Annotated in this window: 39 protein-coding genes (1 of these 39 running past the window's edge); 18 read left to right on the forward strand and 21 right to left on the reverse strand. The window is 33.9% G+C overall.

Translation table 11 applies throughout. The features are described from left to right. On the forward strand, nt 1–546 hold a 546-nt coding region (locus tag VP395_RS12140; RefSeq protein WP_346242285.1), incomplete at its 5' end, for a T9SS type A sorting domain-containing protein. A gap of 302 nt (nt 547–848) precedes the next feature. Further along, nucleotides 849–8063, forward strand: a complete 7215-nt coding sequence (locus tag VP395_RS12145; protein ID WP_346242286.1) for a choice-of-anchor D domain-containing protein — start codon at nt 849–851, stop codon at nt 8061–8063. Between the two features lie 88 nt (nt 8064–8151). Here the strand turns inward: VP395_RS12145 and hisS are convergent, their stop codons facing one another. Then, nucleotides 8152–9522, reverse strand: coding sequence for a histidine--tRNA ligase (hisS, locus tag VP395_RS12150; protein WP_346242287.1), 1371 nt, complete (start codon nt 9520–9522; stop codon nt 8152–8154). A gap of 363 nt (nt 9523–9885) precedes the next feature. Between hisS and VP395_RS12155 the strand changes: the two genes are divergently transcribed. Next, complete coding sequence (locus VP395_RS12155; protein WP_346242288.1) at nt 9886–11898, forward strand: T9SS type A sorting domain-containing protein; 2013 nt, start codon at nt 9886–9888, stop codon at nt 11896–11898. A 91-nt stretch (nt 11899–11989) separates the two neighbouring features. On the opposite strand, the gene VP395_RS12160 is transcribed toward VP395_RS12155, so the two are convergent. The 4 genes from VP395_RS12160 to rpsF all read right to left on the reverse strand — a co-directional run bounded on the left by VP395_RS12160 (nt 11990) and on the right by rpsF (nt 13711). Then, complete coding sequence (locus tag VP395_RS12160; RefSeq protein ID WP_346242289.1) at nt 11990–12460, reverse strand: DUF6495 family protein; 471 nt, start codon at nt 12458–12460, stop codon at nt 11990–11992. A 150-nt stretch (nt 12461–12610) separates the two neighbouring features. Beyond that, entirely contained in the window at nt 12611–13060 is a 450-nt protein-coding gene (gene rplI, locus VP395_RS12165; RefSeq protein ID WP_346242290.1) for a 50S ribosomal protein L9, read from the reverse strand. 13 nt (nt 13061–13073) lie between these two features. After that, nucleotides 13074–13370 (reverse strand): 30S ribosomal protein S18, encoded by a 297-nt coding sequence (gene rpsR / locus VP395_RS12170; RefSeq protein WP_117176520.1) that lies wholly within the window; start codon nt 13368–13370, stop codon nt 13074–13076. A 2-nt stretch (nt 13371–13372) separates the two neighbouring features. Further along, nucleotides 13373–13711, reverse strand: coding sequence for a 30S ribosomal protein S6 (rpsF, locus tag VP395_RS12175; protein ID WP_117176518.1), 339 nt, complete (start codon nt 13709–13711; stop codon nt 13373–13375). Between the two features lie 210 nt (nt 13712–13921). On the opposite strand from rpsF, the gene VP395_RS12180 reads away from it, so the two are divergent. Beyond that, a complete protein-coding gene (locus tag VP395_RS12180; protein ID WP_132218826.1) occupies nt 13922–14617 on the forward strand; it encodes a LytR/AlgR family response regulator transcription factor in 696 nt (231 codons plus the stop codon). A gap of 16 nt (nt 14618–14633) precedes the next feature. Here the strand turns inward: VP395_RS12180 and priA are convergent, their stop codons facing one another. From priA to nadC, 3 genes are all read right to left on the reverse strand, one after another. After that, nucleotides 14634–17084 (reverse strand): replication restart helicase PriA, encoded by a 2451-nt coding sequence (gene priA, locus VP395_RS12185; RefSeq protein WP_346242291.1) that lies wholly within the window; start codon nt 17082–17084, stop codon nt 14634–14636. A 3-nt stretch (nt 17085–17087) separates the two neighbouring features. Beyond that, nucleotides 17088–18029, reverse strand: a complete 942-nt coding sequence (locus VP395_RS12190) for a YihY/virulence factor BrkB family protein (protein ID WP_346242292.1) — start codon at nt 18027–18029, stop codon at nt 17088–17090. 99 nt (nt 18030–18128) lie between these two features. Next, nucleotides 18129–18989, reverse strand: coding sequence for a carboxylating nicotinate-nucleotide diphosphorylase (gene nadC / locus VP395_RS12195; protein WP_346242423.1), 861 nt, complete (start codon nt 18987–18989; stop codon nt 18129–18131). A 128-nt stretch (nt 18990–19117) separates the two neighbouring features. On the opposite strand from nadC, the gene rlmH reads away from it, so the two are divergent. Continuing rightward, entirely contained in the window at nt 19118–19591 is a 474-nt protein-coding gene (gene rlmH / locus VP395_RS12200) for a 23S rRNA (pseudouridine(1915)-N(3))-methyltransferase RlmH (protein ID WP_346242293.1), read from the forward strand. An 82-nt stretch (nt 19592–19673) separates the two neighbouring features. Here the strand turns inward: rlmH and VP395_RS12205 are convergent, their stop codons facing one another. Then, nucleotides 19674–19973: an HPF/RaiA family ribosome-associated protein gene (locus VP395_RS12205; protein ID WP_346242294.1), complete on the reverse strand. Its 300-nt coding sequence runs from the start codon at nt 19971–19973 to the stop codon at nt 19674–19676. Nucleotides 19974–20097: 124 nt separating this feature from the next. On the opposite strand from VP395_RS12205, the gene VP395_RS12210 reads away from it, so the two are divergent. From VP395_RS12210 to VP395_RS12260, 11 genes are all read left to right on the forward strand, one after another. Beyond that, entirely contained in the window at nt 20098–20670 is a 573-nt protein-coding gene (locus tag VP395_RS12210) for a non-canonical purine NTP diphosphatase (RefSeq protein WP_346242295.1), read from the forward strand. A 69-nt stretch (nt 20671–20739) separates the two neighbouring features. Continuing rightward, nucleotides 20740–22959, forward strand: a complete 2220-nt coding sequence (locus VP395_RS12215) for a RelA/SpoT family protein (protein WP_346242296.1) — start codon at nt 20740–20742, stop codon at nt 22957–22959. Nucleotides 22960–22985: 26 nt separating this feature from the next. Then, entirely contained in the window at nt 22986–23438 is a 453-nt protein-coding gene (locus VP395_RS12220) for a Fur family transcriptional regulator (protein WP_346242297.1), read from the forward strand. A gap of 12 nt (nt 23439–23450) precedes the next feature. Further along, on the forward strand, nt 23451–24725 hold the full coding sequence (locus VP395_RS12225; protein ID WP_346242298.1) for an adenylosuccinate synthase: 1275 nt from the start codon (nt 23451–23453) through the stop codon (nt 24723–24725). A gap of 108 nt (nt 24726–24833) precedes the next feature. After that, nucleotides 24834–26984, forward strand: coding sequence for an OstA-like protein (locus VP395_RS12230; protein WP_346242299.1), 2151 nt, complete (start codon nt 24834–24836; stop codon nt 26982–26984). A 3-nt stretch (nt 26985–26987) separates the two neighbouring features. Further along, nucleotides 26988–28166 (forward strand): aspartate aminotransferase family protein, encoded by a 1179-nt coding sequence (locus VP395_RS12235; protein ID WP_346242300.1) that lies wholly within the window; start codon nt 26988–26990, stop codon nt 28164–28166. Nucleotides 28167–28328: 162 nt separating this feature from the next. Then, nucleotides 28329–29717, forward strand: a complete 1389-nt coding sequence (locus VP395_RS12240) for a tetratricopeptide repeat protein (protein WP_346242301.1) — start codon at nt 28329–28331, stop codon at nt 29715–29717. A gap of 52 nt (nt 29718–29769) precedes the next feature. Next, nucleotides 29770–30690, forward strand: a complete 921-nt coding sequence (locus tag VP395_RS12245; protein ID WP_346242303.1) for a polyprenyl-phosphate transporter — start codon at nt 29770–29772, stop codon at nt 30688–30690. Beyond that, the gene (locus VP395_RS12250; protein ID WP_346242304.1) at nt 30690–31709 is read left to right on the forward strand and encodes a DUF368 domain-containing protein; all 1020 of its coding nucleotides are present in this window, start codon (nt 30690–30692) and stop codon (nt 31707–31709) included. Before VP395_RS12245 ends, VP395_RS12250 begins: the two co-directional genes overlap by 1 nt. Further along, nucleotides 31702–32442: a shikimate dehydrogenase family protein gene (locus VP395_RS12255; protein WP_346242305.1), complete on the forward strand. Its 741-nt coding sequence runs from the start codon at nt 31702–31704 to the stop codon at nt 32440–32442. The genes VP395_RS12250 and VP395_RS12255 overlap by 8 nt, the downstream gene beginning before the upstream one ends. Before the next feature lie 104 nt (nt 32443–32546). Further along, a complete protein-coding gene (locus VP395_RS12260; RefSeq protein ID WP_346242306.1) occupies nt 32547–34547 on the forward strand; it encodes a DUF349 domain-containing protein in 2001 nt (666 codons plus the stop codon). Between the two features lie 62 nt (nt 34548–34609). On the opposite strand, the gene VP395_RS12265 is transcribed toward VP395_RS12260, so the two are convergent. From VP395_RS12265 to VP395_RS12300, 8 genes are all read right to left on the reverse strand, one after another. Then, nucleotides 34610–36766 (reverse strand): T9SS type B sorting domain-containing protein, encoded by a 2157-nt coding sequence (locus VP395_RS12265; protein WP_346242307.1) that lies wholly within the window; start codon nt 36764–36766, stop codon nt 34610–34612. A 94-nt stretch (nt 36767–36860) separates the two neighbouring features. Continuing rightward, nucleotides 36861–37634 (reverse strand): nucleoside triphosphate pyrophosphohydrolase, encoded by a 774-nt coding sequence (mazG, locus tag VP395_RS12270; protein ID WP_346242308.1) that lies wholly within the window; start codon nt 37632–37634, stop codon nt 36861–36863. A 136-nt stretch (nt 37635–37770) separates the two neighbouring features. Next, on the reverse strand, nt 37771–40041 hold the full coding sequence (locus tag VP395_RS12275; protein ID WP_346242309.1) for an aconitate hydratase: 2271 nt from the start codon (nt 40039–40041) through the stop codon (nt 37771–37773). A 195-nt stretch (nt 40042–40236) separates the two neighbouring features. Then, complete coding sequence (locus VP395_RS12280) at nt 40237–43014, reverse strand: bifunctional aconitate hydratase 2/2-methylisocitrate dehydratase (RefSeq protein ID WP_346242310.1); 2778 nt, start codon at nt 43012–43014, stop codon at nt 40237–40239. A gap of 266 nt (nt 43015–43280) precedes the next feature. Further along, nucleotides 43281–44234: an AAA family ATPase gene (locus VP395_RS12285; RefSeq protein WP_346242311.1), complete on the reverse strand. Its 954-nt coding sequence runs from the start codon at nt 44232–44234 to the stop codon at nt 43281–43283. Nucleotides 44235–44236: 2 nt separating this feature from the next. Continuing rightward, nucleotides 44237–45691, reverse strand: a complete 1455-nt coding sequence (locus VP395_RS12290; RefSeq protein ID WP_346242312.1) for a peptidylprolyl isomerase — start codon at nt 45689–45691, stop codon at nt 44237–44239. Beyond that, a complete protein-coding gene (locus VP395_RS12295; RefSeq protein WP_346242313.1) occupies nt 45654–46505 on the reverse strand; it encodes a peptidyl-prolyl cis-trans isomerase in 852 nt (283 codons plus the stop codon). Before VP395_RS12295 ends, VP395_RS12290 begins: the two co-directional genes overlap by 38 nt. Continuing rightward, complete coding sequence (locus VP395_RS12300; RefSeq protein ID WP_346242314.1) at nt 46506–48461, reverse strand: peptidylprolyl isomerase; 1956 nt, start codon at nt 48459–48461, stop codon at nt 46506–46508. Between the two features lie 143 nt (nt 48462–48604). On the opposite strand from VP395_RS12300, the gene VP395_RS12305 reads away from it, so the two are divergent. Together VP395_RS12305 and VP395_RS12310 are read left to right on the forward strand one after the other, a co-directional pair. Beyond that, the gene (locus tag VP395_RS12305) at nt 48605–48844 is read left to right on the forward strand and encodes a hypothetical protein (RefSeq protein ID WP_346242315.1); all 240 of its coding nucleotides are present in this window, start codon (nt 48605–48607) and stop codon (nt 48842–48844) included. Between the two features lie 131 nt (nt 48845–48975). Beyond that, the gene (locus tag VP395_RS12310; protein ID WP_346242316.1) at nt 48976–49617 is read left to right on the forward strand and encodes a VanZ family protein; all 642 of its coding nucleotides are present in this window, start codon (nt 48976–48978) and stop codon (nt 49615–49617) included. Nucleotides 49618–49797: 180 nt separating this feature from the next. Here VP395_RS12310 and guaB read toward each other — a convergent pair whose 3' ends face one another. The 4 genes from guaB to VP395_RS12330 all read right to left on the reverse strand — a co-directional run. After that, nucleotides 49798–51270 (reverse strand): IMP dehydrogenase, encoded by a 1473-nt coding sequence (gene guaB, locus VP395_RS12315; RefSeq protein WP_346242317.1) that lies wholly within the window; start codon nt 51268–51270, stop codon nt 49798–49800. A 170-nt stretch (nt 51271–51440) separates the two neighbouring features. Then, nucleotides 51441–54191, reverse strand: a complete 2751-nt coding sequence (locus tag VP395_RS12320; RefSeq protein ID WP_346242318.1) for an outer membrane beta-barrel protein — start codon at nt 54189–54191, stop codon at nt 51441–51443. Nucleotides 54192–54282: 91 nt separating this feature from the next. Next, nucleotides 54283–56706 carry a TonB-dependent receptor domain-containing protein gene (locus VP395_RS12325; RefSeq protein ID WP_346242319.1) on the reverse strand — a complete coding sequence of 808 codons (2424 nt, stop codon included), beginning with the start codon at nt 56704–56706 and terminating at the stop codon, nt 54283–54285. Next, nucleotides 56687–57671 carry the 3' portion of an HTTM domain-containing protein gene (locus tag VP395_RS12330; protein ID WP_346242320.1) on the reverse strand. The gene runs 380 nt beyond the window's last position, so 985 of the gene's 1365 nt are visible here — the last part of the coding sequence; the start codon falls outside the window, past its right edge; the stop codon is at nt 56687–56689. Before VP395_RS12330 ends, VP395_RS12325 begins: the two co-directional genes overlap by 20 nt.

Genomic DNA, 57671 nt, shown 5'->3' on the forward strand with positions numbered 1-57671 from the left:
ACTAACTGCTGGGACAACTACCAGTTCAATACCACATCGTGTGCGTGGGAGAACCTAGGGTCACCTTATCAGTATTATGTAGATACTGATGAAGATGGTTTTGGATCCAAAACTATCGCTTTCTTGTGCGATACTTCGGCTCCAACAGGTTATTCTGTGAACAATAGCGATTGCAACGATAATGATGCTAACATAAATCCAAGTGAGACGGAAATCTCTGGAAACGGTACTGATGATGATTGTAATCCGGCTACACCAGATGGCTCATTAGAAATAGATAATTTTAATCTTGAAACCATATTAATATCACCAAATCCATTTAATAGCAAAATCACGATTAAAGTACCATTAAGTTTTTACAATACCGAATTTGGTGTTAAGGTTTTCGACTTAAATGGCAGACTAGTTCACGATAATAAATATTTGAGTGCAAATGGAACTATTCATGTTTCAAACTTAGATAAGTTAGAACAGGCTCCTTATCTTCTGGAAATTATTAGTAATAAAACTGGTAATACAGTTCGAAGAAGATTGGTTAAATATTAAATCAACCCTTTTTTTGAAAAGGCTGAGCTAATAAACTCAGCCTTTTCTTTTTCATTCAATTTAAAAATTTTCAGCTCAACTTGAAAACAAAATATTTTATTTACCTGATAATCAAATAATTTATTAAAAAATAGATCATCAAACTTCTAAATAATAAAAAAACAAAAATACCATAATACTTAATTAACTGAAATTCAATAAGTTAATTTTTAAATATGCATTTCGTCGATTATATTTGCATTTCATGGAGCAATTATATATATTTGTCTAAATAATTAGTCCCAAACTAAATTTAACCACTTATGAGAAATTTTATTACTCTCGAAAAATTTCTATTTACGTGTGCCATTATATTTATTTGTTATAACGGGTATTCGCAATCACAAACCTTTACAAGTTCTGGTAGTTTTGCTGTACCAGCTGGTGTAACCCAAGTTACAGTTCAAGCATGGGGAGCTGGCGGTGGCGGAAGCAGAGTTACCACTAGTGGAAGACGTGGCGGTGGCGGAGGCGGAGGCGCTTATGCAAGCAGTGTTGTAACCGTAATTCCCTCAACATCATATACAGTAACTGTTGGCGCTGGTGGTATACCAACTACAACCGTTGCTACACCAGGAGGAGCGTCCTCATTTAATACAACCTCAGTAGTAGCTGCTGGCGGTGCTGGCGGTGTTTTTAATAATACTGGTGCTGGTGCTGGCGGCACAACAGGTGCATCAACAGGGACAACTAAATATGCAGGTGGAGCTGGTGCTGCTGGTGGAGGTACATTTTCTGGTGGTGGTGGTGGCGGTGCAGGTTCAACTGGAGCTGGAAATAATGCCGTAACTTCAACAGGTGGAGCTGCAAGAACCATTAATGGTGGCGCAGGGGGTAATGGAGTAAGCGGCAGTAGTGCTGGAACTATTGGTAATAATTATGGTGCTGGTGGTAGTGGTGCTGTTACTAATTCTGCTACAACCCAAAATGGGGGAAATGGGGCAAATGGATTGGTTATTGTTAGTTGGACACCAGAAATAAATATTCAAGGTAATAGTGTTAGTATTGTTGATGGTGATATTACACCATCTGCGACTGATCATACTGAATTTGGAAATATAGCTGTTGGAGCAAGTTTTGACCGCACCTATACCATTCAAAATTTAGGAACAGGAACATTAAATTTAACAGGAACTCCAAGAGTTGCAATAACTGGAAATGCTGCATTTTCAATTCTTACTCAACCAAGTGCAGCTAGTATAGCTCCAAACGGTAGCTTAACATTTGTAGTTAGATTTACACCTACGGTTGTTGGGGTTAATTTACAAGCAGATATATCTATATCAAATAATGATGGTGATGAAAATCCATCTGATTTTAGAATTCAAGGTACGGCAACGGCTCCAGAAATAAATATTAGGGGTAACGGAACTAATATAGTTGATGGAGATACTACGCCATCAACCACCGATCATACAGAATTTGGAAATGTTGCCGTTGGAGCAACTTTTGATCGTACATATACAATCCAAAATTTAGGTACCGGAACTTTAAACCTATCTGGCACACCCAGAGTTGCCATTAGTGGAAATCCTGCATTTTCAATACTTACCCAACCAAGTGCGGCAAGTATTGCAAGTGGTGGTGGTGACTTAACATTTGTTGTTAGATTCGAACCAACTATCGCTAGCAATAATCTGCAAGCAACTATATCCATAACAAACAATGATAGCGATGAAAACCCTTATGATTTTCAAATTCAAGGTTCTGCCATTTCAAATATAATCAACTTTGGCCCTGGTGGCTTATGGAAATATTTAGATGATGGCTCTGACCAAGGTACCGCATGGTACGGAACAGGCTTTAATGATGTTTCTTGGGCATCAGGAAATGCGCATTTAGGATATGGAGAAGGTGATGAAGCTACAACGGTTGGATTTGGACCAGATTCCAATAACAAATACCCTACCACTTACTTCAGAAAAACTTTTTACGTATCACCTGGAGATGCTTCATACACTAACATGGATCTAGATTTAACCTTTGATGATGGTGCTGTTGTATATTTAAACGGGGTTGAAATTTGGGCAGTTAATATGCCTGCTGGACGCACATATACTACTTATGCTTCCGGATCTAGTGCTAATAATGATACTGCAAGCATATCATTAGCAAATGCATTAGTTGCTGGAAATAATGTAATAGCTGTAGAAATACACCAAAGTTCAGCTACTAGTAGTGATATTAGTTTTGATTTGGATTTAGGTGTTTCTAACGTTGCTTCTAATTTAATACCTGCTAGTGGTGTTTGGAGCTATTTAGATAATGGCACAAATCAAGGAACTGCTTGGTATGGTACAGGTTTTAATTATTCTGGATGGGCAACTAATAATGCCGAATTTGGATATGGTGATGGCGATGAGACCACTGTAGTTAGCTATGGTCCGAGTTCTTCCAATAAATATGTAACAACGTATTTTAGACGAAGCTTTGTAATAACAGCTGCAGATATAGCTAGCTCAAAAAACACATTATTATTAAATGCCATTCGAGATGATGGTATGGTAGTTTATATTAACGGGGCTGAAGTATGGCGAGACAACATGCCTACTGGAGCCATAGCTTTTAATACACTAGCACCAAGTGCCATAGGAGGATCAGATGAAACCTCTTGGATAACAAAATCAATTGCTAATCCATTCACACTACCAGGAACCTATGAAATTGGTGTAGAAATACACCAGAACAGTATTACAAGCTCTGATTTAGGGTTCAATTTTTCAATGCAAGCTGCAAACCAATTACTTCCCCGTGGAGGTGTTTGGAGTTATTTAGACGATGGCTCCAATCAAGGCACAGCTTGGAGAACAGCAGCTGTAGGCTCTTGGGCAACAGGAAACGCTCAATTAGGTTTTGGTGATGGTGATGAAACAACTGTTGTTGCAAATAATAATCAAATAACTACTTATTTCAGAAAAACCATAACCGCTTCTGGTTCTGATGTCACTAATTCTACTTTAAAAATTAGTACTATAAGAGATGATGGTATCGTTATTTTTATAAATGGCGTTGAAATTTTAAGAAACAATATGCCTGTAGGTACTATTAACTATAATACACTAGCTTTTGATGATGTAACCAGACCTACAAATAACTTTGAGGATTTTTGGAATGTCTTTAAAGTTGACAATCCATTAGTAAGTGGAATTAATGAAATTGCAGTTGAAATTCATCAATTTAATTCTACAAGTGATGACATTAGTTTTGATTTAGAACTTGAAACCAATAATGATTTTGTTATTGTACCTTCTGTAAAACCAGATAAAGATAACGACGGTAGAGAAGATTATGTAGATGCCGATGATGACAATGATGGTATTTCAGATCTAGTTGAAGGTTGCTATACTACTAAAACTGAGACATTATACCCTGGTAGTGAAACTTCTATAAAAAACAGCATGCCAATTACAACGGTATTAGACGATGGTAATGATATTACCTACAGCGTTAACAGTCCAAGTAATTTTGGTGATATAACAAGCTACAATGCAGGAGAACATGGCTTTGGCTTAAGACTTAAAGGAGCAGCCACTAACGGGCAACTCACACTTGATTTTACAAACCCGGTAAAAAACCTATTTTTTAAGCTTATCGATTTTGATGAAGGCGAGAATATAAAAGTAGATGTTTACGACGAATTTAATAATATAGTTAATTTAACATCGCAACCAGGAATTTATCATTTAGGAACCTATATTGAGTATACAGGCAACAACACCATAAATGAATTATATAATACCACAGCACCAAATACCAATAACCCAGAAAACAGAGCTGATGATATTTATGGCGGTGCATACTTTTATTTTCCAAACATTAATGTGAGCAAAGTTATATTTACTGTAAATTATACAGGAAGTGGTACCATAAGACTTGTAGGAGTGCAATATTGCAGTAGAGATACAGATGGTGATGGTGTTGACGATTTTCATGATTTAGATAGCGATAATGATGGCATACCCGATTTAGTTGAAGTTGGCGGTACAGATATAGATGGCAACGGGGTTGTTGACGTATTTACAGATGTTGATGGTGATGGTATTACAGCTATTTATGACTCTAATGACAACAGTTATTTTATTGAAGAACTTGGCACCCTTACAAATTTAGATTTTGATGGTGATGGTGTTAGAAATAATATTGATTTAGATAGTGATAATGATGGTATACCAGATATTCTCGAAGCTGGAGGACTAGATGTTGATGGAGATGGTAAAATTGATGGCTTTACAGATTCCAATACCGATGGATATCACGACCCCTATTTTGGAGCAAGCGCCTTAATAATTACAGGTCCAGACACAGATGGTGATGGAAAACCCAACAGCTACCCTAATAAAAACGCAGACAATACCGGATTACCAAACTTTTTAGATATAGATTCCGATGATGATGGTATTACTGACCTTACTGAAGCCCAAGCTACGGCAGCTCCATTTATTAATTATAGTAGTATTGATACTGATGGCGACGGTATATCGGAAGTTTATGATAACATAATTGGCTTTGGAGGAAGAGGGTTAGTACCTGTAGATACCGATGGAGATGGAATACCAGATTATTTAGATACGGACTCCGACAACCACGGTGAACCGGATATTATAGAAGGACACGATATCAATGGCGATGGCACTGTTAACTCCAGCGACTGGGGAACTTGTTTAAATTCAATAACATCAAAGTTCGGGACTTTAGCAAATGTTGATGCTGATGGTGATGGGTTAGACGATGGTTTCGATAATGATTTGGTAACCTACAACTCATCCAATACCGGCCTAAGTCCATTAGCACACCCTAACATTGATGATATTGCCACACTTGAAAGAGATTGGAGAGAACCAGACCAAGAATATAACGTAATAGATTTCGATGGATTTAATGATTATATTGATTTTTCAGATAAGCATAATTTAACGTCATCATTTACTATTGAGGCCTGGGTAAAACAAGACCCAACCTCAACAGGTAACGGATCTATTGTTGGAAAAAGAGATTGTAACAAAGGTACCAATTTAGGATATCAATTTAGTTTAATCGCTAATAAACCAAATATTAAATGGTATAACAATGCTGGATCATTAGTATTAGATTTAACATCTACTTTCACTATTGGAACAGATAAATGGTATTATATATCTGCAACTTATGACAATACTACTACAACTGCGAAAATTTATATTGATGGTATAGAAGTAGCCAGTAACACTTCTGTTTCAGCTCCACCTGTTGCCAACAACGAATCCTTTTTAATAGGTGCCAAGTTTGATGACACCAATTTATCCCAAAAATTATCAGATGAATTTAAAGGCTGGATTGATGAAGTTAGAATTTGGGGTAAAGCACTAAATGCGACTCAAATTAGAGCCATGTTAAACCAAGAAATTGAACAAAACGGAACAGCCGTAAGAGGTAAAATAGTTCCATTGGATATTGCTGGTTTGTTATGGACCGACTTATTAGGATATTACCCAATGAATTCTATAGTAGCTGGGTATTTAAATGACAGCTCTAGTTATTCTAAAAACGGACGCATTAGAAACATTCTATCTAATGAGCCTCAAACAGCACCATTACCATATACCACAAAGGCTAATGGGGCATGGACCGATAATACAGCTTCAACACCTTGGACAAACGGAAACTCAGTATGGGATGTACCAAACAGTATAGGTATTGATGGAACAACCCCTGTTGATTGGAATATTGTAAGAACATCTCACAATATTACATCTGGCGACAAAAACATAACAGTATTAGGTTTAATTACAAATACACCTTCTACAAAACTTTCAATTGCAGATCCCGCAGATTCTCAAGATGAAACAAATTCCGGTCAAAGCCTTCGTGTAACCAGTTATTTAAAACTTATTGGAGATATTGACTTAGTTGGTGAATCGCAATTATTACAGGACCAAGGCAGTGTTTTGGATGTAACAAGCTCAGGTAGATTGGAAAGAGACCAACAAGGTAATAAAGATTTATACACCTATAATTACTGGTGTTCTCCAGTTGGCGCAAGCAATACCACAAGCAACAATAATAGTTATAAAATGACCAATAACGTGTTGAGAAACGGTAGCATATCTTCCACACCAAACAATATTACCTTTTTAACTTCTGGCTATAACGGAAGCGCTTCTGGTACGAATATTAGCATAGCAGATTACTGGATTTGGAAATATGCTAACAATTTAAGTAACAATTATTCTGTATGGCAACACGTTAGAAGAACTGGTACCATTCTAGCAGGTGAAGGATTTACAATGAAAGGAGTTGAAAGTTCTGGAACCTCATTCACATCAACCCAGAATTATAATTTTTACGGAAAACCCAATAATGGAGATATAACACTAACATTAAGTGCCGGTAATGATTATCTGGTTGGTAACCCATACCCTTCTGCTCTTGATGCTGATGAATTTATTTTAGATAATACCAGCAGTTCTGGAGGCAGAGCAGCTTCAGATATAATTAATGGTACATTATATTTCTGGGATCATTTTGCCAATAGTACGCATACATTAAAGGCATACGAAGGTGGCTATGCTACATATACAAGATTAGGAGCATTACCAGCAATATCAACAGACACTAGAATAAACAATAGCGGAGCTCCAGGTACCAAAGTACCAGAACGCTATATTCCCGTAAGTCAAGGATTTTTTGTTGTAGCAGGTACTGGCGGAACAATAACTTTTAAAAACAGTCAACGTGTTTTCAAAACAGAATCTTCAGATCCTTCAATGTTTTTTAAATCAACAAATCCAAAAGGGAAATTAATACAATCCAGTGCAGATATCAGACAAAAAATCAAGCTTCAATTTGATTCGCCAAGTGGTTACCATCGTTTAATATTAGCAGGCGTAGATAAAAATACCTCAAATGCCTTTGATGTTGGATACGACGCTCCATTAATAGAGAACAATGCCGAAGACATGTATTGGATTTCTGACACTAACGATAATTATATAATTCAAGCAGTAAACAATTTTAATGAGACACAAACACTTCCATTAGGAGTAAAAATCAATAAACAAGGTGTAGCTTCTATTAAAATTGATGCGTTAGCCAATATTGATAAAAACACAATTATATATTTACACGACAAACAACTAAATGTTTATCATAATTTAAAAGAAGGTAAGTATGATGTGTATTTAACTGTTGGAAAACACTTAAACCGATTTGAAGTTACATTTGCCAATGAGCAAGCCTTAAATACAAATAGTGTTGAAACGAATGCTTTTCAAGTTTATTTTTCAAATGAAGACAAAACTATTGTGATTCATAATCCGACTGGAAAAAACATAGAGTCTACAGAAATATTCAATGTGCTAGGTAAGTCCGTATATAAATTTGAAAGCCGTTCAACAGAAAATATTATAACGCACAAACCGAACCATTTAAGTACCGGAACATACATTATCAAACTAAAAACAGATACTAGAGTAGTTTCTAAAAAAGTATTAATAAATTAAAGCTTTGAGTTAGTTAGTCGTAGCCCCAAATCTACCATCAATTTAACAAGCTTTGAAACTGAGTCCTAATGTGATAATTAGGACTCTTTTATTTTATTTGGTTTACTAACTCTTTAAGTGATACTTTAAGCTGCTCACCAGAAACCATGTTTTTAAGGGTATACATATTTGAACCAACCTCCTCTTCACCTACTAAAACCACAAACGGGATGTTACGTTTATTGGCATGGTTCATTTGTTTTTTCATCTTATCGGTATCGGGATACAACTCTGTATTAATACCTACAGAACGTAATTCCTTAATCGCTTTTAAACAAAACAACGCTTCTTTATCACCAAAGTTGATGAACAAAACTTCTACGTTTTTAGTTACCGTTTCCGGGAATAAACCTAATTCTTCTAAAACCAAATAAATACGATCTAAACCGAAGCTAATTCCAACACCACTTACATTGTTCATGCCGAAAATACCAGTTAAATCGTCGTAACGACCACCACCTCCAATGGATCCCATTTGTACGGTTTTTGGTGCAGCGACTTCAAAAATAGCACCTGTATAATAGTTTAAGCCACGTGCTAAAGTAACGTCTAATTGTAAATTGGCTGTTTTTAAACCTAATTCTGAAATAGCTTCGTTTATAAAAGCCAATTCTTCAATACCTTTTTTGCCTTCTTCTGAAGAAGATAAAATACCTTTTAAACTTTCAATTTGAGATTCAAACGAACCTGACAAAGTAAATAACGGTTGTAATTTTGAAATTCCTTCTAAAGAAATCCCTTTTGAAAGCATTTCTTCTTTTACCTTCTCCTCTCCTATTTTGTCAAGCTTATCTAAAGCAACTGTAAAATCGATTAATTTATCGGAAGCACCAATAACTTCAGCAATGCCTGAAAGTATTTTTCGGTTATTGATTTTTATGGTAACACCTTCCAGTTTTAAAGTTGAAAAAACAGTGTCGTACAACTGTATAAACTCAACTTCTTGCCAAAGCGATTTACTACCAACCACATCGGCATCACATTGGTAAAACTCTCTAAAACGCCCTTTTTGTGGTCTGTCAGCACGCCAAACAGGTTGGATCTGGTAACGTTTAAAAGGAAACTCTATCTCGTTCTGGTGCTGCACTACGTAACGCGCAAAAGGCACGGTTAGGTCGTAGCGTAGAGCTTTTTCAGATATGTTCGAAGTAAGCTTCAAAGAATCTCTATTTGCATAAGCCTGCTCATCAATTTTCGCTAAATAATCCCCAGAATTCAAAATCTTAAAAATCAGTCTATCACCTTCATCACCATATTTTCCCATTAAGGTTTCAGAGTTTTCAAAACTTGGTGTCTCAATAGGTTGAAAACCAAAAGTTTCAAAAGCACCACGAATGGTATTAAAAATATAGTTGCGTTTTGCAACCTGTTCTGGATTAAAATCTCTAGTGCCTTTTGGGATGCTTGGTTTTTGAGCCATATTAATTACTGTCTTTTCAACTCTGCTCAAGATAAACTCAAGCAGGTAGCTATTATAAAAGTTATTAAATATTTTCTAAAAAAGTGGATTCCTAATTTTAAAGGAACGCGAACTAAGTATATTGTTTTAAATCGTCTGCAAAAATAGAAAATATAAAACGTTAGGTCTTTCTTTTTAAGAAAAAATACGCGGTCTGCTTTATTAATATAAAGGCTCCTTTTAGTCATTTAAGAATAAAAATGAGCTGTCATACTTCTAAAAAACGAATTCAACCTACCTATTAAACGAATTTGACTCCTTCCAAATAGTATGAGTTCCCCTTAATTTATAATACTAAATAAAACATTATAAAATATTTTACTTATGAAAAAAACAATACTTGTTTTCGTTACGTATTTATGCCTCACTGTGGCTTTAAGTGCCCAGTCCATAAATATCACTTCCATTGTCACCAACCCAACAACCGTAAGTCCTGTTTCAGGAGGGGCGATTACCGTTAATTATGAGTACACTTCAACAAATAATGATAACGATATTATTTATATAGCGTTAGAGTTACATGATGGCAGTATTTGGAATGCCACTATTGATGAAATTATTCTAAACCCCGTAGCCAAAGGCACTAACCTAACGGGGTCTGTGTCTTTAACAATCCCTAATACCGCAACCCCTACAGCAAATTTAACTGGTAATCTAAATTACAAAGTAAAATTAGAACTCAATGATAGTGGTTGGGGAGACATTGACACTAAATACTCATCCGAGGTTATCTTACTAGCTCCAAACGATTTACTATACATGACCTCCATAGACAAATCACCTACAAGTGTAAACGCCAACACCGGAGGAAATGTTACCGTTAATTATCAATACACATCCTCTAACAACAATGATATTATATATGTGGCGTTAGAGTTACGTGACACTAATAACAATTGGATATCTACAGTTGATGAAGTTATCTTAAATCCTGTAGCTATGGGTACTAATGTTTCCATGTCTACGGTATTAACAATACCAAATACAACGACGCTTACGGCCAATTTACCGGCCAATACCAGTTATAAAATAAAAATTTCTCTTAATAATAGCGGGTGGCAAGTTATTGAAGAGGAGTTTTCTTCTGAAATAGTTTTAATAAAAGCACTTAATCATGGTGTTTTTGCAAAAGGAGCAGATGTTAGTTGGATGACCGAAATGGAGGCCAGTGGGCGCAAATGGTATGATGACAATGGTGTTGAAAAACAACTTATGCCCATTCTACAGGAACACGGTATGAATTCTATACGATTACGTGTTTGGGTAGATCCCACAAGTGCTTCATCTGGAGAGGCTTTTGGTTGGTGCGATATCCCAGACATGGTAAATAAAGCCGTTTTAGCAAATAATTTAGGTATGGATGTTATGATAACCATTCATTATAGCGATTGGTGGGCAGATCCAGGAAAACAAAATAAGCCAACAGCTTGGGAAAATTTTTCTACCCCTCAATTAATACAGGCCGTTTACGATCATACTACTGATGTTTTAACCGCTTTAGGCAACGCAGGGGTAACGCCTAAATGGGTACAAATTGGCAACGAAACAGATTCTGGAATGCTTTGGGATACTGGTAAAACAACTACTACACAAGGAAAAATTAATTATGCTGATTTTGTAACATCTGGTAACAATGCCGTTAAAGACTTTAATGACGATATCATTACCGTTGTACACGTATCGAGAGGTAATGACACCAATAGGTTTCACAACAACATAGGTTCACTTATTAATAATGGTGCTCAGTTTGATATTATTGGAATGTCTTTATATCCTACTGAAACAAACTGGCAAACACTTGTAGACGGACTAACATATACCATAGGAGAAATGCAATCTACATATGGTAAAGAAGTTATTGTAGCTGAAGTTGGCATGCGTGACGATCAACCAACAGCTTGTAAACAATTTTTAGATTATATAATTGCTGAAACACGCAAAGTGAATGGTTTAGGTGTATTTTATTGGGAACCACAATCTTATTGGTGGAAAAGTTACGGAAAAAGTGCTTGGGAAAGTGACGGAAGTCCTTCTATAGCTATGGATGCCTTTTTAGAAGAAGTACTAGGCAATAAAAAAGGTAAAGGCAGAAATAATTTACATAAAAGCAATGCTTTTTCAGATATTAAAATATATCCTAATCCTGCTTCTAACAAACTATTTATCAATTCAAAATCAAACATACAATCTCTAAAAATTGTTGATCTTTTAGGTAAAGAAATTAAGGTAATTACTCACTCTACAAAAATAGAATCTGTAGATGTTTCTGATTTAGCTAATGGAGTTTACATTATAAAAATAAACAAATACACACAATTTAAATTTGTAAAAAAATAAGAATAAAATTCTAAACTTTATTACTTACTAAAAACTAAAAAGGGACTAACCTAATATAAGTCAGTCCCTTTTTGTACTTAAATGCACCCCTTTAATTTATCAAATCATAAAAATACCTAAACAAATCGCCCTTAGTAATTACAGCACCTTGCTCAATCATTTTAAATTTATCAAGGTTTTTATCGTCGGTATAATCTTTATCGGCTTGTAAAAATTCAACGCTATCATCCATTAAATTTTCACGCAGCCAATTATAACCTTCTTTGGTGGTAATATCTACATTCTTGTTCTTCACGTTAACAACAATGGCTTTCATTTTTTTCTTTCCCAAACGAAATAAATACATATGTTGTGCTGAAAAATGCTCTAAATATTCTGCTTTGTTTAAAACACCTTCCCAAATTAAATCGCTAAAAACATCCAATTCCATTTCTGCCAATTCTGGTTTATTGGCTTTTAAATTAGCCCATTCATCAGCGGTAATAGATTGTGTTGCTAAAAAATTTATAAACTCTTGGTGCAGTTCTTCAAACTGTTCTTTTGTAAGTCTTGAATATTTCATGTTTTCCCTTTTTAATCTCCCCAAAGGGAGAAATTACTTAAAGTTAAATCTTGTGATTTAAAGACCTCACAGGTTTATAAACCTGTGAGGTCTAAAAAACAACAAAAAAGCCCCAACTAAGTTGAGGCTTTCATATGAATTTATTTGAAATTACTCAGCAGCTTGTGCTATAACTTCAAATTCTAAATCTACTGTTACTTCTCTGTGTAAACGTACTACAGCAGTATATTTACCTGTACGTTTTACCGTAGTGACTGTAATGAATTTTTTATCAATAGACTGACCTTCTTTTTCTAAAGCGGCAGCAACATCAATATTATTTACAGAACCAAATAATTTATCTCCAGTTCCTACTTTTGCAGCTATTTTAATTTCCAAAGCTTTTAACGCTTCAGCAATTTTGTTAGCTTCATCAACTATTTTCTTTTCTTTATAAGCTCTTTGCTTTAAGTTTTCCGCTAATACTTTTTTAGCTGAAAGCGTAGCCATAATAGCTTGTCCTTGAGGGATTAAAAAATTTCTACCATAACCGTTCTTAACTGTTACAACATCGTCTTTAAATCCTAAATTTTCAACGTCTTGTTTTAATATAAGTTCCATTGTTATCGGTATTTTATTTTAATAAATCGGCTACGTAAGGCATTAAAGCTAAATGACGTGCTCTTTTTACAGCAACAGCCACTTTTCTTTGATACTTTAATGAAGTCCCTGTTAAACGTCTTGGTAAAATTTTACCTTGTTCGTTTATAAACCTTAATAAAAAATCTGGATCTTTGTAATCAACATATTTGATTCCAGATTTTTGAAACATACAATACTTCTTCTTCTTGTTTGTGTCAATATTAAGAGGAGTTAAATATCTAATTTCTCCGTCTTTTTTTCCTTTAGATTGTTGTTCTATAGATGACATAATTAAGCTTTTTGTTTAAGTTTAACTCTTCTTCTCTCTGCCCATGAAATAGCGTGCTTATCTAACGCTACTGTTAAATAACGCATAAAACGCTCATCACGTCTAAACTCTACTTCTAAAGTGTTAATAACTTCACCAGCAACAGTGTACTCGAATAAGTGATAAAATCCACTTTTTTTGTTTTGAATAGGGTAAGCTAATTTTTTAAGCCCCCAATCTTCTTTTGATACCATCTTAGCGCCGTTAGAAACAAGAAAATCTTCGTATTTCTTTACTGTTTCCTTTATCTGATCTTCAGATAAAACGGGATTTAAGATGAAAACAGTTTCATAATGATTCATAAAAATCGTGTTTATTGTTAAAAATTGGGTGCAAAAATAGTTAATAAATACATATTACACAACTATATTCATAGTATATTTTAGGCTATATTTGCATAAAGGAATAAATGTTAAAATTATGTTAAATTCAACAGTTTAACGATGTTTTTTGGTTTTTAGCCGAATTTTTTGTACTATTGTCGATATCTTAACCGAAATAATATAAATGTTATGACTTTAAACTGTGTAGTAGTAGACGATTCAGCAATACAGCGTCTCTCTATTGTTAAGTTAGTAGAGAACCACCCCGCTCTAAACTTAATTGCAGAGTACAGTAGTGCCTTAGAAACCAAAAATGGTTTAAACACACACCAAGTAGACTTAATCTTTTTAGACATTGAAATGCCAGTGTTAAATGGATTTGAACTTTTAGATGTATTAAACAACAAGCCTCAAATTATTTTTGTAACCGGTAAAACCGAATATGCTTTTAAAGCATTCAATTACGATGCTACCGATTATTTACATAAACCAATTACGAGAGAACGTTTTAATGTAGCTGTAGAGAAAGCTCTAGAGCAACACAAATTAACTCAAGATTTTAACGAAGAAGAGGGTGAACATATCTTTGTTAAAAGCAATTTGAAAAAACGTAAAGTTTACATCAAAGACATCAAGTGGATTGAAGCCCTTGGTGATTATGTAAAACTTGTTACGGAAGAAAACAGCTTAGTAGTACTTTCTACTATGAAATCTTTTGAAAAAGAACTTCCTGAAAATAAGTTTTTACGAATTCACAAATCATATATTGTGAATTTAGATAAAATTGACAGGTTTAACAGTAAAAATGTTGAAGTTGGTGCTTACGAAATTCCATTAAGCAGAAACAAGAAGACCCAACTGGTTGATGCTTTAAATAATATTTAAGTTTAACCAACTAAATTTAAAAGTTATCGACATTTAAAATTACTTTAACCGACCGAAAATCTTTTACATTCAAGAAGCTATTATTTATTTTAATGATAGCTTCTTTTGTTTTTGATAGCGACTGCTTTTTAGGAATCTTAACCAAAATGTTTTTATGGAACTGATTTCTAATTCTGGCTATTGGTGGCGATTCGGGTCCTAAAATATTATCTCCAAACACATTCCGTAAAGATTTGGCATACCAAATAGAAGCTGTATCTACCCTACTAAAATCTTTATGCTTTAAAGTGATTTTTATTTGTTTATAAACAGGCGGATATTTATAATTATAACGATCGTTCATTTGTTCGTTATACATTTCTATATAATTATTAGTAGAAACCTGTTGTAGAATATTATGCTGCGGATTATAGGTTTGAATTAACACTTTCCCGCGTTCTTCAGTACGTCCTGCCCTACCCGACACCTGCAACATGAGTTGAAAACTGCGTTCGTGCGCTCTAAAATCGGGGAAGTTTAGCATGTTATCCGCATTCATAATACCAACCAACTTTACGTTTCTAAAATCCAAACCTTTAGTTAGCATTTGGGTTCCTACCAAAATATCAATTTCCTGCTGTTCTAAAGCGGTAATTATTTTTTCGTAGCCATATTTACCACGTGTGGTATCTAAATCCATTCTAGCTACCTTGTAATCTGGAAACAAGAGTTTTACTTCTTCTTCTATTTGTTCGGTTCCAAAACCTTTGTTATCCAATTCCGGACTTCCGCAAGCGGAACAAGTTTTTGGCATAATTTCGGCAAACCCACAATAATGGCAACGCAATTGATCACGATATTGATGATACGTTAAACTCACATCGCAATTTGGGCACTGTGGGGAATGTCCACAAGTATTACATTCCACAATAGGAGAAAACCCGCGTCTATTTTGAAATAAAATTATTTGATGGCCTTCATGCAAAGTTTCGGTCATTTCCTCGATAAGTCTATCGCTAAAATGTCCTTTCATAAGCTTCTTTTTTAGTTTCTCTTTGATATCGACCAACTCAATATCGGGCATTAAAACATCGTTAAAACGTTTGGTTATTTCAACAAAACCGTATTTATTTTGTTTCGCGTTAAAAAAACTTTCTAAACTGGGCGTTGCAGAACCTAATAAGGTTTTCGCTTCGTGAATATGTGCCAAAACAACAGCCGTATCGCGTGCATGGTAACGTGGTGCCGGGTCGAATTGCTTAAAAGACTGCTCATGTTCTTCATCAACAATAATTAATCCCAAGCTTTCAAATGGTAAAAATATAGAGGAACGCGCACCTAAAACGATTTGCGCTTTCGCGGAATTGTTCAGCACATTGTTCCAAACCTCAACGCGTTCGTGGGATGAGTATTTAGAATGAAATACCGCTACTTGTTCGCCAAAATAATTTTGCAACCGGGTGATTAATTGCGTGGTTAAAGCAATTTCTGGAAGTAAATACAACACTTGGCTTCCTTTACTTAAAACCTCTTCAATAAGTTTTACATATACTTCGGTTTTACCGGAAGATGTTACACCATGAAGCAATACAACAGATTGGTCTTTAAACCACTCTTTAATTTCTTTTAAAGCTGTGTTTTGATATTCATTTAAATCTTTTGAATCTTCATTTTCATCACCAGAATATTGAACTCTATCTGTTTGAATAAAATATTCTTCAAGAATACCTTTATCTATTAATGATTTTATAATGGCAGGAGACGCATCGCTTTCCTTTGATAAATCGGCTACCTTTACGGGCTTTTTGGTCGTGGCTGAAATAGAAAACAAAGTTAAAATAACTTGATGCTGTTTTGGTGCGCGACTTAAATCTTCTAATAATTTTTGAAGAGATGATTCCGATGTAAAATTTGAATTAAGCTTTACATACCTAACTAATTTTGGCTTGTACTTTTCATACACTTCCTCTTCAACAGCAATAGCTTCTTTTTCTATCAATCGTTTGATAACGGGAAGCACATTTTTTTTATCGAGAATATTAGAAATATCATGGATTTTTAATGACGACTGGTGTTGCAAGGCTTCATAAACCAGAAATTCATCATCTAACAAAATAGATTCATCAATCAATTTATTGTGCTTTGTGATAATGGTTTCGCTTTCCAACACAAAAGCACTAGGTAAAGCGGCTCGCATCACATCGCCTACTGTACATAAGTAATAATTCGCCATCCACTGCCACAAGCGAAGTTGTTTTTCGTTTACAATAGGACCTTCGTCTAGTATTTGATGAATCTCTTTTGCCTCGTAAACTGTTGGAGCTTCGTTATGGATTTTGGCAACAATACCCGTGTAAATTTTAGATTTTCCGAAAGGTACTGCGACACGCATTCCTATTTTTAAAAAATTAGATTCTGAAGCTGTTATGCTATATGTAAATAACTTTTGAAGTGGAATGGGTATGATAACGTCTATGAAATACTGCATAAACTAAAACCTTTTACGCAATTTATTTAAAGATGCATTTAGCTCATAACCAAGCAATAAAATATTTGCATTTAACCACAAATAAAACATAAGAATTAAAAGTGCTCCAATAGAGCCGTATAATTTATTATACTGACCAAAATTTTCAATATAAATTCCAAATAAAAAAGACAATATTATAATTAAAGAAGTAGTAAATGTAGCTCCTACTGAAAAGAAATTAGAATGTTTTCCTTCTTTAGTGCCAAAATAATACATGGTAGCTGTAGCCATATATACCATAATCACAAAAAACACATACTTAACCATATTAAACCAAAATACACTTTGCTCTGCAACATTGTACCCTTTATTATGCAAGGTATCTAATACCTTTTGCACCACATAAATTTGAAAATAACCTAATACAGCAATGGTAAATATCAATAAAAAAGCCAAAATTAGAGCTACTCCTAATGCGTATAGATATTGCTTAAATGCATTTCTAGATAATTGCTCATGGTATGAGTTTTCAAAACCTGAAAACAGGGCGTTTACTCCATTGGCCATAAGTGCAATGGATAAAACGAATACCGATGATAATAACCCACCACGTTGCGATTGGTCAATCCCCTCAAAGATGCTTTCAAAGAAAAAATCGGAAGTACTTGGTGGTAAAAATGATTCTAAAAAGCGTAAAAACTCAATTTTAAAATCATCAATAGGCACATAAGGTATAACGATTAATACAAACAGCAAAAAAGGAAATAATGCCATAAAAAAACTAAAGGCAATGGCACTTGCTCTAGTAGTTAAAGCACCTTTAACAATGCCTGTAATATATAGTTCTAATAAATCGTAAAACGATAATCCTTCAAGCCCAGGTAGTTTAACGCGTTTAAAAAAACGTACCAAAACATTTACAATTGGAATTTCATCGAGTTTTTCGTCAAGGGGCTTTGTCATTAATTATTTACGTTAAAATTCATAACAAAGTTATTAAAATTAAAAATGTCAGTATAATAAAAGCTCATTATACTGACATTAAAAATATAGTAAGTAAAACTACTTGATGGCTTTTAAACTTAAATCCATATTATGAACTGAATGTGTTAAAGCTCCTGATGAAATATAATTTACACCACATTCAGCATAATGTCTTATGGTTGCCTCATTAATATTTCCAGAAGACTCTGTTAAACATTTATCACCTATCATTTTTACCGCTTTTTTAGTATCTTCATAATCGAAGTTATCAAGTAAAATTCTATAAACACCATCGTTTTGTAGAATTTCTTCAACTTCGGTTAAATTTCTGGCTTCAACCATTATTTTTAAATCTTTACCTGTATCTTTTAAATATTGTTTGCTCATTTCAACTGCTTTGGTAATACCTCCTGCAAAATCGATATGATTGTCTTTCAGCATAATCATATCGTACAATGCAAACCTGTGGTTTTCACCACCACCAATTTTAACAGCCCACTTTTCTAACACACGAATACCTGGAGTTGTTTTTCTTGTATCTAATATTTTAGTTTTAGTACCTTCTAATAAATCTACAAACATTTTGGTTTTTGTTGCAATGGCACTCATACGTTGCATAGCATTTAATACGGTACGCTCAGCTTTTAATATAGATTGTGATGAGCCTTCTACATACATAACCACATCGCCATAAGTTACTTCTGTACCGTCTTCAATAAGTACTTCTAGCTTTAAGTTTTTATCAACATATGCGAAAACCTTTTTAGCAAAATTAACACCACCAATGATGCCTTTATCTTTCACTAAAAGTTTTGCTTTCCCTCTGGCGTTATCTGGAATACATGCTAATGAACTATGATCGCCGTCTCCAACATCTTCTCTTATGGCGTTAGAAATTATTGACTTGACTTCGTGATCAAATTGCTCTTGTGTTATCATAATTAAGGCTTGATTTGCCACAAAAATAAGAAATAGATTTACTTTTTTAAATTTTACATTTATGAATTTTATAAAATTTTCATATTTAAATTCATTATTCATAAATACTATGTGTTAATTTTGCCATTATGACCATCAAATTAATTGCCATAGGAAAAACCGATCATAAAGATTTACAATCGTTAATAGACGACTATATCAAACGATTAGGCTTTTATATTAAGTTTTCAATTGAGATTATTCCCGATGTAAAAAATGTTAAAAATTTAAGTGAAGAACAGCAAAAACAGAAAGAAGGCGAACTTATTTTAAACAAATTAAGTGCTACTGATGTTTTGATTCTGTTAGATGAAAATGGCAAACAACAAGATTCTGTCGCTTTTTCGGAATATTTACAAAAACACATGAATTCTGGTATCAAACAATTGGTTTTTGTAATCGGTGGTCCATACGGGTTTTCTCAAGATATTTATAACAAAGCAAATGGGAAACTATCACTTTCAAAAATGACATTTTCCCATCAAATGATTCGCTTATTTTTTATCGAGCAACTTTATAGAGGCTTCACTATTTTAAAAAACGAACCCTATCACCATAGATAATGAATAATGAATAATGAATAGTTTAAAAATATTCATTAGAGATTTCCCATTGTTGATTTTTCATTATTAATTGTTTAATTGACTAATGTGTTTTAAAAGTTTCTTTTCGCTTTTCTAATTGGCGCTCCAAGTCGCTTATAGTTTCCCTAACCGATACTTCAAAGTTTCGTTCGGTTGATGTTGCAAAAATTCGGGGTCCAGGTAAACTTAATTCTATATTGCATATTTTGCCTGTGTCGTGTTTGTTTTCATCTTGCTTAAAATAAACGGTGGCGCCTATTAAAAATTCATATTTATTAAATATTTTTTTTAGTTTTTCTTCTGTAAACACTGAAAGGGTTTCACTTACATCTACACCTACGTACTGAAAATTTACTGTCATATTTATTTGTTTTGGTTATTTTATAAATTTACAATAGCCACCTTCATTATTAGATGATTATTATCATGTAAAATACAAATTTTTAAAATGATTCCTATTAATTTTGCCGTTAAACTCAAAAAAAATGCAAATCGTTTTCGCAACCAATAATTTAAACAAGTTAAAAGAAGTTCAGGCTTTAATCCCTAACCACATTAAACTACTTAGTCTTAAAGACATTGAATGTTTTGAAGATATTCCCGAAACAGAAAACACCATTGAAGGCAATGCCATTCAAAAAGCAACATATATTAAAGAAAAATATGGTTACGATTGTTTTGCAGATGACACTGGTTTAGAAGTTGAGGCTTTAAACGGCGACCCAGGTGTATTTTCGGCACGTTATGCAGGTGAACAACGCAATGCCAACGACAATATGGATAAATTGCTAAAAGCATTGAAAAACACCCCAACTAGAAATGCCCAATTTAAAACCGTTGTAGCGCTACAACTTAACAACCAACAACACACCTTTACTGGCATATGTAAAGGAGAAATTACTAAAACGAAACAAGGTGAACAAGGTTTTGGTTATGACCCCATTTTTAAACCTACAGGTTATGAAAAAACGTTTGCAGAAATGGATTTAAGCTTAAAAAACAGTATTGGGCACAGAGGAAAAGCCGTATCTCAACTGGTTTCATTTTTAAATTTATAACCTATAAAAATCATTATAAAATTTAACAATACTATTGGTTGTTAATATTCTTTATGTTACTTTTAATTTATGACAGAGGAAGAAATCGAAAAAGAAAACGCAACCATAACCAAAGCCTACAAAGAGTTATTAAAAGTTAGTTACACAACCCTTACTGACGATGATAAAAAACTAATTCGAAAAGCTTTTGAAGTTGCCGTAGATGGACATAAAGACCAGCGCAGAAAATCGGGTGAAGCCTATATTTTCCATCCCATTGCTGTTGCTAAAATTGTGGCGCAAGAAATAGGATTAGATGCCACTTCCATTGCTGCTGCATTATTGCATGATGTGGTTGAGGACAGTCCAGATTATAAAATTAAAGACATTGAAGACCTTTTTGGAAAAACCGTTGCAACCATTGTAGATGGGCTCACAAAAATTTCTTCATTAAGTAAAGAAAAAGACATGAACGTGTCTTTACAAGCAGAAAACATTCGAAAAATGCTGCTTACACTTAATGATGATGTACGGGTTATTATTATAAAAATAGCAGACCGTTTGCACAATATGCAAACCATGGACTCGATGCAACTTGATAAACAAGAAAAAATAGCCTCGGAAACCTTATATATCTATGCGCCTTTAGCACATCGTATTGGACTTTATAATATTAAAACCAAGCTTGAGGATTTATCTTTAAAATATACAGAACCACATGTTTACAACGATATTTTCAACAAAATAAAGGAAAGTAAAGAAGAGCAAGACCTATACATAGCACAATTTAGCGAAGTAATAAAAAACTCCTTAGATAAAGAAAACCTAAACTATACCATCAAAGGACGTCCTAAATCTATTTTTTCCATCAGAAGAAAAATGCTCAAACAAGGTGTATCGTTTGATGAGGTTTACGATAAGTTTGCTATCAGAATTATCTATGAAAGCGCGCCTTCTAGCGAAAAGTTTTTAGCTTGGAAAATTTACTCTATAGTAACCGATCATTTTAGACCTAACCCAATTCGACTTCGCGATTGGATTTCTTCACCAAAATCTACAGGGTATGAAGCATTACATATTACCGTAATGGGCCCAAAAGGTCGTTGGGTTGAAGTACAGATACGTAGTGAACGCATGAACGAAATTGCCGAAAAAGGTTATGCAGCCCACTATAAATATAAACAAGAAAGCGAAAAAGAAGATAATTTAGAAGATTGGATAAACAGACTGCAAGAAGCACTGGAAAACCCCGAAAGCAATGCGGTAGATTTTGTAGAACAGTTCAAACTCAATTTATATTCAAAAGAAATATTTGTATTTACCCCAGCCGGCGAATTAAAATCGCTTCCTAAAGGTGCTACACCTCTAGATTTTGCATTTCATATTCATACCGAAGTTGGTATGAAAACACGCGGAGCCAAAGTAAATGGAAAACTGGTTACTTTAAACCACATTCTACAAAGTGGTGATCAAGTTGATATATTAACATCTGATGCCGTAAAACCAAATCCTAACTGGCTAGACTATGCAACCACTGCTAGAGCAAGAAGCAAAATAAAATCAGCTTTAAAAGAAGACAAAAAAAACTTAGCCGAAGAAGGCAAGGAAATACTCAGACGAAAATTAAAGCAGTTAAAAATAACTCTTAATGAAGCTTCCGTAAACGAATTGGTAAGCTTTTTCAAACTTAAAACAAGTTTAGATCTTTTTTACAGAGTAGGCATTGGCACCATAGACAACAATATGCTTAAAGACTATGCATCTTCTAGAAGTAATGCTTTAATAAGTTTTATTAAAAGTAAAATATCTAGGAAAACAAGCGTTAAAAAAGAGGAGATTGAAAGGGAAGAAATCACTACTAATTACGATTCGTTAGTTTTTGGAAAAGAAGAAGAAAAATTAGACTATAAACTATCAAGTTGTTGCAACCCAATTCCTGGTGACGATGTTTTTGGGTTTTTAACAGTTTCTGAAGGTATTAAAGTTCACAAAAAAAACTGCCCTAATGCATTAAGTTTGCAATCAAATTATGCCTATAGAATCATGGTTGCAAAATGGGCAGATTCCTCACAACAAGAATTTTCTGCTCAAATTGTAATTACAGGCATAGACCACATAGGGTTAGTAAACGACATTACGAAAATAATTTCCGAGAACATGCATGTAAACATGAAAAGCATTAGTTTTGAAAGTGAAGGTGGCTTATTTTCTGGAAAAATTAACGTGGTCGTAAAAAATAACACCCTCTTAAAAAAGCTATTAGATAAACTTAAAAAAATTAATGGTATAGATAAGGTTACTAGACTGTAAAAAAAGTGTAAATTTGCGACGAAATTATGGATGAAAACGCAGAAACAAAAAATCAGGAGATAGTAAAGAGTGTTTTTACTAACTTTTTGGAAAATAACGGGCATCGTAAAACACCCGAAAGATACGCTATACTGCAAGAAGTTTATGATAACAAAGAACACTTTGATATAGAATCACTATATCTTAACATGAAAAACAAAAAGTATCGCGTATCGCGCGCTACACTTTACAATACCATAGAATTACTTCTTGAATGTAAATTGGTTAGAAAACACCAATTTGGTCAAAACCAAGCACATTACGAAAAATCTTATTTTGATAGACAGCACGACCACGTAATACTAACAGATACTGGTGAAGTTATCGAGTTTTGCGACCCAAGAATTCAATCTATAAAAAAAACCATCGAAGAAGTTTTCGATATTGAAATTAATAATCATTCACTTTATTTCTACGGAAATAGAAAATCAACTAAATAACTATTTTTTACAATGGCAGTAGATTTACTACTAGGACTACAATGGGGAGACGAAGGCAAAGGAAAAATTGTTGACGTACTTACTTCCAACTACAACATTATTGCACGTTTTCAAGGAGGTCCAAACGCAGGGCATACACTGGTTTTTAATGGACAAAAGCACGTTTTACACACCATTCCATCTGGAATTTTTCACGATGACACCACTAACTTAGTGGGTAACGGTGTAGTAATAGACCCTGTGATTTTTAAAGGGGAGTTAGACAAACTTGAAGCCCAAAATGTAGATTACAGAAAGTCTTTAGTTATTTCTCGTAAAGCGCACATTATTTTACCAACGCATCGCTTATTAGATGCTGCAAGTGAAGCCTCAAAAGGAAAAGCTAAAATTGGTTCTACCCTAAAAGGAATTGGACCAACTTACATGGATAAAACTGGCCGAAACGGCATCCGTGTGGGCGATTTAGAACTAAGCGATTGGAAAGAACGTTATAGAACATTGGCAGATAAGCACGAGTCGATGATTGCTTTTTACAACGTAGATATTGAATATAATTTAGCCGAACTTGAAACAGAATTCTTTAAAGCTGTTGAAGTTTTAAAATCATTAAAATTTATAGATTCAGAAGAATATCTATACCAAGCACAAAAATCAGGTAAAACTATTTTAGCAGAAGGTGCACAGGGCTCATTGTTAGATATCGATTTTGGAACCTATCCATTTGTAACATCTAGTAACACAACTGCTGCAGGTGCTTGTACTGGTTTAGGTGTAGCGCCAAACCAAATTGGTGAAGTTTTTGGTATTTTTAAAGCATACACTACACGTGTAGGTTCTGGACCATTTCCAACCGAATTATTTGATGAAGATGGAGCAACCATGAGCCGTGTTGGTAATGAATTTGGAGCTACAACTGGTCGTCCAAGACGTTGTGGCTGGTTAGATTTAGTGGCATTAAAATACGCATGTCGAGTTAACGGTGTTACTCAATTAATGATGATGAAAGGTGATGTGCTTTCTGGTTTCAAAACCCTGAAAGTATGTACTGCTTACAAATATAAAGGTGATATTATTTCTCATTTTCCTTATAACATTGAACCAGAAAATGTAGAACCTATTTATACCGAAGTTAGTGGTTGGCAAGAAGATTTAACAGGTATGTCTGAAACGTCTCAACTTCCAAAATCATTAAACGAGTATATTGAGTTTTTAGAAAAAGAACTGGAAATTCCTATTACCATCGTTTCTGTTGGACCTGATAGAAAACAAACTATTTTTAGAAAGTAATTTAATTAACGTACTTAAAAACGCTCCAAAAATATTTTTGGAGCGTTTTTTGTTTTAGAACAATTATACAATATAATTATCGTTATTTTTGCGGCAAACTTTTAGAACTTGAACAAACAAACTTTATATATCATACTGCTTCTTTGCTTATTTTCACCAGAAATCATCCATTCTCAAGAAAAAAAGAAAATTGAAATTGAATATGCTGGTAGGTTAACTATTGATGAAGAAAATTACCCTGGGGCAAAAGTTTTAACCCGAGATGAGATGCAACAAGTACATATTATGCAAGGTAGCATTAATATGTGGAGCGATAAAGCCATTTATTACAGTGGTGAAAATTTTATTGAAGCCTACGGAAATGTAAAATTGATTCAAGGCGATACGATTCACATGACCTCAAAATATATTGAATACAGTGGTATAACCCAATTAGCTTTCGCCAGTGGCGATGTGGTTTTAAAAGACCCAAATTCAACCATTTCATCAGACACATTGTATTATGACCGTGTAAAACAACAAGCCTTTTATAAAAACAGAGGCACCGTTGTTAAAGATACTTCGGGCACTATCACTAGCAAGGTTGGAAGGTATTACATGGAACAAAAAAAATACCAATTTGTAGATGAGGTTGTACTGGTTAATAACGACGCCAACATCAACTCTAATTATTTCGATTTTTATTCTGATACGGGTTATGCCTATTTATATGGGCCTTCAACCATAACAACTACCGAAAGTAAAACTTACACCGAAAAGGGGTTTTACGATACCAAAAACAAAAACGGATATGCCGTTAAAAATTCTAAAATACATTATAACAATAGGATTATAGAAGGAGATAGTTTGTATTTTGATGATACCAAAAAATTTGCATCGGCAACCAATAATATTAAAGTAACCGATACTATAAATCACAGTATAGCTAAAGGCCATTATGCCGAAGTTTTCAAAGCTCAAGATTCTTTGTTTATTACTAAACGTGCTTTAGTTGTTACAAAGCAAGAAAACGACTCCATCTATATGCATGCCGACAAAATAATGATGACCGGCAAACCAGAAAACCGCATAGTTAGAGCTTATTACAATGCCAAAATATATAAATCTGATTTAAGCGGAAAAGCTGATTCTATACATTCAAACCAAAAAACAGGCATTACACAGCTTATAAATTTAGCACGTTTATCATCAACAGATGTGTTTTCAACCAAACGACGGCCTATCCTTTGGAATGTTGAAAACCAAATGACAGGAGATACCATTCACTTAATTTCAAACCCAAAAACCGAAAAACTAGATTCCCTACTCGTATTCAACAATGCATTTATAATAAGTAAGGATACCATTAGCAAAACGGGTTTCAACCAAATTTTCGGCATAAGATTGACCGGTTTATTTAATGACGAAAACAAACTGCGAAAAGTAGATATTGTTAAAAATGCAGAGTCTATTTTTTATGCCAGAAACGATAAGCAAGAGCTTATAGGTATTGATAAGGCGAAATCTGGAAGTATATCCATTCTTTTTGCCGATGGAGATATAGAGGAATACACACGCTACAACCAAGTTGATGGTAATTTGTACCCAGAATCCAAATACCCTGAAAAAGAAAAACTCCTTAAAGGTTTTGACTGGCGAGAAGACGAACGCCCTCTTAGTATTGACGATTTGTTTAAAGAAGATGAACCTGTAGTTTTACCTGTTATAAAAGGTTTAGATGACTATATTCCGCAAGATGCTTTCTTTGATGAAGAATTACTGGAACGCATCAAATTAGCTGGTCAAAATTTTATAATAAACAAAGCTGCAAGAAATATTCCTGATGAAGAAAGTTCTTCTAAAAAAACATTGCTGTTTAATAATGATATAAACTCCCTGGAATGGCAAAAAGTTGATATACTAATTAGACCGACTAATGATACTGACCCAAATGGTGGGAAAATCACAAAAATAATTACTGGTAAAACATTAGGTGAAGGATATCTTAATCACGTGATAAATAAAAATGTAGAAAACTTAATGTGGACTTTATGGTTAAAAGGTACTGGAATCATTAAAATAGCAATACAAGAAAACGGAAATGACTACACTCACTACAACAGTAAAGAAATAAACTTAACAAACGAATGGAAAAAATATACCATTGTTTCTAAAAATGAAAATGATGGTAATTTTCCTCGATGTTTAATTTATGATATACAATCTACAGACAGCTTCAATATTTGGGGAGCACAATTAATAGAACTATCAAAAAAATAACCAGTGAGGTCCGATTTCTATAAATACCAAACACAAACAACCCCGCATCCATTAGCCATGGAAGTTTCACATGCTAAAGGAAGCTATATATTTGACACAAATAATAAAGCATATTTAGATTTTGTTGCTGGTGTTTCGGCAACACCTTTAGGACATAATCATCCTAAGATTATAAATGCAATTAAAGCCCAATTAGACAAGTATCTTCATGTGATGGTTTATGGTGAATACATCCAAAAACCTGCTGTAGAACTTGCTAAATTATTGGCTAAAAACCTACCCCATCCTTTAGAAAGCACCTATTTAGTCAATTCCGGTACAGAAGCTATAGAAGGAGCCTTAAAATTAGTGAAGCGCGCCACGGGTAGAAGTGAAATCATCTCAGCAAAAGATGCTTACCATGGTAATACCATGGGTTCTATGAGTGTTATGGGATATGAAGAACGTAAACAAGCTTTTAGACCTTTATTACCAGATATTCGGTTTATTAATTTTAATAATGAAGAAGATTTAACTAAAATCACATCAAAAACAGCTGGGGTTATTTTAGAAACTATACAAGGGGGTGCAGGCTTTATTGAACCCAAAAATGGCTATTTAGAAAAAGTTAGAAAACGTTGCAACGAGGTTGGGGCTCTATTGATTTTAGATGAAATTCAACCAGGTATTGGCAGAACAGGAAAACTTTTTGGTTTTGAAAACTATAACTGTATTCCAGATATTTTAGTTATGGGTAAGGGCTTAGGCGGCGGCATGCCTATTGGTGCTTTTACAGCATCAAGCAAATTAATGAATTTGTTGCAAGACAACCCCAAACTTGGTCACATAACCACCTTTGGTGGGCATCCTGTAATAGCAGCATCGGCACTTGCTACTTTAAGAGAAATAACTGAAAGCGATTTAATGGCTCAAACTTTAGAAAAAGAACAGTTATTCCGTAAACTTCTGGTGCATCCTCTCATTGAAGATGTTCGAGGAAAAGGACTCATGCTTGCCATCATTACCCCTTCAGCCCACATAACAAACTCCGTAATTTTGCAGTGTCAAGACGAAGGTTTAATACTATTTTGGTTGCTTTTTGAGCCTAGAGCCATTCGAATTACACCGCCTTTAACCATCTCAAATGATGAAATAACCAAAGGCTGTTCGATTATTATCGATATATTAAATAAAATTCAATAACAAACAACCAAATACAACTTACTGATAACCAGTAAACAATATTGTTTTATTAGCACAAAAACTATAAGTGTTCATTACTTTGTTAAAAACATTTGATTATTACGACTAATAAAAAGGAATAGAAGCTTAAATTTATTCAAGTAGAACTTTACAAATGTGCTTATGGAGTTTAGTCATGATGACAATAACGATTTACCATTAACCAAGTTTGAATCGATGCTAAAAACAAATCATGTTTTATTCTTCGATTCCGAAGAATTTGAAAACATCATTCACCACTATCTTAATCAGGGTAAAATAGCTTTAGCTAAAAAGGCTATAAAATTGGGCTTGGACCAACATCCTACCTCAATCAATTTAAGACTTTTCAAAGTTGAAATTTATGTCTTTGAAGATAAACTAATTGAAGCGGATACTTTACTGAACGAGCTTTATAATTTAGACCCAATGAATGAAGAAATTTATATTCAAAAGGCTAATATTTTCTCTAAAAAAGATGATCATGAGCAAGCTATTCAAGTATTGAAAAAAGCTTTGGAGCTAACTGATGATGTGGTTGATTTGTATTCACTCATTGGAATGGAATACTTATTTCTAGACCAATTTGAAGAAGCCAAACAATTCTTCATGAAATGTTTAGAAGAAGATATTGAAGATTATTCGGCACTTTACAACATTATTTATTGCTTTGAATATTTAAATCAAACAGAAGAAGCTATAGACTACTTGAACGTATTTTTAGACAAAAATCCGTATTGCGAAGTAGCATGGCATCAATTAGGAAAACAATATTACACACTTAAAAATTACAAAAAAGCATTAGCTGCATTCGATTTTGCAATTATTTCAGACGATACTTTTGTTGGCGCCTATATAGAACGTGGTAAAGTACTAGAAAAACTAAAACGTTTTGAAGAAGCTATAGAAAACTACACCATTACTTTAAAACTAGATGAACCAACATCATTTGCACTATTACGCATTGGTTTCTGCTACGAAAAATTAAAGAATGATGATTTAGCAGTTCAATATTATTATAAAACGGTACACGAAGACCCCTTATTAGACAAAGGTTGGATTGCCATAACACGTTATTACAACAGAAAACGCAATTACCAAAAAGCGTTATACTACATCAATAAAGCCATTAATATTGATACTGAAAATGTAACCTATTGGAAGTTATATTCTCAAATAAATCAACGTTTAAACCATTTTGAAGAAGCCGAACGTGGGTTTAAAAGAACATTAGAGCTAGGCAATTACGAACTAAGCACTTGGTTGTCTCGTGGCGATTTATTAATAAAGTTGGGAGAACCCGAAGCAGCTATTTTTAATTTTGAACAAGCTGTTGAGTTTTATCCGGAGAATGCCGAATTAGAATACCGTTTAGCTGGGTTATATTTTTCATTAAATGAAAACGATAAAGGCATATTTCATTTAAAAAATGGCTTATGCTATAATGAAGAGTATACATTTATAATAGACGAACTATTCCCTGAAGTGGCCAATAAGCTACTTGTTAAAAATTTGCTAAAAGAAAATCAATAGTCAAACGTCAAGCTAAAATACATACCTTTGGTTTTAGCCTAATAATCAAACTATGCAACGACGTTTTAAAGACTATTTAACCATTTCTTTTAAAGGATTAGCCATGGGTGCTGCCGATGCGGTTCCTGGAGTTTCTGGTGGTACCATTGCTTTTATTTCTGGAATTTACGAAGAATTGGTTTCTACCATTAGCAATATTAATGTTTCTCTTTTTAAAACATTATTCAACAAAGGCATCAAGTCTTTTTGGGAACAAGCCAATGGCAATTTTGTGTTGGCACTTTTAAGCGGTATTATTATCAGCTATGTTTCTTTTATGAAACTTGCAAAATTTCTTTTAGAAAACCATCCCGTATTAATTTGGTCGTTCTTTTTTGGGTTAATTATAGCCAGCATTTACTTTGTAGGCAAGCAAATAACTAAATGGAATTTAACCGTAATTATTGCTTTTTTAATTGGTACGGGTGTTGCTTTTTATATTACCATGCTTCCCGCACAAGCAAATAATGAAAGTAATTCATTTCTGTTTTTTGCAGGTGCCATAGCCATATGTGCTATGATTTTACCTGGTATTTCAGGCTCTTTCATTTTAATAATTCTTGGAGCTTACAAAACGCTAAGCGATGCCATTCATGATGTTAATATAAAAAAAATCACCATATTCGTTGCAGGAGCCATTATTGGCCTGCTTAGTTTTAGTCATGTTTTAAAATGGCTTTTTAAAAACTATCATAATATAACTTTGGCTTTACTTACAGGGTTTATTTTGGGATCGTTAAACAAAGTTTGGCCTTGGAAAGATACTTTGACATGGCACACCGATTCTAAAGGAATAAAAAGTCCGTTGTTACAAGAAAGTGTGTCCCCTTTTTCGTTTCAAGGTGATAATCAATTAGCATTTGCAATTATTTTAGTGGTTCTTGGATTTTTGACTATTTTTATTCTAGAAAAAGTAGGTTCAAAAAAGCAATAATGGAAAGCACCCGAACACTAAAAGACAAACTATTTCTAATTCTAAAAGGATTGGGCATGGGTGCTGCCAATAAAGTCCCCGGTATTTCTGGAGGTGTTGTTGCTTTTGTTGCTGGTTTTTACGAAGAATTTATTTATTCTCTTAGAAAAGTAAATAGAAAAGCTTTTAAATTGCTCATAAACGGACGCTTCAAAAGTTTTTATAATTATATAAATGGTCGTTTTTTAAGCTTGCTTTTCTTCGGAATGGTTGTAAGCTATTTTAGTGTTTCAAAAGTATTGGATTACTTTATTAAACACTATGAATTATATATTTGGAGTGTTTTTTTCGGCATGATTATCGGCTCTATTTATTATATCAACAAAGATTTTAGAGATTGGAATTATAAAACCTACACATCATTAGCTTTAGGTATTTTAATTGGTTTAAGTATTAGTTTTTTAAATCCTGCCAAAGAAAACGACAATCTGTGGTTCGTGTTTTTTTGTGGTATAATAAGCGTTTCTGGAATGACGCTTCCGGGGTTTTCTGGCTCGTTTATACTCATCCTTTTAGGAAATTATGTATTGCTTTTGGTGGATTCGGTGAATGCACTATTTGACACATTTTATGAGGTTTTTGGAGGTAACTTCACCTTTATTAATAATTCTGAACGCATTAGAATGTTAAAAGTATTAGCTGTTTTTACACTAGGTTCTGTAACAGGCTTGGTTACCTTTTCACACATGTTAAGCTATATTTTAAAGCATTATAAAAGCATTACACTTTCGGCTATTATAGGTTTTATAGTAGGCTCTCTAGGCGTTGTATGGCCTTGGAAGAACACCATTTACAAATTAAAAGAAGATGGTACACACATACTAGATTCTACAGGAACAAAAGTGGTCTTAAACTACGAACGTTACGTTCCTAAGCTAAATTCTGATACTTATTACGCCATCGCTTTTATTTTCCTTGGAATTGCCATAGTTTTGGCACTTGAATATTACGGACAAAAAACCAAAAAAATCAATGAATAAATTAGGGCTTTTAGGTAAAAATATATCTTACTCATTTTCAAGAGCATATTTTAAAGAAAAGTTTGAAAATGAGCAAATAACCGATACTATTTATGAGAATTTCGACATTGAAAGTATCGATTTATTTCCTTCAATAATAAAAAACACAAAAGGTTTAAAAGGATTAAATGTTACCATACCTTATAAACAAGAGGTGATGCCATTTCTTGACAAAATAAATAAAAAAGCCAAAGCCATTGGGGCGGTAAACACTATAAAAATTACAAAAAAAGGCAAACTAGTTGGTTATAACACAGATTGTTATGGTTTCAAAAAAACATTAAAACCTTTTTTAAAACCACATCATAAAAGTGCATTAATTTTAGGCACAGGTGGCGCCAGTAAAGCCATTGCCTATACTTTTAAAGAGTTAGGCATTTCTTACCACTATGTTTCCAGAAAACAATCAGAAAATATTAGTTTTACTTATGATTCGCTTACGGAAGCCGATATTAAAAACCATCAAATTATTATAAATAGCACGCCGTTAGGCACATTTCCTAATATAGAAAACTGCCCTAACATACCATACAATGCCATTAGCAGCAACCATATTTTGTTCGATTTAATTTATAATCCTGAAGAAACCAAATTTTTAAGATTGGGCAAAGCGCAACAAGCTATCACCATTAACGGTCTAAATATGCTAAAATTGCAGGCTGAAAAAGCTTGGTCTATCTGGAAATTATATTAAAACAACTTCCAAAGCGTTAAAACCCCTTATAGTACTTTGTAAATAATAGACTTGTTAGTATCTTTAAACTCAAAACAAATTTAAAGAACCCTAACATTTTTAAAATGTCTGATATAAACAACCTGCCAAAAGCAGAAGGAGAAGAAGAAGTTAACAAGAATGTACGCCATTCGGATAGCATCACAGAAGAAAACAAGCCTGTAGAAACGAATGCTCTTGAGACGGAAGATACAACGCCTGTTTCAGAAGAAAAAACTATTGACCAAAATGAAAATGCTAGCAACAAAACTAAAGACACAGACAACCAAAATGACGAAGTTTTAAATGAAATAGAAGATTCTAATGCTGAAGATGCCGAAGATGAAGGCAATAAAGACAGACATATTATTGAAGTAAAAGCCTATGATACCATGTCGTTAGAAGCACTTGCTATAGAATTGGAAAGGCTTATTAAAAACGAAAAGGTACAGGCCATAAAATCGCATGTTGAAAGCATTAACAGTGAGTTTAAAGACAAATTCCAAGCGTTATTAGACGAAAAGAAAGAGGAGTTTTTAAACGATGGTGGTAACGAAATAGATTTTTATTATATGTCGCCCGTACAAAAACGATACAAAGAAGCTTATAATGAATACCGAAAAAAACTAAACGCACATTACCAGAATTTAGAAAAAAACTTAAAACAAAATTTAGCAGATAAACTTGAAATTATTGAAGAGTTGAAAGGCTTAATTAATGTTGAAGAAAACATAAACACCACCTACAAGCACTTTAAAGAACTACAAGAACGTTGGAGAATAACTGGTCCTATACCTAGAGATAAATACAATAATGCTTGGAACAGCTACCACCACCATGTAGAAATGTTCTACGATTTTTTACATTTAAACAGAGACTTACGCGATTTAGATTTTAAGCATAATTTAGAACGTAAGTTATTAATAATTGAACGGGCTGAAGAATTAGCCGAGGACGATAATGTGATGCGTGCCTTTAGAGAGTTACAAGAACTTCATAAAATGTGGAAAGAAGAACTTGGTCCGGTAGACAAAGAATACAGAGAAGTTATTTGGGAAAAATTTAAAGCAGCTACTAAAAAAATAAATGATAAACGTCAAGTTTATTATCAAAATATAGATAAGGTTTATGAAAATAACCTTGATAAGAAACTTTTAATTATAGAAAACATTAATGCTATTAATGCCCAAGACACCAATTCCCACAATGCTTGGCAAAAGAAAATTAAGGAGATTGAAGGATTAAGGGAGCAATTTTTTAATATTGGCAAAGTACCTAGAGAAGTAAACGAAAGCACTTGGTCCAAATTCAAGGAGTCTGTAAGAACTTTTAACAGGCAAAAAAATGCATTTTATAAAGACCTTAAAAAAGACCAATACACCAATCTTCAAAAAAAATTAGATTTAATTAAAATTGCCGAAGACAACAAAGACAACGATGACTTTGATGTAACAACCGCATTGATGAAAAAAATTCAAAGCGATTGGAAAAAAATAGGACATGTACCCCGTAAAGACAGCGATAAAATTTGGAAACGTTTTAAAGCAGCCTGTAATGCCTATTTTGATGAGCTACATGCGACTAGAAATGCAGCTAACAAAGAGAGTTTAGATGCTTTTAATAATAAACTTGCATTATTAGACGTGTTAAAAAATTTAAAACCAATTGGTGATAAAGAAAAAGATATTGAAAGCGTAAAAGAGTTTATAAACAAATGGAAGGATTTAGGACGGGTTCCAAATGATAAACGTTATATAGAAGGTAAGTTCAATAAAGCTATTGAAGATTTTCTTACTAGTCTAAAAATGGATAAAAATGAAGTAGAAATGATTAAGTTTGAAAATAAACTTGATACCATTAGTGCTTCAGATGATAATAAAGATTTAGATAACGAACGTCACTTTATTAGAAAAAAGATTGATGAAGTAAGAAGTCAAATCAATCAATTAGAAAACAATTTACAATTTTTCACAAATGTTGAGGACGATAATCCACTTGTAAAAGAAGTTCACAACAATATAAAAGCCCATAAAGATGCTTTAAAATTATGGAAGAGTAAGCTTAGTAAAATTAAAGAGCTTTATTAAACGTAGAGCAAAAAAAATTTATATTAAAAAAACTTAGGTTTACCTAAGTTTTTTTGCTTTTATTACCTAACTAAGCTAAAATGCCCACGATAAGTTCTAATATTTCCAGAGAATTCAATCAATTCTGCAACAAACCAGTAATCTGAATTAGGCAACAATGTACCTCTAAAAGTACCATCCCAACTAGCCGATTTAGCATTTAACTGCTTAACCAATTTACCATATCTATTGTACACACTAACTTTTGATGCATTGGTATATTGGGTACCTAAACCTATAATTTTCCAAGTATCATTTTGGCCATCATTATTTGGTGTGAAAAATTTTGGGAAACCAAGTATAAAAATCTCCAATGATGTAGGCTCTCCACATCCATTTTTATCGTTCACATAAATAATATGTGAACCTGCTTTTACACTATCAAAATAGGGTTCATCTTGATAAAAACCATTCTTATTATCCAGAGAAAACTCATAATCTCCAATACCTAAATTAGCATTAATAGAAATACTGTTATTTTCAGAATTTTCAATAACTGTTATATCTTCATAGGTTATGGTTGCTAAATCCGATTCTTTTACCAAAATTGATAAATCTGCATCACAGCCTTTACTTGAAGTAGCTACTACTGTATATAATCCTCCAGAATTTACTTCAACATATGGCAAATCACTTATAACCTGACCCGTATCGTTTTTCCACTGATATGTATAGTTTCCTTTGGTATTAAATGTTGCCAAAGTTATGGGACTGCTTCCCAAACAATAAACTACAGGAAAATTTAATACTTCAAACTCTGGTACTGGAAAAACCTCCATAGTTACAGGAGTTCTTGCACTTGCACAACCATTTAAAGATGCCTCTACATAATACGTTGTGGTTGCTAGCACTGAAACGGTATATGATGTTCCTGTATATAATAAGGTACCACCTATTGGTGCATCATACCAATTTACTATTCCCGCCGATCCTATAGCTGATAAAATGCCACTGCCTGTTCCACATATAAAACTATTATTCACATTGTTTATAACGGGCGTTTGTGTTACCGTAGCTGTAACAGCTGTTTTACTACTTCCTGCTAGGCATTCATTTATTGAAGCAATAACATAATAGGTGGTGGTTGCATTTACATTTACGGTGTAAGAATCCCCTTTATACAATTGTATTCCTCCTGTGGGTGCATCAAACCATAATACATCACCGCCCTGCGTTGCTTTTGCTTCTAAAGTAACGAGACCTTTATCACATCTGGATGCTGATTGAGTATATTCGATATACGTGGTATAAATACTTGTACTTGCAGCTATATTTAAAACAGGATCTCCTGGCGTACCACCATATTCAACAATATAACCTTTAGGATGGTAAGGCCCTGGACCATCTCCCCCTATTCGTAAATCATTCCATGCGCCTCTATTCCCAATAGTAGGATCTGTTACGTGTAAATAATCTTCTCCTGATCCTCCATGCGCATTATCCGGTTGTCTAATATTCCAATTGGCATAATTTGGTGTAGACCCGTTATTTCCTCCATTCCAAAAAACAGTACCAGCTTCGGGCCCTGTAACCCATTTCCATATGCCTTCGGTTTCTTCATCTGTACCTCCAATCCAGCCAGCTCCTGCTGCTTGTTCTCCAGTTAATTGAGCTTCTTCAGCCGAAGTAATAGTCGCCAAATATCCCTGTAATCCATAATAAAATTTATTTTCTGCTTCCGTTTTAGCTTCTGTCCAAGTTATTCCATAGTTAGAGATAAATTCATAATAATGCCCCGTTGAAGGTAAATAGTTAGCATCACCTATTGTAATTGAAAAACTTTTATGTGATGGGTTATTACTTGTACTTTGAAAAACAACATTTTTTATCGCAGCTATTAAATCAACATAACTAACCGGAGCAGATGCTACCCCACTTAATGTTAATTTCCCTTCTAAGGCATTCCACGAAGTTATAATATTTGCTGGTGAATTTAAAAGCAACAAAGTATCTTCATTAGAAACATAACCTGTTGATATTTGCACAAAAAGAGCTTCTATTCCTATATCATCGGGATCAACTATATCAAAATCTGTAACAATATTAATTTGACTGTTTGGGCAATAATACTGATTGCCTCTAGCTGTTAATATTGGAGCTATATTTTGAGAAAAAACTGGATTATATATAAACAGTACAAAAACAATACAAAATAAGTGAAAGCTTGTTTTTAAATACATTACTAATGATTAAATATTCAGCTAAATAAAACAAATATTTCTCTATTAATTAACAATTTTATTGTGTTTAAGACAAATAAGCCATTAAAGACGATTAAATACTTTTGGCTTCTTCCCAAAAAACATCCATTTCGGCTAAAGTCATATCTTTTAATGGTTTATTAATGGCTTTTGATTTTTCTTCTAAATATTGAAATCGTTTAGAGAATTTTTTATTGGTTCGCTCTAATGCGTTCTCAGGATTGATATTTAAAAATCTGGCGTAGTTTACCATTGAAAACAGAACGTCGCCAAATTCGCTTTCCATAGCCTTTTGGTCTCCATTTTCTATTTCAGCCTTAAACTCCGCAAGTTCTTCTTCAACTTTTTCCCATACTTGGTTAGGATGCTCCCAGTCAAAACCAACACCAGCTACTTTTTCTTGTATTCTATTTGCTTTAACTAAGGCAGGTAAGCTATTCGGTACACCTTCCAAAACACTTTTTTTACCCTCTTTTAGCTTTAAATTTTCCCAATTTCGTTTAACGTCTTCTTCGTTTTCAACCTTTACATCTCCATAAATATGCGGATGTCTACTAATTAGTTTTTCACAAATACTAGTACATACATCGGCAATATCGAAATCGTTGGTTTCACTTCCTATTTTAGAATAGAATACAATATGAAGTAGTACATCACCCAATTCTTTCTTAATTTCCTCTAAATCATTATCTAAAATGGCATCACCAAGCTCATAGGTTTCTTCAATGGTTAGATGGCGTAACGATTCCATTGTTTGCTTCATGTCCCAAGGACATTTAGTTCTTAAATCGTCCATAATGGTTAATAATCTATCGAAAGCCTTTAGCTGATTTTCTCTTGTATTCATGAAGAAGTATTTCGGTAAAAATACAATTATAAATGATTTTTACTTCAATCTCTAAAACAAAAAATCCAGCCGTAAAGCTGGATTTATAAAATAAAAAAGACCTACAAGTTTTTTTGGCATGCAGGTTTATAATAAACTAAGATGCGTTTTGTCTTTTAATTAAGTTTAAAGCAGACCCTGCATTATACCAATCTATCTGTGCTTGATTGTAAGTGTGATTTAATTTAATAAGGTTTTTAGTGCCATCTGCATGTACAATTTCCAAAGTTAATTGTTTGTCTGGAGCGAATGCATTTAAATCCAAAAAGTTGAAAGTATCATCTTCCTGAATTAAATCGTAATCGGCTTCATTAGCAAATGTTAAACCTAACATCCCTTGTTTTTTAAGGTTTGTTTCGTGAATACGTGCAAACGATTTCACAATAACAGCCGCAACACCTAAAAATCTTGGTTCCATAGCAGCATGTTCGCGAGAAGATCCTTCACCATAGTTATGGTCACCCACAACTATCGTTTTAATACCTGCTTTTTTGTATTCTCTTTGTACATCTGGCACGCCACCATACGCTCCTGTTAATTGGTTTTTAACAAAATTTGTTTTTTGGTTAAAAGAATTTACCGCGCCAATTAAACAGTTATTAGAAATATTATCTAAATGTCCTCTAAAACGTAACCAAGGTCCAGCCATACTTATATGATCGGTTGTACATTTTCCAAAAGCTTTAATTAATAATTTAGCGCCATTTATTATGTTTCCAATAGGTTCGAAAGGTTCTAATAATTGTAAACGCTCTGAAGTTGGAGACACCTTAACCTGTACATGACTTCCATCTGCTTCAGGTGCTAAATACCCGTTATCTTGAACGGCAAATCCTTTTGGTGGTAACTCCCATCCTGTTGGTTCATCAAACATCACTTCCACTCCGTTTTCATTAATAAGCTTGTCAGTCATTGGATTGAAATCCAGACGACCTGCAATGGCGATAGCTGCTGTAATTTCTGGAGACGCCACAAAGGCATGTGTATTTGGATTCCCATCAGCACGTTTAGCAAAATTCCTATTGAATGAATGCACAATGCTATTTTTTGGTGCGTTTTTTGGGTCGCTATATCTAGCCCATTGCCCTATACATGGTCCGCAAGCGTTTGTAAATATTTTAGCGTCTAATTTTTCAAATACTTGAAGAATACCATCTCTTTCAGCAGTATATCTTACTTGTTCAGAACCTGGATTAATTCCTAATTCTGCTTTCATTTTAACACCTTTATCTAAAGCCTGTTGTGCTATTGAAGAGGCACGCGATAAATCTTCGTAAGACGAATTGGTACAAGACCCAATTAATCCCCATTCTACAGCAATTGGCCAATCGTTAGCGGTTGCTTTCTCTTTCATATCTTTACCTACTGTCGTAGATAAATCTGGTGTGAATGGGCCGTTTAATAATGGTCCTAATTCTGATAAATTAATTTCAATGACTTGATCAAAATATTGTTCTGGGTTAGCATATACTTCAGCATCAGCAGTTAAATAATCTTTAACTTTATTGGCAGCATCAGCAACATCGGCTCTATCTGTAGAACGTAAATAGCGTTCCATAGATTCATCGTAACCAAAAGTAGATGTGGTAGCCCCTATTTCTGCTCCCATATTACAAATAGTACCTTTACCGGTACAAGACATGGCGGTGGCTCCTGGTCCAAAATATTCAACAATAGCTCCGGTTCCACCTTTTACAGTTAAAATTTCAGCTACTTTTAAAATAACATCTTTTGGTGCCGTCCAACCAGATAATTTACCTGTTAATTTAACTCCTATTAACTTAGGGAATTTTAACTCCCAAGCCATGCCTGCCATAACATCAACCGCATCTGCACCACCAACACCAATAGCCACCATACCCAAACCACCTGCGTTTACAGTATGCGAATCGGTACCAATCATCATACCTCCTGGGAATGCATAATTTTCTAATACTACTTGGTGAATAATACCTGCTCCTGGTTTCCAAAAACCGATACCATATTTATTTGAAACAGACTCTAAAAAGTTAAACACCTCACTACTTACACTGTTAGCGTGCTTTAAATCGACAGCTGCACCATCTTTAGCTTGAATTAAGTGATCGCAGTGTACAGTAGTAGGCACAGCCACTTTACTTTTTCCAGCTTGCATAAATTGCAATAAAGCCATTTGAGCCGTTGCATCTTGACATGCAATTCTATCTGGAGCAAAATCCACATAATCTTTTCCTCTTTTATAAGCGGTGGTTGCATTTCCTTCCCAAAGATGATTGTATAATATTTTTTCAGAAAGGGTTAATGGTTTACCAACAATTTCTCGGGCAGTATCAACGCGTTCCTGCATTTTAGCGTAAACCCCTTTTATCATATCAATGTCAAATGCCATAATGTTATATTTTTCAATTTTGATTAATACAATATACGAAATAATAGGTTGGTTATAAAAATTGATTTCTATTTTTATCATTGTTAAAATAGAAATCAATTAATTATTAATATATTAAGTAAATAAACCTTCTATAGAGAAATAAAAAAGCCCGAGTTAAAACTCGGGCTTTAAAATTATTATTTTGTAATTTAATTACTTAACCAACAACTTACTAGAAGGTTTAAACTTTGTTAAGTTAATTCCAACTACTGCAGCTTGGTATTCAGCTAAATTAGGTGTTCTACCTAAAATTGTAGATAAAACCACAACTGGAGTTGATGATAATAAAGACTCCCCTTTTTTCTCACTAGAATCTTTTACAACTCTTCCTTGAAATAAGCGTGTAGAAGTCGCCATTACAGTATCTCCTGGTTCAGCTTTTTCTTGATTACCCATACAAAGGTTACAACCTGGGCGTTCTAAATACAACATATTTTCGTATTTAGTACGGGCTGCAGCTTTAGGATCATTATCATCAAATTCAAATCCTGAATACTTTTGCAAAACTTCCCAATCACCTTCTGTTTTTAACTCATCAACAATATTATAAGTAGGAGGTGCAACTACAAGTGGCGCTTTAAACTCAACTTTTCCTTGTTGTACCTCAATGTTTTTTAACATTTGAGCTAAAATTTTCATATCTCCTTTGTGAACCATACAAGATCCTACAAACCCTAAATCTACTTTCTTAGTACCAGCATAAAAAGACAATGGTCTAATTGTATCATGTGTATAACGTTTAGAAACATCCGCATTATTCACGTCTGGATCAGCAATCATAGGTTCTTCAATCTTATCAAGATCAATAACAACTTCTGCAAAGTATTTAGCATTTGCGTCTGGAGTTAATGCTGGTTTTTCACCAGATCTAATCTCTGCTATTCTTATATTTGCTTTATCTATTAATCCTTGAAGTACTTGTTTATCATTATCCATACCCTTCCCAATCATGATTTGGATTCTAGATTTAGCGATTTCTAATGATTCGATTAAAGTTTCATCTTCCGAAATACAAACAGAAGCTTTCGCTTTCATTTCAGCAGTCCAATCTGTAAATGTAAAAGCTTGATCCGCTGTTAATGTTCCAATATGAACTTCTATTACGCGTCCTTGAAACACATTCTCGCCTCCAAATTGCTTTAACATTTGCTGTTGTGTTGCATGAACCACATCACGGAAGTCCATATAACTCTTCATGTCACCCTTAAAAGTCACTTTTACAGACTGTGGAATTGGCATGGTTGCCTCTCCTGTAGCTAAGGCTAACGCAACAGTACCGGAATCTGCTCCAAAAGCAACCCCTTTAGACATACGCGTGTGAGAGTCGCCACCAATAATAATAGCCCAATCATCAATAGTGATATCGTTTAATACTTTATGGATTACATCCGTCATCGAGTGATAAACACCTTTAGGGTCACGTGCCGTGATTAAACCAAAGTCGTTCATAAACTTCATTAGCTTTGGAATGTTGGCTTTAGATTTATTATCCCAAACTGAAGCGGTATGACAACCAGATTGGTAAGCACCATCAACAATTGGTGAAATAACCTTGGCTGCCATTGATTCTAGCTCTTGAGAAGTCATTAAACCTGTTGTATCTTGTGAACCAACAATGTTTACCTCTACACGAACATCTGATCCTGCGTGCAATACTTTTCCGGGTGTATTGCCAACAGCATTTTTATTGAATATTTTTTCAACAGCAGTAAGACCTTGACCTTCAATAGAAATTTCTTTTGATGGTGCATATACTTGAGGAATATCAATTCCCAAAGTTTTAGCTGCAAATGTTTGTAATTTTTTACCAAATACAATAGCATAAGAACCTCCTGCTTTGATAAACTCCACTTTCTGTGGCGTTAATGAAGCTGAAATATCCATTACCTCTTGATCTCCGTGGTATAGTTTTTTCTCTTTTGTATTTATTGTTAAAACGGTACCTGTTTCAACAGAATAGATTTGCTCTAATACTGGCTCACCGTCAGCATCAAAAATCGTGTTTCCTTCGGCATCTTTTTGTTTCACCCAGTTTTTTAAGTCAATTCCAATACCTCCTGTTACACCAACGGTCGTTAAGAAAATTGGAGAAATACCATTTGTACCAGCAATAATTGGAGCTATATTGATAAATGGTACGTAAGGACTTGCTTGAATACCTGTCCATAAAGCCACATTATTTACTCCTGACATTCTTGAAGAACCAACTCCCATGGTTCCTTTTTCAGCAATTAACATTACACGTTTGTCTGGATGTTGATCTTTTAATGCTAAAAGATTCTTTTGCATCTCTTTATTATGCTCGAAGATGCACTGACCGTGTAACTCTCTATCTGATCTTGAATGCGCATCTCCTCCTGGCGACAATAAATCCGTAGAAATATCACCAATACCAGCTATAAAAGTAACTATTTCGATTTCCTCTTCAATCTCTGGAAGTTTCGTAAAAAACTCCGCTTTTGCATAGCTTTCTAAAATATCTTTAGCAATGGCACTACCTTTTTTATAAGCTTCCTGTAAACGATACATGTCCGCCTCATAAAGATAAACTTGTGTTTTTAAAACTTCGGCTGCTGCTTTTGCTTTAGCAGTATCATCACCTAAAGCGATATCAAGTAGTACTTCAATTGAAGGGCCACCTTTCATATGCGATAGTAACTCTAAAGCAAAGGCAGGTGAAATTTCTTTAACTACAGATTTCCCAAGAATGATCTCCTTTAAAAATTCAGCTTTCACACCTGCGGCACTGGTAGTTCCAGGTACTACGTTGTAAATAAAAAAATTGAGAGAATCTTCTCTATAATTGTTATCTAAATCTTTAATTTGCTCGATAATTGCGCTTAACAATTCGGCACCATCAATTGGCTTTGGATTAAGCCCCTGATCTTTTCTTTCTTCGATCTCCTTGATGTAATCTTCATAAATGTTCATAGGAAAAATATTTTCAATGTTAAATTCAATTAAATCAAATTGATTTGCATGAATTGTGATAATAGCACTTGCACGGAAGCATGCTGATTTATTTTTTTTAGGTTCGGCAAATTACAAAATTAATCTTTAGAAGTAAAAACAAACGCTGCAATACAACTGTTCCATATTGCAATTTATTATAGTCACATTTTAAATTAATCTTATTATATTTTTTTCAATATTTTCAGATTATTAATGACGATTTAATAACAATTAGTTATGGGAAATTAAAAAAGGCTTCTGATTATTTGTGTTTCAGAAACTCCTTCTGCTTCTGCCTTGTAGTTTTTAATTATTCGGTGTCTTAAAATACTGTAAGCTACCGCTTGAACATTCTCGATATCGGGAGAAAATTTACCGTGAATAGCGGCATGAGTTTTAGCTGCTAAAATTAAGTTTTGAGAAGCTCTTGGTCCTGCACCCCAATCGATATAGTTTTTAACTAATTCACCAGCTGTATCTCCATTGGGTCTTGTTTTCGCTACCATAGTTACAGCGTACTCAATAACATTATCTGCAACTGGTATTCTTCTAATTAAATGCTGAAAGTCTGTTATTTCTTTTGCTGAAAAAAGTGCGTTCACTTTTACTTGGCTATCTGAAGTGGTTGCTTTTACTACCTCAACCTCTTCTTTAAATGATGGATAATCTAAATTGATTGCAAACATAAAACGGTCCAATTGTGCTTCTGGCAACGGATACGTTCCTTCTTGCTCAATAGGGTTTTGGGTAGCTAAAACAAAATAAGGCAACTCCAGTTTATAATGATGACCCGCCACTGTTACTGCACGCTCTTGCATGGCTTCTAGTAATGCTGCTTGCGTTTTTGGAGGTGTTCTGTTAATTTCATCTGCCAAAATAATATTAGAAAATATTGGCCCTTTTATAAATTTAAAATGGCGGTCTTCATCTAAAATTTCACTACCAAGAATATCACTAGGCATTAAATCTGGCGTAAATTGAATGCGTTTAAAATCGAGCCCTAGGGCTTGCGCAATAGTATTTACCATTAAGGTTTTTGCTAAACCTGGTACGCCAATAAGTAATGAATGTCCGCCAGAAAAAATGGAAATCAATATTTGATTTACGACCTCGTCTTGACCAACAATTACTTTGGCAATTTCAATTTTTAAATCTTTATATCGTTTTACAAATTGTTCTATAGCAGCTACATCAGACATACTTATTTCTTTAACCAATTATTAGAAAATTCACAATTTCTATACGCTCCGCTAATTTTTATATAGGTATCTAAAATCTTTTCTTCCTGCCATTTTGCAATTGCGTTTATCTTTTTTTCATCTAAAGCTAATTGCTTTATTTTTAAGTAATCGCGGGCATAATCTGCTTCGTGTTGGTCTATTCTATCGGTAACCATTAAAATTTTAAATTTTGTTTTACCTGTTCGGTCTTCCTCTTTTAAAACCAAACTAACTTCATTGTCTTTTAAACTTTGTATTTGTGAATATAACTCTGGTTCCATCCTAGTCAATTCAAAATTATAATCTTGCGTAGTTGGATTTATTAATTGGCCTCCATCACCACGAGTTTCTTTTTCATCACTCGCTTCTCTTGCAGCATCTGCAAACGATATTTTACCATCAACAATACGCTCTCTAATTTTTTCTAAACGCTCTTTTGCTTCTTTAACAGCTTCAGTCGAAACTTTAGGTGATAATAAAATATGGGCTACATCGTATTCTTGCCCTCTAATTTTATCGCATTGAATGATATGATAACCAAAATCAGTTTCAAAAGGCTCCGATATTTCACCTTCTTGAAGTGAAAAAGCGACTTGCCTAAACTCTTTAACCATTCGTGGTTGTTTTCTGTTCAAGGTATATTTTCCACCTTTACTTGCCGACCCTGGGTCTTCAGAATACAAAACAGCCTTAGAACGGAAACTTGCTCCGTTTTCAATAATATCTGCTTTAAACTCCTTCAATCTGTTAATAACGCGTTGCTTTTCTTCTTCAGATATTTTAGGTTCTGCAATAATTTGAGCTACTTTTAACTCGGTACCAAATGTTGGGCGTTCTTCTTTAGGAATTTTTTCAAAAAATGCACGTACTTCTTCTGGCGTTATTTCAATTTCCTCAACAATTTTAGCTTGCATTTTTGATGCTAACTGGTTGGTTTTATTGATTTCGAACATTTCATCCCTAAACGTTTTTTCGTCGTCCTTTTTATAGAACTCCAAAAGCTCTTTCATAGACTTACCAGATTGCGCTAAAAATTGTTCAACTTGATAGTCTACATTCTTTCTTATTTCTGCATCCGATACAACAATGCTATCTTGTACTGCCTGATGTGCGTACAGTTTATCTTCTAACAACTTCCCGAATAATTCGCATGCTTTTATATCGGTAGTATTAACGCCTTGTGCTTGTAATTGTAAATAGGCTTTATCAACATCCGAATCTAAAATAATATAGTCGCCCACAACTGCTGCAACCCCGTCAACTTTTTTAGCATTTTGGGTATTAATTGAATCTACCTTTTTAGATGCTTGCTCGACCACTTCGTCGTTTATTAGTTCTTGCGCAAATACACTTTGTACTATTAGTAGGGTTATGAATAAAAAAAAGAGTTGTTTCAAATTATTTGTAAATTTCAAATTGTTTATTTTTAATAGCATCTTTAGTAATATCTTTTTCTAGTTCTCTAATAAGTTCAAGCTTTCTTTTATTAACAACAATTTGGTCAATCGTCGGTCTTACATACTCTAACGGAGCCGTATCATTTCGCAACAAAACGTCATTAATTTGCATCAAATATACTCCTAATGAGTCTTTGAGTTGTACAAAATTAGATTTTTTTAACAGTTGATTTTTATTTTCGGGAGTAATAGCAGGTATTTTACTAATTACTTGGTTAGCCTTAATCCAGATTGTGTCTTTTAACGAGTAGGATTTAAACTGTATGGCAATAGCGTTCAAGTCTTTTTTGTCTTTGGTGTTGAATCGTTTAAACTTCTCAACAATCGTACTATAGTTAATAATGTTTTCATCTAAATGAATGTACCTAAACTTAAGCAACTCTTCATTTAATCTAAACACATCTTTGTTTTCGTTGTAATAGGTTTCAGCTTCTTGCCTTGTAACAACCGTATCCATATCTCTTTTTACTAAAGCCTCAATGTAAGCTTTGGTATATAAATCATTTTTATACTGCTGTATTAACTTATTAAACTCATCCTGTTTCAACTCGCTTAAATTAACTTTAGCACCATCTATAAACAACTGCTGGGTAGCCCACCGATTAATAAAGTTTTGAACCACCAGCATACTATCTTCTTTAGAAGTGCCTTCAGAAACTAAATCTTTAATATCATCATCATACAAATAGGTGTCATTAACTCTTGCAACAGGAACTCTGTCGTCCGTTTTTTTAAAAAAATCGCACGAAGTAACTAATACTAAGAGAGAAAAGAGGATGATTTTATTTTGCACTTATTCGTTTTTTATTTGAGATTTCACGCTTTTTAAAGCCTCTTGGTTTATAACTACTTTATATTTTTCTGCCAACTCTCTTAGCCATTTTTCTTCTTTATATGTTTGATAATCGCTTATCACCAAACCTTTAGCTTCTTCTAATGTTTTTAGAGTTTCGGGCAACACGTCTTTTACTTGAACCAAAACAAAAGCGTTATTATGATTGTATATTTTAGAGATTCCTTCTTTAAAATAAAACCCTTCTGGTAATGCTTGATGGCTGGTAGCCATAATATCTACTGTAAAGATAACGTCTATTTTATCATTGCTATTAACAAGCGATTTAATTTGCTGTAATGCCATCCCCTTTTTTAAAAGTTTTGCTACTTTTTTTAGGGTTTTTTTGTCTTTTGAAGAAGCTACTACTGCATCTACCCGTTTTGGTGTTAGGTATTTGTTTTTGTGCGTGTTGTAGTAATTTTCAATTTCTAAAGAATCGGTTTTAGCTGTATTCCAAATAGTAGTTTCCATTAAATCAAACAATAATAACCCATCCCTATACTCGGTAACTACATTGGCATATTCTTTGTTTTCGGTCTCCAGATTATCTTCTTGGTATGCTACTAAATTGGTGTTTAAAAACTCTGTATAGTGTTTTGAAGCCAAGGACTTAAAGTCGGTTTTTGCAGCAGTATTACGCTGGGCCGAAACTAAATAATCGCCAAAATCTTTATAGGTTAATTGTTTACTTCCCATTTTAACAAGTGCTTTATCTGCTGTAAAATCTTTGGGAAGCTGCCAAGTACTTTTAAAATAATCATCATTTAAAATAGATGCGAAATACCCTAAAGCTGGTTGTTTTTCTGGAATATTGTATTTTGTCTTAAGTTTGGAGTATAAAGCTTCATCAATTAATTTAGACCGTTCATCACGTTTCACTTTTTCCTCTAGTTCTGGTTTCATGTCGTCAAAAGATGCAATTGGTTTTTTGCCATACAATTTTACAATATGCCACCCGTATTGCGTTTTAAAAGGCTCGGACATGTCTCCAACTTCATTTAAACCAAAAGCAGCATCTTCAAAAGCAATGGCGTTTATTTGTCCTCCAGTGAATGGTGCTAACATACCACCGTTTGATGCCGAATTTGTATCATCTGAAAATTGTTTAGCCAACGCCTCAAAATCCTCACCTTGTTTTAGCTTTTTATAAATATCTTGAATTCTATCTTCTGGCTTTTCAGCTAAAGAATCACCTGGTTTTTCTACAACCATAATGTGGGCAACAGTACGTTCGCCTCTGGATTTTCTTTTATCCTGTACATATACAATATGATACCCAAACTGAGTTCTAAACGGTTGTGAAATATCACCAATTTTAGTGTTGAACGCTGCATTTTCAAACGCGTAAACCATTCTAAAACCTGAAAAATAGCCTAAGTCCTCACCATAAACCGTTTGTCCGTTATGCACTTCTTGCCTTACCTTTTCAAACCCTTCTTTTAAAGCGCGATTACGTAATTTCACAATAGAATTATATGCCGCTAAGGTATCGTTTGGATTTGCGTTTTCTGGAGTTTTTATTAAAATATGAGACGCTTTGACATCGTTAGAAATACGTTCGTATGCTTCTTGCACCAAGGCATCTGTTACTTTAGCATCTGTAATAAAACTTTTTGCCAACTGCTTTTTATAAGTATCCAACTCACGTATGTATGTTGGTTTTTCTTGAATTTTTAAAACTCTTGCTTCTTTTAACTTTAGTTTGTAATTGGTAAAAAGAGACAGATACTCATCGACATCTTTTTGAGATTCGTCTTGAACTAAATCTAAATTTTTATTATAAACCCTTAAAAATTCTGAAACATAAACAGGTTCATCGTCAACACTAAACAACACTTCTTTATTAGCAGATTGACCGTTAACATTTGAAATAAATACTGAAAAAATTAAAATAAATAAATACTTAAAGTTCATTTGAATAAAATTTATATGATAGCACAAAAATAGCAATATAAAGCTATAATGCAAGTTGCTTTTACAAACGATTAAAAACATAAAATATTTCTATTTTAAATGATATATTTTTTACCTTTCAATTATTATTTTTATTTAATAGTATGCGAAAATTAAAGTTAATATGGGATTTTCATGGTCCAGATGCCAGTAAGATTGCACAACATCATGAAATTCATTTAAAAGAATACATTAAACTAGAAAAATTAGACATCCCCATTACAGGCTTTGAAAATGTAAGTGATGTGCATACTATTGCATATTTGGTTGTAGATGAAGCAAACATGAAACCCATTCGAGATGCTTTAAAACCACACAGAGGGCAAGTTTATACCAGCACATAGCTTTTTTTTATCAAAAAATAAATAAAAGTACCCATTAAGTTATTAATTGAAGATTCACTAACCTTTTTAATCTGACTTTGCCAGAAAAAAACAAATTCGTTTACTTGCTGACAAGCTAGATTGAGGATGACATGACTGACATTAATAAAAAACTATTGAATACAATGACTCTTTTTACATCTTCACGTGAAAAACGACTTTGGTTTTGGGCATTTATAGTGTTTAATACTATTTACGCTACTCTTTTTATGGGACGCCCTCTGGCATGTCAATTACGGGATCAAAACGTCCAAGCATTTTTTTTTGTGCTTGGTATTCTGCTGGTGGGCACAGCTATCATTATTCACGGGGTGCGGACAAAGCCAAGTAAGAGTGAAATATCAATACTGTTAGGAATAATTGCCGTTTATGTTATGTTCATATTCAGGTTGGGAGCATCGGAGCGTAGTCATGTGATAGAGTATAGCGTATTAGCAATATTTATACACAAAGCGCTTGTAGAAAGAGTACATCAAAAAAAACTCATTCTTGCTCCTGCTTTTCTTGCTTTAATTTTTACTTCTCTAATTGGAGTGCTAGATGAATGCATCCAGATAATCTTGCCTAATCGTGTGTTCGACCATCAAGATATACTATTCAATGTTATTGCAGTGACTATGGCCATAGGAGCAAGTGCGCTCTTGACTTGTGTGCGCAAACGAATTGACAGAAATAAAATTAAAAAAGAAACAAATAATAAGCACGAACGCACCACAAAGTATAATAAACATTGAACAAAAAAGGGGGTTTAGAAAATTTATGGCTATCAATAAACCTCCTGATCGGATTATAGAAAAGTTCTGCTAAAGCCCTACGTTTTTTAAAAAGAGCCGTTAACGAACCAAAAAAAAGGTTAGAATCCAAAAATTCTAACCTTTTTTTTATTTTATAATTATCTATCTCTATCAATAAACCTATCTAGAATAATTAGGAGATTCTTTAGTAATGGTTACATCGTGGGGGTGGCTTTCGTTAATACCACTCGCTGTAATTTTCACAAACTGTCCTGTTTCTTTTAAAGTGGCAATATCTTTAGCACCGCAATAGCCCATACCAGCACGCAAACCACCAATAAACTGATGGATGCTTTCATATAGATCTCCTTTGTAAGGTACACGCCCTACAATACCTTCTGGTACTAATTTTTTAATATCGTCTTCAACATCTTGGAAATAACGATCTTTACTACCTTCTTTCATCGCTTCAACAGAACCCATACCACGATACGATTTGAATTTTCGTCCTTCATAAATAATGGTTTCACCTGGGGATTCTTTTGTCCCTGCTAAAAGCGACCCTAACATGACGGTATCTGCACCAGCGGCAATAGCTTTAGGTATATCACCAGTATAGCGAATACCACCATCGGCAATTACAGGAACTCCTGTACCTTTTATAGCGGCTGCTACTTCTAAAACTGCAGAAAACTGAGGAAAACCTACACCTGCAACTACACGTGTAGTACATATAGAACCTGGACCAATACCAACTTTTACGGCATCGGCTCCTGCTTCTACTAAATATTTCGCGGCTGATCCTGTTGCAATGTTACCAACTATAACATCTAAATTTGGAAATTTTGCTTTTATTTCTTTTAAAACACCAACCACACCTTTAGTATGTCCGTGGGCTGTATCAATAACCACAGCATCTACACCTGCATTTACCAAGGCTTCAGCTCTATCAACCGCATCACCAGTAACACCAATAGCTGCAGCCACACGTAAACGCCCGTATTGGTCTTTATTAGCCATTGGTTTTTGGCTTAATTTGGTGATATCTCTAAAGGTTATTAAACCTGATAGTTTGTAGTTATCATCAACAATAAGAAGTTTTTCAATTTTATGTTGCTGAAGAATGATTTCGGCATCTTTTAAAGACGTTCCAACAGCAGCGGTTACCAGGTTTTCACTCGTCATAACCTCAACTATAGGACGCTTTTTATCGTGCTCGAAACGTAAATCTCGATTGGTTACAATACCTTTTAACGTGCCATTTTCATCTACAATAGGGATACCGCCTATACCGAATTCAGCCATCGCTTTTTTTGCATCATTAACTATTGCTGTAAGTGGTAACGTTACAGGGTCTATAATCATACCACTTTCGGCACGTTTCACCTTTCTAACTTTTAAAGCCTGTGCTTCAATGGTCATGTTTTTATGTAACACACCAATACCTCCTTCTTGTGCCATGGCTATAGCCATTTTGCTTTCTGTAACGGTATCCATAGCCGCCGAAATAATGGGCACATTAATAGTAATGTTTCGTGTAAATTTTGTTTGAATATTAACTTCGCGTGGAAGTACTTCTGAGTATGCGGGAACTAGTAGAACGTCGTCGTAGGTTAACCCTTCTCCTAGAATTTTATTTTCGTGTGCAGTCATGATGCAATTATGATTATAATTGCGTGCAAATATACATATTTTTTTCTGTTTGAATCGTGTAAAATTTAAGGAATAAAAAATAGTGATTAAAAACATTTTGTCTTTTAGAATATTTAAAAAACTAAAAGAACCAACTTATCTAATGTTGTTTAAAAAATTATCTAACAATCTTAACGTCTTCTAAAACCTCCACCTGGCCTGTTTTGGTTTCTATCGCCCATATTCATATTCTGACCCGCAAAACGCCCAAATTTGTAAACAAAGGTTAGCATAAAGTATTGTTCTAATATTCTATTCTCTACATCTTGAATAGACGTTTCAGAAATCGACCTATTGTACCCATTATTTTTTCCTAAAATATCGTAGCCAACAGCTGTTAAAGTTGCTTTATTATCCCATAGCTGTATCCCTAAACCTGCATTCCAAAAAACAGCGGCGCCATCAAAATCATCGCCCACCCTACTGTTATATCGGTATGAAACTTTATTAGTAAAAAACGCATCCTTTAGAAAAAAGACTGAAGATTCTAACCTTACATTCTGTACAAAATAATCATTCTCGCTAAATGTATTGGTGTCGTATTTTGTATTCGTCATCGCATAACTGTAAGACGTACTGATATCTATTTTCTTGTTGTATGAATAGCTTAAAGATAATGAAGGCCTGAGTGTATTGGTTTTTGTTGTGATTTTAATTGCGTTTTGTATAGATTTAATATTATTATAATCGCCATTTAGCCTTAAATTAATATTGAAATTTGTGTTTTTACTGAAATACGATTTTGAAATTCCAGTATTTCCTGAAATACTATAGTCGCCATTTATATTTTCGTAGGTTGTATAGCGTATTAAATCTGAATCTGTTATGGTTGAATTAATAATTTTGTCCTGTACAAATTCAGCCTTGGCATTTGCTGTAACATTAATATTGTTAAACGCAATATTGTTTTGATATCTTAAACCAACCTCATGACTTATAGCTGGTTCTAAAAAAGGGTTTCCGGTTCTTATATTGGTAATATTGCTAACATCAGCAATGGGCTGTAATTGGCTAATTGATGGTAAGTTAACATTTTGGTCATAATCAAAAGTGATGTTTTTATAACCTTTTTCATCACGGTATCGTATTCTACCAGAATAAGTTACATATACAAACTCGTTTTTAAAATTACGCGCTTCTATAATGTTATCTTCATAGTTTCTGAAAGTATTGGTATAAGAACCTTCTAGCTCAAAACGAAATTCTTTATAATCATAGCGCAGTCCTAATGATGGTCTTATGGTTGTGTTTATATACCTACTATCAATACTTATTTGATCGTTAAAATCATCATAATTCTCAGTATTTTCATTATAATCATAAATGAACTTTTTATCTTTTTGGCTATTTACAGTGGCATTATACCTGGGTATTATTCTAAAATTATTAAATAACTCTTTACTCCATCTGGCATTTAAATTTATTCTAGCTCCTGAATTATTGTTGTTAGATATTTGGTCTTGAACAACACTGGTGTTGCTATTTTCTAAATCATTTTTAGAATAGTTTGAACCTTCGGCATCTTGTTTATCGAATGTAGTACTAAGTCCAATATTAAAGTAGTCTCTCTTTTTTCCTACTCTTGAGGTTACGCTAAAATCGTTATTAAAATTGTAATTGGAACTACTGGAGTTACTTTCTGAAAAATAGGTACTTACCAAATCGCCATTGGCATATTCAGAAGTCCTGTCTACCATTGAATACGAATCGTTATTTGAGGTGTTAAAATTGGTAACATTTGATAACTGTACATTATTCCTAGAACTTTTGTTTTTGGGTTCAATAAGAAATTTTAAATCTGAACCCACATCATGCCTATCAGAATCATTAAAACCACTACTAGTTGCATTAGTGATGTAATTCAAATCAGGCAAGAAATTCTCGGTATAACTTTTTTGTGCTCTATCTATGCTTTGGTTGCTGTATCTATAATCAGCATTTACACGGGTTTCGTTCCATTTTCCCTTAGAAAAATTGGTTCCTAAAAAATCAGATTCTATATAGCCATTACTAGAATCAGCATCGGGTAATGAATTAAAACCTCTAGACATGTTTATATTGTTAGTTCCCATAATAACACCTAATTGCTTGCCATCAATAAGTTGAAACAAGTTGGCGTTGGCTTGATACTTCTCATCGGTGCCATATCCTAAATTCACATCACCAAAATAGGCTTTGTTTTGTCCTTTCTTTATTTTTAGGTTTATTTCTTTAGTACCAGAATCAGATTCTTCACCAGTAAACTTCTGCATATCGGTTTTATAATCGGTTACCTGCACTTTACTAACAGCATTACTAGGGATATTTTTTAAAGCAATTGAACCGTTTTTCTCACCAAAAAAACGCATGCCATCTACATTAATAGCCTCAACAGTAACACCATTTACAGTAATAATACCATCTAAATCGATCTCAACACCTGGTAATTTTTTTAATAAATCTTCTACTTTATCGTTAGGCATGGTTTTAAAGCTATCAGCATTATATTCTATGGTATCTTTTTTAATTAAAACAGGAGGCGCTTTACCAATAATAGATACCACGTTTAATTCTTCAACCTGATCGTTTAAAGTAATGGCTCCCATGTTTAGTTCCTTTCCGTTAGGCACAGTAATATCTTGTCTATATGGTCTGTAACCTAAATAAGCAATATTGAAAATGGCTTTAGAATCGTTTTCGGTATTAACTTGTAATGAAAACTCGCCGTTCTTGTTGGTTATTCCATAAGATATAGGGATACTATCTTTTATACTTTGAAGGTACACCGTAGCACCTTCTAAAGTATTAGCACTTTGATCTTTAACAACGCCTTCTAAAGTGAATTTTTGAGCAAATAATGATGCTGAAATACATAACGTTAGCAATAGCACTAGTTTTTTCAATGTTGATTATTTTAGTTAGGTTCGTGCATTAGACCTAACTTTTGTAAGAAAGTTTAATATGGAAATGTTAAATAAAACTTAAAGAAATTTATTAGATTTTTATCTGCAATGTTGTATACCAATTTCTTGGTGCTGATGGGATAATTCCTGGACCTGGATACCCTGTAGCACGTCTTGTAAAATAGGCGTTATTTAGTAAATTATTAATACCTGTTTCAAGCTTGAAACGTTTGTAGGTGTATGCCAATGATACATCTAAAACATCATAACTAGGGATTTCTCCAATAACACCACTTATATTACCCCCAACCGCATTGGAGGCATCGGTAAATTGTTGTGATAAATAAGTGTATTGCACACTTGCTAAGAGGTCTTTATAGCCGAATTTCAATCCTGTTTTAAGATTTAAATCTGGCACAAATTCTACCTTATTTCCTTTGACACCTAACGTTTCCGATTCGGTATATTCAGAATTAATGATAGATGTATTAATAAAATAGTTAAAACTGAAGTCGTTACTTAAATTAAATATTTTTTTTAAGTTGAAATCAAACAAGGATTCTACACCGTACATAACGGCATCCCCAACATTACCACGTTCATTTTTAATACTATTATCGCTTTGTACTTTTTGCACAAAACCAATACGTCCATTATAAAACAACCCGAAAACACCCAAATCATAGGATAGGATACTTTTGTAATTACCACGAATTCCCAAATCGGCAGTAAAACCTTTTTCATCTGTAATATTTGGGTTGATGGCAAATGCAGGATTGATGATATTAATATCGGAAAATGTTACCGAACGGTAATTTTGCGATATATTTCCATAGGCTTCAAAACTTACTGTTGGCTTATAACTCAAGCCTAAACCAAGCAATACAAACGAACGATCGAAATCTCGATTATCTTCAACTGTTTCTTCAAAAATCACATTGCCTGCCGCATCGGTATTAATATTCTTGTAAAAACCTTCGCTTTGCGTTCTAATATATTCAAAACGAAATCCTGGAGTTACCGAAAATTTATCTGTTACATAAAAGATATTCTCCCCAAAAATAGCTATGTTAAAGTTTGGTAAATCAAATTGCGATTGGTTGGAATAATTGGGATATTCTTCCGTATAAAAATTAAAATCAGGCCCCATACCATCACTTCCTGGTCCTTGTTGTTGGTAGTTATCTGCCTTATAAAACTTAGCGCCTATTAAGAACGTAGCGTCTTTTTCGGCTACTTTATACTTACTTAATAAACGGGTTTCAAATCCAAAATTTTTAAAATCACCTTTTATTAAATCGCGTTCAGCTCCCGGGTCTATTTGGTCTACGCGATTGGTTCTAAAACCCAAAGCAATACGAGATGCTTTCAAACCGAAAAAGTTTAACGTAAAGTTTGTTTTTTCTGAAAATTCATGAGCCAATTTAATATTATACAGCAACCAATCTACCTGAAACCAGTTTCGAGCCCTATTACTTTGGTATGGATCTTCTTCAAACATAATATCGGTTAAACCTCCAGCTTGTTGCGCTAAATAACGCATGTAGGTAACATCGCCAGTTAGTTTGGTTTTATCATTAAACGCATAACCTAAATGAACAAAAAGGTTTTTAGATTCAAATTCTGAATTTGGTCTAAACCCATCGCCTTTTTTGTAGTTGAAATAGGTATAGTAGCTAAACTTATCTTTGGTTCCACTTAAACTAGTGAAATTGGTGTACAACCCGTTGCTACCTAAAGTGTTTCTGGTAATTAACTCTATAGCTTTGTTAGGGTTTGATTCTTTCATTTTAAAGTTGATTAACCCTCCAAACTGTGTACCATATTGCAACGAAGCAGCGCCACGTATCACCTGAATTTCCTTTAACCCTTCGGATGCCGGCGTATAATAACTTTCCGGATACCCCAACACATCGGCACTAATATCGTACCCATTTTGTCGGGTATTAAAATTAGCGGTTCGATTGGGGTCTAAACCACGACCTCCAATATTAAGCTGTAAACCTGCATCATCGTTTTGGTAAATATTTAAACCTGCTACCTGACTGTAAAGTTGGCGCGCATTGTTTGATGCCAAATTTGCCATAGATTGTTCCACCAAAATCACTTCGGTTTTTTTCCCTGCATAAATTGCAGTGCCTTCCACATCTCTTAAACGTGATAGTTCGAATACTTTTGCTTTTCGAGTTGAAATTTCTACTTCTGATAATTTAACAGCCAACGGATTTATAACCATATCAATTTCCGTATTTTCAGAGATTGTTACGGTGGTTTCTGTCACATCAAATTCATAAGAAAAAAATACTAAAGTGATGTTTTTCTTCTCGGTTTCAAACTCATAAAACCCCAAAGCATTTGTGGTGGCTCTTAACCCAGAAACTTTATCGTACACTTCTACTTGGTTAACTGGTTGGTTGGTACTCGCATTGGTAACCTTACCAGAAATTTTGTATTGTGCATGCGATGTGATACTTAAAAGCAGTATCAAAACTATTTTAAAATCCTTTAATTTCATCTTTAAATGGTAAAATCCATGTTTTATGTTTGAATGACTCTTTTTCTTTATATAAATCGACCGTTTTATCAATAAATGGCTGACTTAATCGCCCGTTTAATGCCACGTAACTTTCGGCAAAAACCTGTACGTTTTTATGGCCTTGTGACGAAAAATGATCGCCTAAATAATGTGCGTATTCTAAAATAAAATCCGGTTGAAAGCTCATTTGTTTTTCTTGAAACGCCGTTAAAAAATCGGAGTTATTAACCATGAAGGAGCTTCCTGTTTTTTCATCTTTAATAGTGAATGTGGTATAACCCATTTTTTCCATTAACATGACGCGCCATGAAAAACGATAGCCTTCTTCTGTCCAAAACAACTCTCCCGGATATAATGAATAGCGAAATGGCAAAAGTAATTGAATGCTGAAAAACACTGCTAAAACAGGTATTATTATATATTGTTTTTTGAAATTGAAAGCTTCTTTATATTCGACAGTATGCGTTTTTGCGAAAGGTTTTATAATGCGTTTTATTATTTCTATGATTTTATGATGGAATTTTGCATCAAAGAAAATAAGCGTAGAAACAATCATGATATACGGAAACATGCCTATGGGGAACAACACACTTGTAAACACATGAAAAAACACCACCATAACAAAAGCAAACCAACGTGTTTTTCTGTACAATAATAAAAACGGAATGCTTAAATCGTACAACATACCACTCCAACTCATGGTATAGTGAAACCACGATTGCTGCATGATACCTTCACCTAAAAAAGGCAAATCGTATTTTGAGGGCAACCAAATTTTTAATGGCATGGCTTTTAATAACCAATCGGAATTAATTTTAGCTAAACCTGCGTAAAAATAAACAATGCCCAAAAGCAACTTGATGCTATCTATGGTCCATTTAGGTATGGTTTTAAAACTTGTTTTTTTAAGAATATTGTCTACTGAAAAATAAGCGTTCGCAGGT

Source organism: Mariniflexile soesokkakense, assembly GCF_039650365.1.
Classification (GTDB): domain Bacteria; phylum Bacteroidota; class Bacteroidia; order Flavobacteriales; family Flavobacteriaceae; genus Mariniflexile; species Mariniflexile soesokkakense.

Bases quoted from the DNA above. Each gene is read 5' to 3' on its own strand.
- VP395_RS12145 (WP_346242286.1), top strand. From the start codon at position 849: ATGAGAAATTTTATTACTCTCGAAAAATTTCTATTTACGTGTGCCATT.
- hisS (WP_346242287.1), bottom strand. From the start codon at position 9,522: ATGGCTCAAAAACCAAGCATCCCAAAAGGCACTAGAGATTTTAATCCA.
- VP395_RS12155 (WP_346242288.1), top strand. From the start codon at position 9,886: ATGAAAAAAACAATACTTGTTTTCGTTACGTATTTATGCCTCACTGTG.
- VP395_RS12160 (WP_346242289.1), bottom strand. From the start codon at position 12,460: ATGAAATATTCAAGACTTACAAAAGAACAGTTTGAAGAACTGCACCAA.
- rplI (WP_346242290.1), bottom strand. From the start codon at position 13,060: ATGGAACTTATATTAAAACAAGACGTTGAAAATTTAGGATTTAAAGAC.
- rpsR (WP_117176520.1), bottom strand. From the start codon at position 13,370: ATGTCATCTATAGAACAACAATCTAAAGGAAAAAAAGACGGAGAAATT.
- rpsF (WP_117176518.1), bottom strand. From the start codon at position 13,711: ATGAATCATTATGAAACTGTTTTCATCTTAAATCCCGTTTTATCTGAA.
- VP395_RS12180 (WP_132218826.1), top strand. From the start codon at position 13,922: ATGACTTTAAACTGTGTAGTAGTAGACGATTCAGCAATACAGCGTCTC.
- priA (WP_346242291.1), bottom strand. From the start codon at position 17,084: ATGCAGTATTTCATAGACGTTATCATACCCATTCCACTTCAAAAGTTA.
- VP395_RS12190 (WP_346242292.1), bottom strand. From the start codon at position 18,029: ATGACAAAGCCCCTTGACGAAAAACTCGATGAAATTCCAATTGTAAAT.
- nadC (WP_346242423.1), bottom strand. From the start codon at position 18,989: ATGATAACACAAGAGCAATTTGATCACGAAGTCAAGTCAATAATTTCT.
- rlmH (WP_346242293.1), top strand. From the start codon at position 19,118: ATGACCATCAAATTAATTGCCATAGGAAAAACCGATCATAAAGATTTA.
- VP395_RS12205 (WP_346242294.1), bottom strand. From the start codon at position 19,973: ATGACAGTAAATTTTCAGTACGTAGGTGTAGATGTAAGTGAAACCCTT.
- VP395_RS12210 (WP_346242295.1), top strand. From the start codon at position 20,098: ATGCAAATCGTTTTCGCAACCAATAATTTAAACAAGTTAAAAGAAGTT.
- VP395_RS12215 (WP_346242296.1), top strand. From the start codon at position 20,740: ATGACAGAGGAAGAAATCGAAAAAGAAAACGCAACCATAACCAAAGCC.
- VP395_RS12220 (WP_346242297.1), top strand. From the start codon at position 22,986: ATGGATGAAAACGCAGAAACAAAAAATCAGGAGATAGTAAAGAGTGTT.
- VP395_RS12225 (WP_346242298.1), top strand. From the start codon at position 23,451: ATGGCAGTAGATTTACTACTAGGACTACAATGGGGAGACGAAGGCAAA.
- VP395_RS12240 (WP_346242301.1), top strand. From the start codon at position 28,329: ATGGAGTTTAGTCATGATGACAATAACGATTTACCATTAACCAAGTTT.
- VP395_RS12245 (WP_346242303.1), top strand. From the start codon at position 29,770: ATGCAACGACGTTTTAAAGACTATTTAACCATTTCTTTTAAAGGATTA.
- VP395_RS12250 (WP_346242304.1), top strand. From the start codon at position 30,690: ATGGAAAGCACCCGAACACTAAAAGACAAACTATTTCTAATTCTAAAA.
- VP395_RS12255 (WP_346242305.1), top strand. From the start codon at position 31,702: ATGAATAAATTAGGGCTTTTAGGTAAAAATATATCTTACTCATTTTCA.
- VP395_RS12260 (WP_346242306.1), top strand. From the start codon at position 32,547: ATGTCTGATATAAACAACCTGCCAAAAGCAGAAGGAGAAGAAGAAGTT.
- VP395_RS12265 (WP_346242307.1), bottom strand. From the start codon at position 36,766: ATGTATTTAAAAACAAGCTTTCACTTATTTTGTATTGTTTTTGTACTG.
- mazG (WP_346242308.1), bottom strand. From the start codon at position 37,634: ATGAATACAAGAGAAAATCAGCTAAAGGCTTTCGATAGATTATTAACC.
- VP395_RS12275 (WP_346242309.1), bottom strand. From the start codon at position 40,041: ATGGCATTTGACATTGATATGATAAAAGGGGTTTACGCTAAAATGCAG.
- VP395_RS12280 (WP_346242310.1), bottom strand. From the start codon at position 43,014: ATGAACATTTATGAAGATTACATCAAGGAGATCGAAGAAAGAAAAGAT.
- VP395_RS12285 (WP_346242311.1), bottom strand. From the start codon at position 44,234: ATGTCTGATGTAGCTGCTATAGAACAATTTGTAAAACGATATAAAGAT.
- VP395_RS12290 (WP_346242312.1), bottom strand. From the start codon at position 45,691: ATGCTATTAAAAATAAACAATTTGAAATTTACAAATAATTTGAAACAA.
- VP395_RS12300 (WP_346242314.1), bottom strand. From the start codon at position 48,461: ATGAACTTTAAGTATTTATTTATTTTAATTTTTTCAGTATTTATTTCA.
- VP395_RS12305 (WP_346242315.1), top strand. From the start codon at position 48,605: ATGCGAAAATTAAAGTTAATATGGGATTTTCATGGTCCAGATGCCAGT.
- VP395_RS12310 (WP_346242316.1), top strand. From the start codon at position 48,976: ATGACTGACATTAATAAAAAACTATTGAATACAATGACTCTTTTTACA.
- guaB (WP_346242317.1), bottom strand. From the start codon at position 51,270: ATGACTGCACACGAAAATAAAATTCTAGGAGAAGGGTTAACCTACGAC.
- VP395_RS12325 (WP_346242319.1), bottom strand. From the start codon at position 56,706: ATGAAATTAAAGGATTTTAAAATAGTTTTGATACTGCTTTTAAGTATC.